This window comes from Acinetobacter sp. YH18001, assembly GCF_013416975.1.
GTDB lineage: Bacteria > Pseudomonadota > Gammaproteobacteria > Pseudomonadales > Moraxellaceae > Acinetobacter > Acinetobacter pseudolwoffii.
The window spans coordinates 1-48,057 of the sequence record NZ_VPEU01000023.1 but is presented as its reverse complement, the minus strand read 5'-3'; the positions used below and the strand labels follow the sequence as shown (position 1 = coordinate 48,057).

Sequence of the window (48,057 nt, the reverse complement as noted above, 5' to 3'; positions counted from 1 at the left end):
CGGGGGTGAGTATGACAAAAGTATTTTAATTCAAAGCATTAAAAGTTACTTTATTTTTATGTGTCTAGAAAATAAAAAAACGACAGGTGATTGGTATATTTTGAAATCTGGGTCAAAATATATAAAAATGAAATCAGCAAAAAATAAAGCTAATTATGAAATAAAACCCACTTTGGAAAAATTTCATTTTTAGCTTTATTGCCTTTTAGTATCAAAAGATCATTTTTTTTATAGAGGTATAACTCAACACCTCTATGAAGTTAATCTCATATTTTCTTTTCTTCAGATTAAATTTCTCATGCACTATTACGTCAGCTATTACATTTAGTGTGACCATGTTAGTTTGGCTGCTTCAACACCTTCATGTAATTTTACTGGTGTATCTTCTTGCTAATATATTTATTGACCCTGCCAAACCTGGTAAAGGCCTATCCTTATCTGAAGCATGATCTGCTAGAGATTCTAGCCCATATACATCTGGTAAATCATGAATAGTGTCTCTTTCAATGGGGTTTTCTGCTTTATCTTTATTATTTTCATAAGTTTGCAATATTGCTTCTTTTTCAAACTTTGCAATATCTAAAGCATTTTTCTGCTATTTATTAATCAGATAAATTTTGATGAATATCATAATTATTAATTTATTCAATAATTTTAGATGCTTAATTAAATCTAGAGCCATATCCTAAAAGGACATAAAAACTCTGATAGAAATGGTTGCTCAAAATGTGAGAGATAGAATGCTGTAAACCATAGGCGGTATTCTGTTCTATTAAGATTTAGACAATGGCGGTATCTAGTTTTACTTAAAATCATGTCAATCACAGCTCTATGAATAATTGATAAATCTCGAATGCATTCTGTTATTAAATGTTGAGACCGAATGCATAAAGCTAGAAAGCCTCTAAGATATTTCTAAACTTTGTACAGAAAAAGGGAAAACATGAATAACTATCCTGAAACCCCTGCTTCAACTGAAACTCAAGATCATCAACCTGGTGTGCAAACCAAAATGGATCCTGCACCGGAAGTCATCAAACCGAATTATAAAGGTAGCGATAAACTTAAAAGTAAAATCGCCCTGATCACAGGTGGCGATAGCGGTATAGGTCGGTCAGTCTCGGTCTTGTTTGCCCGTGAAGGTGCTGATATTGTGATTTGTTATCTGGATGAAGATCAGGATGCTCAAGATACCAGAAAGATGGTAGAGGATGCAGGACGGCGTTGTTTACTGATCAAGTGTGATTTACAAGATCAAGATGAAATCAAGAAAATGGTTGAGCAGACGCTTCAGGAATTTAAAACCATTAATATTCTGGTCAATAATGCCGGGGTTCAATATCCGCAAAAAAGTATTAGCGATATTTCTCCTGAGCAACTTTTTAAGACCTTTAATGTGAATATTCTGTCGATGTTTCACTTGACTCAGGCTGTGATTCCGCACATGCAAGAAGGTGACAGCATTATTAATACCACCAGTATTACCAGTTATCATGGACATGATGAACTGATTGATTACTCAAGTACCAAAGGTGCCATCACCACATTTACCCGCAGTCTTTCCACCAGTTTGTTAAAAAATAAAACCGGGATCCGGGTCAACGGCGTAGCACCCGGCCCCATCTGGACTCCCCTCATTCCAAGCAGTTTTGATGAAGAACAGCTCAAAGAGTTCGGTAAACAGACACCCATGGGTCGGATGGGCCAGCCTAGTGAAGTCGCACCAGCGTATTTATTTCTAGCGAGTGAAGAAGCCAGTTATATTTCCGGTCAAGTCATTCATGTTAATGGAGGCAGTATCATTAACGGTTAATTAGAATTTGAAGATAACAGTCAGTGAGAACCGTTATCTTCATTCATTTATTCTTCAGTTTTTCTATCACTTAAAAGATGCTGGTTTTATAAAATAATTTCAACAAATACATGACAGATATTTACCGCCATAGAAACAGGTCATTGTTATAGTAATTTCAGCCAACCTTGATGAGGACAGCAATATGCCTAGAGGTGACAAATCAGCCTATACCGATAAACAAAAACGGCAGGCCGAACATATTGAAGAAAGCGAAAAAGAACGCGGTCATTCTGAGGAGGAAGCCGAACGTATTGCCTGGTCTACTGTCAACAAGCAAGATGGCGGTGGCAAGAAAAGGAAAAAATCCCATTAATAATAGGAAGTTAGGGTAAAATCCTATGTTGAAAGCTCGGCGAAAAACCCTCTCATTACTGCGTATGAGAGGGTTTTTAATCTGAATCTTTAATATGTATTTTCTACGCGCTGTTGAGTCCAAACCGGCCAGAGTTTTTCCAGCGTTTTTTCAAATTTCGAATTATCGGTTTGCCATTGTGGATTTTTATCTTTATCAATAATCAGTGCACGTACACCTTCAATAAAGTCGCCTTGCTCCAACCAGACATCCTGTAGATCTCGCTCCAGTTGCATACATTTTTCCAGCGATAAGTTTTGTCCGGCCTGCTGTAACTTCAGACTCGTTTGCTTGGCCATGACTGGACGTTGCTGCAAGATGACCAGCATTTTATTGGCCCACTCCTGATCGGTGGCGCTACTTGCATGTGCCAAACTCTGTTCGATCTCATCGAGGTTTGGATGGCCAAAATGCTGACTAATCAGATCTGCACGTTTTTGCAACTCGCTTTCTACCGGATGGGTAATGTACGCACTGATGATTTTTTGGATTTCAATCTGATTTAATACCGGTGCAGCAATCAATGCGGTTTCCAGTTCAGCAAAATTTTCACTCGGTACATGATAATCGACCAGATCCAGATATAGCGCATCACTGCTGCTGATCTGCTCCCCTGTCAACGCCATATAAATGCCTACATCATCCAGTCGGGAGAGAAAGTGGGTGGCTCCCACATCCGGGAAAAATCCAATCGCGGTTTCTGGCATGGCAAAGCGTGATTTTTCACTGCTCACTTTAATATGACAGGCTTGAGCCAGACCAAAGCCACCGCCCAGAACATAACCATCCATCATCACGATGACAGCCTTTGGAAAATTGCGCAGTGTGCTCAGCATGCTATATTCAGTGGCAAAAAAATCCTGATATTGGGTATTGCCTGCCTGATAGCTGTCATACAGATAACGGATGTCTCCTCCGGCACAGAATGCCTTGGGACTGTTAGAATTGATCAGAATCGCTTGCACCGCTGGATCATGGCGCCACTGATCTAGTTGTGACTGAATCCCTTGAATCATCCGCAGGGTTAAGGCATTTAAATGACTGGTGCGGTCCAGGCTGATAATGCCTAAACGTCCTTGTACCCGAATCGCTAAATTATTTTCATCACTCATTTTATTTTCCTATTTTTGTTTTATTGATGGGTGAATTTGGCTGGGCGTTTTTCGACAAAAGCCTGCATGCCTTCCTTTTGATCAGCACCGGCAAAAATGGAATGGAATATCCGTCGTTCAAAGCGTAGACCTTCGGCCAGACTGACTTCAAAAGCCCGATTAATTGATTCTTTAATCATCATCACGGCCGTAAGCGACTTTTCAGCAATTTTTTCGGCAGCTTGCAGAGTTTGTTCTAGTAACTCTTCTTTGGCAAAGACACGTGCCACTAACCCACTTTGCTCGGCTTCTTGCGCGCCCATGTGACGTGCAGTCAGACACATTTCCATGGCTTTGGCTTTACCAATCGCCAAGGTTAAACGTTGCGTTCCGCCAATGCCGGGCAATACCCCTAAAGTGACTTCAGGCAAACCAAATTTTGCATTATCAGCGCAGTAAATAAAATCGCACATTAAGGCCAATTCACAACCACCGCCCAAGGCATAGCCACTCACCGCAGCAATTAAGGGCTTACGGCGCTGGGCAATCCGGTCGGCCAGACTGAAAAAATCATCCAGATAAATTTGCGGAAAGTTTAAATCTGCCATTTCTTTGATATCTGCACCTGCAGCAAAGGCTTTTTCCGAACCAGTGATGACAATACAGCCAATCTGCGGGTCTTTTTCCAGCTGATCCAGCGCCTGATTCACTTCAACGATCAATTGATTATTCAAGGCATTTAAGGCTTGTGGACGATTTAAAGTAATCAGCCCGACCCCGTTACGCTGTTCGAGTAAAATAGTTTGCCATTGCATGATAAAAATCCCTTTAAAATTATAAACTACGTGCAATTACCAGACGCTGAATATCGCTGGTGCCTTCATAAATCTGACAAATACGCGCATCGCGATAAATGCGTTCAATCGGAAAGTCTTTCAGATAACCGTAACCGCCAAAAATCTGCAGCGCTTTGGAACAGACACGTTCTGCCATTTCCGAAGCAAAGAGTTTGGCCATAGAGGCTTCGGTTAAACAGCTTTCACCTGCTTCCTTTTTACGTGCAGCAAAATGGACCAGTTGTCGCGCCGCTTCAATTTCGGTGGCCATGCTGGCCAGCCTGAACGAAATCGCCTGCTGTTCAAAAATCGGTTTGCCAAAGGCCACGCGATCATGTGCATAAACAGTCGCTTCTTCCAATGCAGCGCGGGCCAGACCCACTGCTTGTGCGGCAATGCCGATCCGTCCACCTTCCAGATTGGCCAAGGCAATTTTTAAGCCTTCACCTTCTGCACCGAGTCTTAAACTTTCATGAACGCGGACATCGGTTAAAGCAATCTGACAGGTATCCGAAGCATGCAGACCGAGTTTTTCTTCGACCCGAATCACTTCATAACCGGGCGTGTCGCGCGGCACTAAAAATGCACTCATGCCTTTTTTTCCCGCAGTTGGATCGGTCACGGCAAAGACAATAATCATCCCGGCATTATGACCCGAGGTAATAAACTGTTTAGCGCCATTGATAATGTAGTGATCGCCATCTTTCACGGCCCGGGTTTTAATCGCTGCAGCATCCGATCCGGTATGCGGTTCGGTCAGGGCGAAGGCACCAATCATTTGCCCTTGAGCCAAAGGTTTTAGAAACTGCTGCTTTTGCTGTTCCGTTCCAAACTTGAGAATCGGCACACAACCCACCGAGTTGTGTACGCTCATGATGGCGGACGTTGCACCATCTGCCGCTGCCACTTCTTCGAGGGCCAGTACATAAGCCAGCGTGCCTGTACCTGAACCGCCCCACTCTTCTGGAATCAGCATGCCTAAAAAACCTAGCTCACCCATTTGAGACAAGGTCTGTTTAGGAAATATGCCTTTTTGATCCCACTCGCCGGCAAAAGGTTTAATCTGTTCCTGAGCGAAGCTTTTGGCCATATCCTGAATCAGTTGTTGCTCTTCCGTAAATTGCATGGATGCTTCCTTCAATCTCTTTATTTAATATTTTTATTCAATCTGCTGGCTTTGGCTAGTTATGCGGTCTTTACCTGCTGCTTGTTGATTTCCTGATTACGCAGTAAGAAACGCTGAATCTTGCCACTCGGGGTTTTTGGCAATTCTGTGACGAATTCAATCAGGCGCGGATAGGCATGCGCAGACAAACGCTTTTTCACAAACTGGCCTAGTTCTTCTTCCAGATGAGATGAAGCTGCAAAGTTATTCGCCAGAATCACAAAGGCTTTAATCACTTCGGTACGTTCAGGATCAGGCACGCCAATGACTGCTGCTTCAATCACGGCATCATGTTCCAGCAAGGCACTTTCCACATCAAATGGCCCCACGCGATAGCCTGAGGTGGTAATGACATCATCACTACGTCCAACAAAGCTCATACTGCCATCAGCATGAATTTCCGCGGTATCACCGGTTAAATAGTAATGTCCAACAAAGGGCGATTTACGGCTTTCTTCATAACCCGAGAACCACATCATGGGTGATTGACTGATATCCACTGCCAGGACGCCCGGAACGTCAGCCGTTAATTCATGACCTTGTTCATCGACGACTGCAATCCGGTAACCCGGGCTGGCAAAGCCTGCCGAACCTGAACGGACCGGATGTTGTAGCGCATGATGATTACACACCACCATCCCGACTTCAGTCTGGCCATAATGGTCATAAATTGGCACATCCAGCACCTCTTTAAACCAGCGGATCACTTCCGGGTTTAAAGGTTCTCCAGCACTGCTGACCACGCGCAACTTGCCCCGTAGCTGTGCCATCTGTTCAGCATCTGCTGCCATCATCATGCGGTAAGCGGTCGGCGCACCGGCCAGATTAGTAATGCCATATTGCTTGACAATGTCGCAGACACTTTCGGCATTGAAACCACCCTCATAAAACAGGGTCGAGTGTCCGAGCAATAACGGGCCGGTAATCCCATAGTACAAACCATAAGCCCAGCCCGGATCAGCAATATTCCAGAAAGCATCATCTTCGGTTAGACCGATGGCATTGTGCATATAGCCAGCAAAAGCAATCAGGGCTTTAAGTGGAACTTTTAAGGGCTTGGCCGGTCCAGTGGTTCCAGAGGTAAACATCAATAAAAATGGCTCATCGATACTGAGCATTTCCAGTTCACAACCTTCAGCCTGGCGGTTTAACACCGTCCAAAAACTGAGGTCTTGTGGATAACGCTCTGCCTCGGTTTCGACATGTACAGTGACGATCGTGGGACAAGCGCTAAGATCGGATAGTTTCTCCCGATTCGCCAGATCAGTCACTACCAGCTTGCTTTGCGCCAGCTGAATGCGATGTTCAATGGCTTTGGGACCAAAGGCAGTAAATAAAGGTTGATACACTGCACCAATCCGCCAGGTCGCTAAAATGGTAATGATCAGCTCTGAAGTCCGCGGTAATAATCCGGAAACGCGGTCGCCTTTGCCAATGCCTTGAGATTTTAAAAAGTTGGCAAACTGGCTGGAATATTTCTTGAGTTCGCGAAAACTATACTGTTCTTTGCGGCCATCTTTACCGTACCAGTGTAAAGCAATTGCATCGGAGTCAGCATGGCGGTCGCAACATTCATAACAGGCGTTCAGCGCCTGCATCGAACCGGACAGATACTGCTTTGCCACTGCATCTAAATCAAAATTTTCAATTGTTTTTTGATAATCTAACATGTTAAACCTCAGCCTGAATTTATCGTTATTACTGACAAGGTATTGTTGATGAAGCGAATCCTTGCTCCATCTGGATATTTTAAGTATTAAGCATTTGGCGTGGTGTATTGATGCATAATACTGGAGAAGTCCAGATGAGCATCGCCTTCCTGACACAGTTGTTGATAGAGTTTCTGCACCATGCTACCCAGAACCACCGGTTGGTCCACCTGTTGCGCTGCATCGACAGCCAGGCCCAAATCTTTAAGCATCAGCTGTGCTGCAAAACCATCGGTATAACCCCGTGATGACGGTGCATTGGCACAGATATCCGGCCAAGGATTATAGATTTCAGAACTCCAGCAACGTCCGGTGGAACTATTGATTACCCCGGCTAGTGCTTGCGGATCAATTCCCAGTTTGGCTCCAAGTGCCATGCCTTCTGCAACGGCGGTCATGGAAATACCCAGAATCAGGTTATTGCAGATTTTTGCGACCTGTCCTGTTCCTACAGCGCCACAATGCACCAGATTTTTGCCCATACAGTTGAGGACCGGTTTTACGGCCTCAAAGGTGGCATCGTCTGCACCCACCATAAAGGTCAAAGTTCCGTCTTTGGCGCCCAAAGTCCCGCCAGAGACTGGCGCATCACAGACACGAATTTGTCTGGCCTGCGCTGCTGCAGCAACCTCCTGAATGGTTTGCGGGTCAATGGTACTGCTGTCGATACACAAACTGCCCGCCTGAAGCACGTTCAGAATACCGTGCTCACCGAGATAAACTTCACGTACATGCTTGGCTGCAGGTAACATGCTGACCACAAAATCTGCCTGTTTTGCGGCCGCTTGTGGACTGTCACAAACGATACCACCCGCTTCGGCAAAATGCTGTAAAGCGACTTCACTCAAGTCATAACCAAAAACCTGATGCCCTGCCTTGAGCAGGTTCTGCGCCATCGAGCCACCCATGTTGCCCAAACCAATAAATGCAATCTTCATGCTGATGCTCCTTAGCGCAGGCTAATCGTGGTATTGACACCTGTGGTTTCCTGATCATCTTCAAACCAGCGGCTGGTAATGGTTTTGGTCTGGGTATAGAACTGCACTGCCTGCTTGCCATAAGGACCTAAATCCCCCAGTTTTGAACCACGCGAACCGGTAAAGCTGAAGAACGGCACAGGTACAGGAATTGGAATGTTAATACCGACCTGACCGATATCAATCTGGTGCTGGAATGTGCGTGCAGTATTGCCATTTTGGGTAAAGAGTCCAACGCCGTTACCGAATGGATTGGCATTAATCAGTGCAATGGCTTGTTCTAAAGTATCAACATGTATGATCGCCAGTACCGGACCGAATACTTCTTCTTGATAAATGCGCATATCGGTCGTGACCTGATTAAAAATCGTTGGTCCGACAAAATTGCCTTTTTCATAGCCTGGAACATTCACATCACGACCATCCAGCAGCAATTCAGCGCCTTGTTCAACGCCACTGTTAATTAAGTCTATGACACGGGCTTTGGCACGGGTCGAAATCACTGGCCCAACATCAGTATTCGGTTCATGCCCGGCATTCACCTTTAAGGTTTTGGTTTTATTAACCAGTTCATCGACCCAGTGCTTGGTGTCCCCGACCATCACGGCCACTGAAAGTGCCATACAACGCTGGCCTGCTGCACCAAATGCTGCACCCACCAAGGCATTCAGGGTTTGTTCTTTATTGGCATCCGGCATCACCACGACATGGTTTTTCGCGCCCATCATCGACTGTACACGTTTACCGTGCTGGCCGGCCAGATTGTAGACATGCGTACCGACCGCGGTCGAGCCGACAAAAGAAATGGCTTTGATGTCACGATGGGTACACAGCAGATCGACTACTTCTTTACCGCCATGCACTACATTCAGCACACCAGCAGGTACGCCTGCCTCAATTGCCAGTTCCACCAGCATCATGGTCGATAGCGGATCCTGTTCCGAAGGCTTTAAGACAAAGGTATTACCGCAGACAATCGCCATCGGGAACATCCACAGTGGAATCATCGCCGGAAAGTTAAACGGCGTAATTCCCGCACAAACACCGAGTGGTTGCTGCAAGGTATAGGTATCGACCCCACGTGCCACACCTTCAACATATTCACCCATTTGTAGTGAACCAATAGAACAGGCATGCTCCACCACTTCTAAGCCACGCTGAATGTCACCTTCGGCATCAGCCAGGGTTTTGCCCTGTTCCGCCGTTAATACTTGGGCAATACTTTTTAAGTTAGTACGAATCAGATCCTGCAGCTTCAACATAATCCGCATACGTGCCTGAATCGGGGTTTGGCGCCAGCTGGCAAAGGCATTTTGTGCGGCAGCAATCGCGGCATTGACTTCTTCTGCAGTTGCAAATGGTACCTGACCCAAAACTTCTTGAGTGGCAGGGTTGATAATATCTTGCCAATGACTGGTTTTTGATTCGACAAATTCACCATTAATGAGGAGTTTTGCGGTGGTGAATCCGGTACTTTGCTGTGGATGATGAATGGCGTTCATGGTCGCTCCGTGCTGGTTTGTTATTGTCGTTGTGTCTGCCTTTACTGGCTGTTTTAAACGTATTATTTTTACGCTGTTTCAGCAGACTAACAAAGAACACTTTGACCACCAATAGAAATTGATGCACGATAGATGTGCAAATATGCACAGGGATTTAACAGGATGTTAAATAGAAGATGAAAGTAGATTGGGATCATTTACGTTTCTTTTTGGTTTTGGCACGTGCCAAAACGCTCACCAATGCAGCACGCTTGATTGGGGTGGAACACAGTACCGTGGCACGGCGGATTCAGGCGCTGGAAAACACCTTGGGTACTCAACTGTTTAAACGCGAAGCGACAGGGTATGAGCTGACCTCGGAAGGTCTGGCATTGGTGCCGCGTGTGGAACTGATGGAACAATCCTTTATCCAGATTGACAAACGCAACGATCCCTTGCAAGGCCGGGTGCGGATTGGTGCACCAGAAGGTTTTGGTACGGCATTTTTAGCGCGCTTACTGGCCGAGTTCTCCCAGCACTACCCTTTACTGACCATTGACCTGATTCCGGTGCCGAAAGCGATCAAACTTTCGCATCGTGAAGCCGATATTGTAATTGCGATTGACCGGCCCAAATCGGGCCCCTATATCATTACCCGTCTGTCGAATTACTGTCTAAAACTGTATGGCAGTCAGCATTATTTACAGAAAAATCCGCCAATTAAAAAACTGGAAGACCTCAAGCAGCACCGTTTTGTCGATTATATTGATGATCTGGTCTATAGCTCGGCCCTGTATTCGCTGGAACGTTTACCGCTGCAATTGACTGCCTGTTTTCGCAGTAACAGTATTCTGGCCCAGCAAATTGCGGTCAGTGCCGGTGCCGGGCTAGCTATTTTACCGAAATTTTTGGCCCATGATAAAAGTGAACTGCAACAGGTTCTGGGCGATCAGGTCAGTTTTACCCACACTTTCTGGATGCTGACGCTGGTCGATCTGCAACACGAACCGAAAATTAAACTGGTCTGGGATTTTCTGCGTAAACAGGCGGACCTTCAGCAAGACCTGTTAATGGGCAGATAATTGCGCTTAAAAAACTGTTCGCTTCATAAATACAGCCTTAAGTTAATTCAACTCAAACACAAACGTATCGATACAGCAAATGAACGTATCACAACATTCCTGATGCCCGCGACTTGTTAAATTAACAAGCAGCCATTCGCAATATTTAATGAGATACAGGAAAATAACATGAAAATTCTGATCGTTCTGACTTCACATGACACGCTTGGCGATACCGGAAAGAAAACCGGATTCTGGCTGGAAGAACTGGCTGCACCTTACTATAGCTTTGTTGACGCAGGTGCAGAGCTAATTCTGGCTTCTCCTGCGGGTGGCCAGCCGCCCTTAGACCCAAAAAGTAATGAACCGGATGCACAGACTGAAACCACCAAACGTTTTGAAGCAGATGAAGTGGCCATGCAGCAGCTTGCCAATACACATAAATTAAGTGAAGTCTTAAATCAGGATTTTGATGCCGTGTTCTATCCCGGTGGTCATGGTCCATTATGGGATCTAGCCGAAGACCAGAACTCTATTTCCTTGATTGAGCAGACTTTACAGGCCAATAAACCTGTGGCATTGGTTTGTCATGCGCCGGGCGTACTTCGTGATGTTCAAGATGCTGAAGGTCGCTCGATTGTCGAAGGTAAATCGGTCACCGGTTTCAGTAATAGCGAAGAAGACGGCGTGGGCCTGACCGATATTGTGCCATTTTTAGTTGAAGACATGCTCAAAGAAAAAGGTGGCCAATATTCCAAAGCTGAGGATTGGCAGGTTTATGTCCAAGAAGATGGTCTGCTCATTACCGGACAAAATCCTGCCTCTTCGGCTGCGACAGCTGAAGCTTTATTGAAGTTATTAAAATAACGCGATAAATCAATTTAAGGTTTGGCTTCCCATTTCAATCTATAGCAAAAACTCCTGAATATATTTCAGGAGTTTATCTTTAACGATCAATTGGCTGAGGCAAGATGACTGGCCAGCAGTTCACGAAGTTTAAACTTCTGGATTTTTCCAGACGGCGTCATTGGAATATCTTCCCAAATCTCCAAACGCTCTGGAATATACTGCATCGCCAGATTATGGGTTTTCAAAAAGTTGACGATATCACTTAGTTCTAATGGCTGACTTGGATCTTTAAGCTTGATAATCGCACAGGCTCTTTCACCGAGTCGTTCATCGGCATAAGCCACCAGCGCCACGACGGCAATATTCGGGTGTTTATACAGCAGAGATTCAATTTCTGCGACCGGAATATTTTCTCCACCACGAATAATTACATCTTTTTTGCGCCCCCAAATCCGGATATAGCCTTGCTCATCCTGATAGGCAATATCTCCGGTATCAAACCAGTCATCTGCATCGGTATCATTTAAATGTGCACGTTTTAAATAGCCGCCAAAACTTGAACAGGCACGAATCATTAAGCGTCCCGGCTCATTCAGCGGTTTAATCTCGCCTGCTTTATTGACGATTTTGATCTCTACACCGGGCAAAGCAATCCCGTCCGTATTAAAGGAACGTTCATCCTCATCTTCAGGTCGTGTGGTGGTAATTGCGCCGCACTCGGTCATGCCCCAAGCAGAAATCACTTTGACCCCCAAAGTTTCCCGTGCTTTTTGCACCAATGAACCTGGAATTGGTGCACCCGCGCATAAGAAAGTTTTCAGGCTGCCAACCTGATCATGCTGTTCTGCAACCGTGGTAGACAGATCATTCAGGAATGGTGTAGAGGCCATGGTAAAACTGACCTGATGCTGGTGAATTAAATCTACTGCCTGTGACACATCCCAGACATCTTGCAACACCACTTTGGCATTCAGTTCAATCGGCATCATCAGACCATACATAAAGCCGGTTTGATGCGCCATGGGTGAAGCCATGAGTACTACATCATTTTCATTTAAATGCAGTCGTTCGGCATAAGGTACAATATTGGAAAATAAGGTATTGGCAGTATGCATTACCCCTTTCGGCTCACCTGTGGTGCCAGAAGTAAAAATCAGCTGGGTAATATCATCGGGTTGAGCTTCAAGCTGATCCAGGCCTGCAATTGCTGCGGAATCCTGCTCAAGCCCATGATTGACCAGGACCCGGTCAAAATTATTCTCTTCAAGACCATTGACCACCACCACATGTTGCAAAGTCTCAATTTTAGTCTTTAAGCGATTTGCCAGCTGTTCATGATCAAAATTACGGAAGTTTTTCGGTACGATAAATACTTTGGCTTCGCCATGTTTCAGCATGAATTCCAGTTCACGCTCCCGAAAAATCGGCATCAAAGGATTTAGTACAGCACCGATGCGGCTACAGGCCAGATACAGCAAGGTAAATTCCCACCAGTTCGGCAACTGGCACGAGACTACGTCATTTTGAGTAACACCCAATTGCTTTAAGCCTAAAGCAATTTTATTGGTTATCTCCCAGAGATCCTTGTAGCTAAACACCTGCTCGGTTTTGTGTTCCATCTTAAAACTGACCAGCGCAGTTTTATCTGGATTCTTGTCGATGGCCTGACGCAGAGAATCAATAATGGTTTTATTTAACCAGTAGCCATCTTTCAGCATCTTCTCTTTTCTGGAAGCTATAAGAACCGCATCGAATTCCATTCGTTCACTCCTAATTTTAATTATATGGGCTGAGTCTTTACTGAATAATGCACTAAGCCGGAACAGCCTTTCGACCTGCTTTTTTACGCGCAATAATAGTTTTCATAATTTGTGCAGTACCATCGCCAATCTGGAAACCCAGTACATCGCGCATGCGCTGTTCCATGACACCACGATCATATCCGGCATGACCAAAGGTCAGCAAACATTGATGAATTACATCATAGGCCAGCTTCGGTCCCCACCATTTACACATTCCAGCCTCGGAGGTGTGTGGCAGATGATTGTCTTTCAGCCATAAGGTTTGCAGACAGAGTAAACGCGCGGCTTCTACCTGAGTTTCATACTCGGCCAATGGATGCGATACGCCTTGAAATGCTGTTAAGGGCTGACCAAAGGCTTCACGTTGCGCCGCATATTCCCAGGCTTCATCCAGACTGACACGTGCAACAGCCAGAACCTGTAAACCAATCAAGGCACGTGAAAAGTCAAAGCCTTGCATGACCTGCACAAAACCTTTGTTTTCATCACCTAAGCGATGATTGACCGGTACACGAACATTATCAAAGAAGATTGAACCGCGACCAATGGCACGTTGCCCATGACAATCAAAACGCGTGGTGCTAATGCCCGGTAAATCCATTGGAACCAGAAGTGCTGTCACGCCATGTGCGCCGTCTTCATTGGCACCGGTACGGCCAAATACCACCGATGCATCGGCCTGATCGGCAGCCGAAATCGAAGTCTTTTCGCCATTAATGATATATTCATCGCCGTCACGTTCGATTTTTAAACGCAGGTTGGCAGCATCTGAACCGCCACGCGGCTCGGTCAAGGCAATCGAAAAAATCACTTCACCGGCGGTGAGTTTTTTCAGCCACGGTTCAACCACTTCGGGTTGACCATGTTCCGCCAGAATCTGGCCATTTAGCGAAGCGAGCAGATTGATATAGGAAAAACTTAAATCCGCTTTGGCTACCGCTTCATGAATAATACCTGCTGCCAGGCGTCCCATGCCTTGGCCGCCATATTGTTCCGGAAGTTCCGGTGCAATAAAGCCCATCTCTCCCATTTTTTTGACCAGATCACGATCAAACACCCGACTTTGGTCGCGTTCTAAAAAACCGGGGGCAATATATTTTTGCGCAAACTTTTCAGCAGTTTCTGCTAAAAACTCTAAGTCTTCCGTGATATAAGGATTTTTAGTCATGCTATATCTTCCTTATTTATAAAATTTACGAAATTCAGGCTGGCGCTTTTCTTTCAGTGCATTGACGCCTTCACGCGATTCTTTCGTGTCGTAATACAGTTTTAGTGCATACATGCCCATGCCGGCAATCCCCGCCTGATGTGCGGTATCCATATTGAAGCTACGTTTGGCAATGGCGATGGCTGTCGGACTACGCTGACAGATTTCTTCGGCCCAAGCCTGTACTTCAGCATCAAGTTGATCGGCAGGTACACATTTATTGGCAAGACCCATTGCAACCGCTTCTTGGCCCGTATAGCGACGGCACATATACCAGATTTCACGGGCTTTTTTCTCACCGACTACACGTGCTAAATATGCTGTGCCATAACCCGGATCGACTGAACCCATTTTCGGGCCCACCTGACCAAAAATGGCATTCTCTGAACAAATGGTCAGATCGCAAATGGTGGCTAATACGTTTCCACCACCAATGGCATAACCTTGTACACGAGCGATCACCGGTTTAGGCACATCACGCATTGCCGTATGTAATTCTTCCATTGGCAAACCAATGGTGCCACGGCCATCATAGTTTCCATCATGCGCGGATTGATCCCCGCCGGTACAGAAAGCACGATCACCGGCGCCAGTCAGTACAATCGCACCGACTTCACGGTCATAGCCGGCCTTGTTTAAGGCTTTGATTAATTCATCACAGGTCGTACCACGAAAGGCATTCATTTTTTCTGGACGATTGATGATGATCCAGGCTACACCGTTTTTCACTTCGTATAAGATATCTTCAAAAATCATTGTTATAACTTCCTGTATTTCTCTGTCTGACTTTATTTTCCATATTTTCTAGCAGTTTTTTCTTAACCACTCATGGTTAAACCACCCGAAACACTGAGTACTTGTCCAGTAATAAAACTGGCATCATCACTTAAAAAGAAGGCAATCGAAGAGGCTAAATCTTCAGGTTGACCTAAACGACCGAGTGGAATAGCACGAGTGAAAGCCTCACGTAATTTTTCTGGATTCGATGCACCTTCGGTGACACCTGCCAGTAAGGCTGTATCGGTTGGTCCCGGACAAATCACATTAATTTTAATGTTATGACGAGAATGTTCACGGGCCAGTGTTTTTGAGAATGAAAGCAGTCCGCCCTTACATGCGGCATAAACGGCTTCACCCGAAGAACCAACCCGCGCAGCATCAGAAGCAATGTTGACGATACTGCCAGAATTCCGCTCGACCATGCCTTTCAGAACGGCAAAGTGCATATTCAGCATGCCGACCAGATTAATCTGGATCAGCTTGTCCCATTCTTGCGGATTGGTTTTGACAAAAGGTTTGAAAATATCCCAACCGGCATTATTGACCAGACCATCTATCGGGCCAAGCTCGGCTTCTACTTGCTGTACAGCCTGCTCGACCACATCGCGATCGGTAATATCACACTGCACCGCCAAAGCTTGATTATTGTGCTGATTAATGTCCTGAGCCAATTGTTCAGCGGCTGCAATATTCATATCAAAAATCGCAACTTTGGCACCTTCTTCCGCCAGACGGCGACAGGTTGCCGAACCAATTCCACCTGCGCCACCAGTCACGATGATTACTTTGTCCTTTAAGCCTTTCATTTAGCTCTCCCTGGTATATTTTTATCTGATTCTGATTAACTATTGTTCATATATCGCCTGTTATCACTAAAATAGGATTAGAATATTTTTATGTCAATATATTTACATAAATTAAAATTAAATATTTATTTAATCATTTAATATCAATAAATTAACTTTTTAACAGAATAAATACATTGACATATATTGGCTTTGATCTTAACGTTTAGCATTAAAACACAGGCATGTGACAGCATAAAGAAAGATGTTGGAACGCCTACACAATCCAGAGAATGGAACGCTAAAAATGTAGACCATAAGCAACCTAAGCCTATATCGAACGTTTCCTCATCATAGAGCGATATAAAACGGAATTTGATTTCTAGCAGATACCTTTTAGGTATAATGCTTCTTATTTAAACGCTTTGATCAGGGTGATCTTTAAAATGAGTGATGCTCTACCAGGTAGTTATGATCAATCTTTGTACTCTGCCCACAATAGACTTTTTTTTAGACTGTTTCAGGTGGGCAATACCCTAGACCGCAAATGTTCAAATGAATTGGGGATTTCTCCTGTGCATTGGGCAGTATTGGGTGCCTTGTCTCGGCCACGAGTGCAATCCGGGATGTCCTTTTCTGACCTGACCGAATATCTTGGCGTGAGTCGTCAAAATCTGGATGCGGTTCTAAAACGGCTGGAACGCGATGGGCTGGTGCAACGCATTATTAGTGAACATGATCGACGCGCAAAGAATGTCGCCCTGACCAGCGAAGGCCTTAAAACCTGGGATAGTCTGCAAGATGATTTCTTTAATTTTTATGGACAGGCATTAAACACTTTGGCTTTTGATGATGTCATTACACTGATTCATCTTCTCAATAAAGTAAATGATGGTTTAAAAAGTATTCAGCTGCATCAACAAACAGATCAATAATAAAAAATAGAAATACGGTTTTAAAAGATGTAGATAAAAATGAGCCTGTGTCCAGGCTCATTTTTTTGCATTTAAATTAATTTAGGCCTTTTGAGGATCGTATTGACGGTCTTTGATGAAAATTCCAGATACTGCACCACATAAGAAATATGCACCGCCCATAATCAGGAAGCCCAAACCGATAGAGCCACCACTTGCAGCCGCCCCGATAATTGCAGGTGCAAACATGGCGCCAATACGCCCGGCATTATAAGCACCACCAACCGCAGTACCACGAATCGAGGTTGCAAAGCTTTCGGTCATGTAGGTGGCATTAATCGCATAAGGAATACCGTACAGGAAACCAAAGAAAATCAGCAGATAGGCAATATTGTCAGGGCTATTAAACAGTACAATCACCGGCAGGAAGATCGCTGTGCCAATAGCACCAAAGGCAAAGACAAAACGGCGTCCTAAACGGTCTGCTGCAAAGCCAGCCAGAACCTTGCCGAAAATCATGGCGACATAAGTCCCAATCATATAACCTGCCATCGATTTAAAATCCATATGTAATTCAGATTCTAGATAGGCCGGCATCCAGTTGTTGACGCCGTAATAACCAAACTGTAAAAAGCCAGCGGTTAAAATCCACAGGATAAACATTCTGCGGTTTCTAGGATCGGCAAAAATTTCCTTGGTGGTACTTTTTTTAACAGGTCGATTTGCCGTTACATCTGCAGGCGCATATAAACGTTGCAGTCTGGCCCGCTGCCAAGACTCTGGTTCTGGCACCAGTTTCTGGATAAAAAATGCCATGGCGGCTGGAATAATCGCGACAAAGAACAGCATCCGCCAGCCGTAGTCTGGAATAATCCAGCCAGCAAGCAAGGTCGCCACAATATAACCGACTGTCCAGCCTGCCTGTAAGGTTCCCAAGACTGTTGTCCGATATTCAGTAGGTACATATTCTGCCATCAATGTATTGGCTGCAATATATAAAGCGCCAATTCCGAATGCAGACAGAAAGCGTAATAGCGCGAACTGTTCAAAATTCTGGGTAAAACCCAGTGCCGCAGTCAATGTAGAAAAAATCAGGATGGAAATGACCACGGTGCGTACCCGGCCTAAATGGTCACAGGCCCAACCGCCCATAAATCCGCCAATGGCCATCCCGGCCAAAGTGAAACTTCCCAGTGCTCCTGCCTGTAAATTGCTTAAGCCAAACTCAGCTTTGAGACTGTTCAAGCTAAATGACAGCAATAACATGTCTGCGCCATCGACCAGTAAGGCCAGAAAAGCAAATATAAAGGCAATTTGCTGGGTTCTTTTGGTCGTGGGCTTGATTTTTCCTAATTCTGTTGCGAGATCCGTCATTGTAAATATCCTTGTTATTGCTTATTTCGTATTGATGTTTTAATTGCCATCTTGCACATAGACGGGTTGCTACAAATGCAATCCTGACAATTTTTAGCTCCTGTTTTTCTTGGTTTCTCTGAGAGATTTTCAGATCTCCTTTTATTTTTGCTGTTCCTGTCGAGCCCAATCAAGGTAATTAAGATAAGTTGAATTTTCAACAATATTTGATATTAAGTTTTGTTATACGAAATTAGTTATCGCTAATTTGATTATTAAATCATTTTAAGATATTTTGATATGAGGATTAGAAATTAGATGATATTGAATACAATAAAACAGGAAGTGTAAGGATGGGTGCTTTAACAGGCTTTCGCGTACTGGATTTAAGCCGTATTTTAGCCGGCCCGTGGTGCAGTCAAATTTTGGCCGATTTAGGCGCCGAAGTGATTAAAATTGAAAAACCTAATCACGGGGATGACACGCGAATCTGGGGCCCGCCCTGGCTAAAAAATGACAAGCAGGAAGATACGCATGAATCGGCATATTATCTTTCTGCCAACCGCGGTAAACATTCAGTTGCCGTGGATCTGTCTACGCCTGAAGGTCAAGAGATCATTAAAAAAATTGCCCAGCAAAGTGATGTGGTCATCGAGAATTATAAAGCGGGTTCTCTAAAAAAATATGGTCTGGATTATGAAAGTCTGAGTCAGTTAAATCCGCGTCTGGTGTACTGTTCAATTACCGGCTTTGGTCAGAACGGCCCACGTGCACACGAACCAGGTTATGATTTTATTATTCAGGGCATGGGTGGCATGATGAGCGTCACCGGTGAACGCGATGACTTGCCGGGAGGCGGCCCGCAAAAAGCCGGTCTGGCTTTTGCTGACCTGACCACCGGTTTATATTCTGCAATTGCCATTCAGGCGGCATTATTGTCGCGGGAAAAAACCGGTGAAGGCCAGCATATCGATATGGCACTGCTGGATACCCAGGTGGCTTCCCTCTCCGTTCTGGCAATGAATTATCTGACTTCAGACAAAGTGCCGGGCCGCTTTGGAAATGCGCATGCCAATATTGTGCCTTATCAGGTGTTTAAGGCACAGCAAGGTGAGTTTATTATCGCCTGTGGCAATGACCTGCAATTCAAGGCCTTGTGTCAGGCAGTGGGCTTGGCTGAGGTCGCCGAAGATCCTCGTTTCCTAAAAAATTCAGGACGGGTGATGCATCGTGAAGAGCTGACCACAGTGCTACAGGCACATTTCTATAAGCAACCCGCACAAACCTGGGTGGATCTGATTCATGCAGTCAAAGTTCCGGTTGGTATGATTAATAACCTGAAGCAGACTCTGAAAGAAGAACAGGTATTGGCACGTGAGATGGTCATCCAGATGCCACACACTTTACGTGAAGATTACACCTCGATTGGCTCACCGATTAAACTTTCCAAGACCCCGGTAGAGTATAAAAAAGCGCCACCCTGTTTAGGTGAAGATACCGATGTAGTCTTAAGCCAGTTTTTAAGCCCGGATGAAATAGATGAGCTGAAAAGCAAAAAAGTCATCCAGCAGCGATAAGCTAGCAAGCAATAAAAAAGGAATCTTTAGATTCCTTTTTTACTTTAAATCTAATGAATTAGATTATTCTTTAGCAGACTTTGGCACTCGACTGAACAGTACGAGGCAGTTCACGACGCAGAATTTTGCCTACTGTAGACTTTGGCAATCCAGCCACAAACTCAATGTATTTTGGCAGTTTATAACTGGTCAGTTGCTGTTTCAGGAAAGCCATGACCTCATCTTGAGTCAGGTTGGCATCCTGTTTCACAATAAATGCCTTGGGTACCTGCCCGGATTTTTCATCCTCAATCCCGATCACGGCACATTCCAGTATTTTGGGATGTTTGGACAGTACGCCTTCCAGCTCATTCGGATAGACATTAAAACCGGAAACCAGAATCATGTCCTTTTTACGGTCTAGAATGGTGATATAACCCTGCTCATCCATACAGCCGATATCGCCTGTCAGAAAGAAGCCGTCTTTCGTAAATGCCTGAGCCGTTGCTTCCGGTTGCTGCCAGTAACCTTTCATCACCTGAGGTCCTCGAATGGCGATTTCTCCAGCCTGCTGAAACTCAACCGGCTTGGCCTCATCGTTTAAAATCAGGATTTCAGTTCCTGCCAGTGGCAAACCAATGGTGCCACTAAAGCGTCGGCTCAGCGGTGGATTAAAGGTCGCAGTAGGTGATGTTTCAGAAAGTCCATAACCTTCATAAATCTGGCAGCCTGTGATTTCATGCCATAACTCGGCAGTGCTTTTTAAAATAGACGATCCACCACCTGTGGTGGTTTTAAGACGTGAATGATCCAGCTCACGAAATCGAGGATGATGTCCCAGCGCGTTAAACATGGTATTCACGCCCGGAAAAACAGTCGGTGGGTGTTTCTGATATTGATCCAGCAAAGCATCCAGATCTCTCGGGTTCGGAATCAGGACATTGGCGAAACCGCGACTCAAACCATAACTGAACAGGCAGATAGTAAAACCATAAATGTGATACAGCGGTAAGGCACAGAACACATATTCATCTTCGGTAGCATAGCGATCTCCGAAATGACTGATAAAGACCGTACTGTTCTGCGCGATATTAAAAAGAATATTGCGATGGCTCAGTTCAGCACCTTTGGATACACCCGTTGTTCCACCGGTATATTGCAGAATGACCGTATCTTTCTGATGCTGTACAGGCGTCTTAAAATCGATCGTTTCGACTTGATCAATCGCCTGTTTAAAGTCAGAAAATTGTTTATCCGGATATTGTGCTGCCTGACTATAAATAGCACTTGGCTGCTCTTGAATAAAATCCAGCGGATGCGTTGAAATGACATACTTGAGTTCAGGGCATTTATCTAATGTTATTAATTGCTCCAAAGTCTGCCCCAGGATAATCAAGGCTTCTGCACCTGAATCCTGTAGCTGATGATAGAGCTCGCGCTGGGTGTACATGGGATTGACATTGACCAGCACATAACCGGCACGAATAATGGCAAAGGTCGCAATTGGATACTGAATAATATTGGGTAACATCACGGCAATACGGCTGCCAGCAGTCAGCCCAAGACTCTGTAAATAGCTTGCCAGTTTCTGGCTATACATATCGATATCGTGATAGCTGAATTTACGATCCAGATAAATAAATGCGGTTTTATCCTGAAATTTCACCAAATTCTCAGCAATTGTCGTGCTCAGCGTTTTCTCAGGATCTGGCCGGGTAAACTCCGGATTGATATTCCACTTTTTATATTCTTCCATCCATGGCTGACTGCTCATGACTATACTCCTGTCCTGGATTTACAATTATTTTGTATTATTTAAACCATAAGATTTTGATTTTAATTAAATATTTTTAAACCACTTTCTGCTGTCTCGATTCAACATACTTGTAGTGATAACCGCTACGAATAAAATGCTGATTTTTATCCCTAAATGAATGAGCATAATCAGGCCAGACCAAAGTCAGCTTGCGACTGACCGGGTCCAGATACCAGCTTTTACAGCTTTCCGATAACCAGACACTACCTTGGGAAAGCTGCTGTAGCTCCTGCATATAGCTATTTTCAGCTTCTTGATCTGCTTCAAAGACCTGAATCTGTTGCTGCTCAAAAAACTGCAAGGCATCCAGCACCAGATCAAACTGGGTTTCCAGAAAATAAAGTGCTGAATTATGTCCACTGCCTGTATTTGGCCCATTCAGGATGAACAGGTTTGGAAAGTTGTGTACGGTCGTTGACTGATAACCCTGCATACCACTGGACCATTGCTGCTCCAGGCTTAAACCCTGTTTACCTACCACCTTCGCGGCATAAGGTGGACGTGCCGCTTCAAATCCGGTGGCAAATACGATGATATCTGCAAAAAATTTATTTCCAGCCTGGCTTAATACACCGTCTTTCGTAACTTCTGCCAATGCTGAATCTTCAAGTGTGACATGCGGTTTTAAAAAGGTTGGATAATAATCATTAGAAAGCAATAAGCGCTTACAACCAGGTTCATAATTCGGCGTGAGTTTGTGCTGTAATTCAGGATCTGAAATCTGATGTTTTAAGAATTGCAGGCAGTTTTTCTTGACCCGCTCAAACTGGCTTTTCAGATTACGGCGCTGGGCAAAATTGTATTCATTGCCCCAAAACAAGGAATGTCTTAAGGCTGACATACTGTCCGGATCTTTGCGGAAAAGCTGTTTTTCTGACTCAGAATAAGGTCGGTCTGGTCGGGGCAAAATATATGGTGCACTACGTTGCAAGACGGTCAGGTTTTTTGCTGTTTTGGCAATTTCCGGCACAAGCTGAACGGCTGAAGCCCCTGAACCCACCACAACGACATGCTGGTTCTCCAAACTTATCTGATGATTCCAGCGTGCTGAATGCATGACCTGGCCTTCAAATTCTTCCAGCCCCGGAATTTGCGGGAGATGCTCATCTGCCAGATGTCCGGTTGCGGTAATTAAGATCTCAGCCTGATACAAACCTTTAGAGGTGTGAATTTCCCAGATACGTTCTTTAGCATTCCAACTGGCTCTTTCCAATTGGGTGTGAAAATCAATATGGGGCCGGATTTTTTCCTGATCACAGCATTGAATTAAATATCGCTGAATTTCTGCCCCTTGCGGAAACACACGTGACCAGTCCGGATTTTTAATAAAAGAGAAAGAATATAAGTGGGAAGGTACATCACAGGCGACCCCGGGATAGGTATTGTCACGCCAGGTGCCGCCCACTTCTGCTGCACGTTCAATGATTTTAAAATCGTGGATGCCCTGCTGTTTAAGGCGGATTGCCATTCCCAAACCACCAAAACCACTGCCTACAATTAGAATCTTGCTGCGCTGTCCTTGAGCTTGCATTATTTATCTCCTTTAAGGCATATAAGGCTGGATTTTTTGATTCACCGAATATTGTTCTGGATGCTGGCTAAACTGGTTGACCAGTTGCACCACTTCGGCTGGCGCTTCGATATAGAGCGCATGTCCTGAAGAAATTTCGATATAGCGACTGTTCGAAATTGAAGCAAACAGCAATTTTGCTTGGGCTACAGGCACCATGCGGTCTTCACGGCAGGCAACGACTAGAGTTTCTGCACCAATCTCAGGCAAGATCGATGTAATATCAATGCGATAATTTAGTTCACGCTGTTTGGCTGCATCTTGGGATGGTTTAACAAAACGTGCCAGATCCAACACCTGCTGTTCGCTTCGTGCAGACAGATAATCATCGCTATACAGGCAATAATTGACAAAATGAGGCAAGGCCGCAGATTGTTCAGTAAATAATTGCTGCCAGATAACCGTACGCAGTTGTTGCACCGAGCTGGTCTTGGCCCAACCGGCTAACAGGATCAAACGCGCTATGCGCTGTTTTAAACTGGCTGCTACTTGTGCAGCAATCACGGCACCGAGTGAATAGCCTACCACTGTAATGGTTTCATCTTCTGCAACTGCATGTTGAATCAGCGCTTCAACCTGCTGGCTAAAATCAGTCACCTTTAGATCAGCTTTATCGGGGGTATGCAAATCAATGGATAAAACCCGCTGATGAATACCCAGCATAGGAAAAATATAGCTGAAATGCTTGTCGGTATTTCCACCGGTGCCATGAATCAGAATAATGGTGGGAAATGCAGAACGCTGTCCGACTTCATGAAAAGTAAGCTGCAGGTCAGCATAAGGAAACTGTCGAGTAATCATGTCTAAATCCATATAGACTCCTGATCTTGTTGTTTTATGGTTTATTCAACACCCGAAAATAAATCTCAATATTTGAATGGAGTGAAGATGCAAAAATTATTAAAAAAAGACCCACGACACGAGTATCGTGGGTCAAAAGGTTTAATCAAATTTGAACTCTTCAGGTTCAAGTAAAAACAGGCTTTCACCACCCGCCTGAATATTGGCAAAGTGGGTTGAAGTTCTTGGCAAAATACGTGCAAAGAAGAATTGTGCCGTTTTGATCTTGGCTGCATAGAACGGATCAGTATTGCCTTCTTCAATTTTCTGCTGCGCAGTAATTGCCATTTTCAGCCACAGATAAGCGGACACGACATAACCAGAGAAATATAGGTAGTCAACTGATGCTGCCCCAATTTCATTGGCAGACTGTTGAGCTTGCTCCTGAATGGTTCTGGTTAATTCCAGCCATTGTTCAGTCAACTGGCTGACTTGTGCAACTTGCTGGCTGAACTGGACATGTTGTTGGTGCTCTTTCACATAAGCTTGGATTTCATCGGTTAATGCCGTCAGCAGACCCAGTTTTGAACCTAGAACTTTACGCGCCAGTAAATCGATAGACTGAATTTCAGTGGTTCCTTCATAGAGGCTGGCAATACGTGCATCACGGGCAATCTGTTCCATGCCATGTTCAGCTATATAACCGTGACCACCGAAAATCTGCATACCATGTTTAGCCGCTTCTATGCCAGTTTCAGTCATTAATGCTTTGGCAATTGGGGTTAATAATGCCAGACGGTCTTCAGCTGCTTTCTTTTCTTCCGGGCTGTCAGTGGCTTCAGCAATATCGGCATAGGTCGCCAGATAATATGCAAGTGCACGTGAACCTTCTGCAAACACCTTTTGAGTCAGAAGCATGTTACGTACTGCCGGATGTACGATAATCGGATCTGCAGGCTGGCCTGGCGCTTTTGCACCTTCAAGTGAACGCATCGCCAGACGGTCTTTGGCATAAGCCAATGCCCCCTGATAAGAAGATTCTGCTGCTGCCAAGCCTTGAATGGCTGTACCAATACGCGCCGAGTTCATAAAGGTAAACATGCAGTTCAGGCCGCGGTTTTCAGGCCCGATCAGAAAACCTTTGGCATTGTCAAAATTCAGTACACAAGTCGCATTCCCGTGAATCCCCATTTTGTGTTCAAGCGCGCTGCAGACCACGCCATTACGCGAAGCCACATTGCCCGCTTCATCCAAATTGTATTTCGGCACGATAAACAGCGAAATACCTTTGGTACCGGCAGGCGCATCGGGTAAACGTGCCAGTACGATATGCACAATATTTTCAGCCAGGTCATGTTCACCGGCAGATATAAAGATTTTCTCACCGCTGATGCTATAACTGCCATCTTCATTTGGCACTGCTTTGGTACGGATTAATCCCAGATCTGAACCAGCATGCGATTCGGTTAAACACATGGTTCCAGTCCAGCGGCCGGCAATTAAAGGCACCAGAAATTTCTGTTTTTGCTCATCGCTTCCGTGGTGTTCCAGAGTGCGCATAGCACCGTGTGATAGGCCCGGATACATGCCCCAAGACCAGTTGGTCGCGGTAATAATTTCTGAAATCGCGATACGGTATAAAGTCGGGAAGCCTTGGCCGCCATATTTTTCATCACCGGTTAATGAGGTAAAGCCAAGTTCCACATATTTATCATAAGCCGCTTTAAAACCATCTGGTGTGGTTACCACGCCATCTTGTAAACGGCAACCCTGCTGATCGCCTGTGGCATTAATCGGTAGCAGTTCGTTTTGGCAAAAATCGGCAGCGACTTCCAGATATTGCTCCATAATATCCATCGATACTTTGTCTGCGAACCTGGTATAGCCCTGATATTTCTGTTCCACATTGAGCAGGTCTTTCAGCACAAACGTCATGTCTTTTAATGGCGCAATATAATTTCTCATCGTAATTCCCTTGCATGAGTTTTTAATTTGTATATTTATGACTTAAAATTTCATAATACGAAATTATGTTTTAAATCCAATATAATATAAGTCCCAGTATAAAATCTAGTCATTCTGTGAAATTTCCTATTTAAAAAATAAAAATATTCAACATGAAAAAAAGCCATTCATGCTTGAATGGCTTTTTATTGAGTGATAACGCTTAGATGATCTAGCGCGGGAAAAATTGAGCCAAACGTTGATAAATAATCTGCTCGGCATCCTGCATGATATTGTCAATCAGCGCCTGACAGGTCGGAATATCATGAATCAATCCCATCACCTGTCCAGCGGTCAGTACGCCCGCATCTACATCGCCATTTTCCAGCGCAAGCTTGCCTTTTAAACCACTGACATAGGGACGAATCTGTTCAAACTCCAGACCTGGATCTTCACTCATTTTCACCACCAGCTCAGATACTGCATTTTTGGCAACACGCGCAGTATTTCTAAACTGCCGATACAGTAGATGTGTCGCCCTTTCATCATTGTCGACATAAAACTGTTTGATGTTCGGATGGATTGGCGCTTCCTGAGTCGCACAAAAGCGTGTGCCCATATTGATGCCTTCTGCACCCAAAGCCAATGCTGCGACCAGACCACGACCATCAGCAAAACCGCCACTGGCCACAATCGGTACAGTAAGCTGATCTGCTGCCGCAGGAATCAGGATCAGGCCAGGAATATCATCTTCACCCGGATGCCCGGCACATTCAAAACCGTCAATCGAGATCACGTCCGCACCGATTCTTTGCGCTGAAAGTGCATGACGAACCGAGGTACATTTATGAATCACAATGATGCCATGCTGTTTAAATGCCTCAATATGTTCGTGTGGCTTATTGCCTGCTGTTTCTACGATCTTGATACCGCTTTCAATAATGGCCTGTCGATATTCGGCATACGGCGGCGGATTCACAGCGGGTAATAAAGTCAGATTCACCGCAAAAGGCTGATCAGTCATGTCACGGCAACGTGCAATTTCCTTGACCAGTGCTTCTGGCGTTGGTTGCGTTAGTGCCGTTAATGTTCCCAAGCCGCCAGCATTAGATACAGCACTGGCCATTTCCGCTGTACCGACCCACATCATGCCACCCTGAATAATCGGATAGCGAATCCCTAAAAGCTCGGTTATACGGGTCTGAATGTTCATGCAAGCTCTCCTTAGCATCCGGTAAATTGTGCAGGGCGTTTTTCGAAAAAAGCCTGGACGCCTTCTTTATAATCCTGACTGTTTAGCGCCAGATATTGCAGGTTTTGTTCCAGCTCCAGTTGCTGGTCGATGGTATTTTCAGCACTGCGTTGCAAGGCCTGTTTGGTTAAAGCCAGTGCATAAGTCGGCTGTTGTGCCAGTCGCTGTGTAATGTCGTCGATATAAACATCAAATTCTGTATCTGGAAGCATTTTCCAGATCATGCCCATTTCGGCAGCCTCTTTGGCATGTAAGGGTTCACCGAGTAAAGTCAGTGCCATGGCACGTGCATAACCGATTAAATGTGGCAACATCCAGGTGCCACCAGCATCGGGAATCAAGCCGATTTTGGAAAAGGCCTGAATAAATCGGGCACTTTCCTTGGCAATGACCAGATCACAGGCCAGCGCGATATTGGCACCTGCACCGGCAGCAACTCCATTTACTGCTGCAATCACCGGTTTGGGACTCTCACGGATCAGCTTAATCAAGGGATTATAATATTTGGCCAGCGAACCTTGTGGTGGCAAAGGCACCTTGCCGAGCTGTCCGGCACGTTCTTTTAAGTTCTGTCCCGCTGAAAAGGCCCGACCATTGCCACGAATCACAATCACCCGTATATCCGGATCTGTATTCCAGCTTTTCAGCACCTGCTGCACTTCCTCATGCATTTTCCGGTTAAAACTGTTAAGTGACTCCGGGCGGTTAAAGCTTAAAGTCGCGATGCCTTGCTGAACCTGAGTTTGAATCGTATCCCACATTCGCAATCTCCTTATTTTTATCTGTATCCCTACAATTAATAACCTTTGTTGACATCTACCTGATGACACAACTCCAGACCCTGCTTGAAACGGCGGTCATTCTCCAGAATCTGTTCCACCACTACCGACATCGGCGCATGTGAGGCCACATGTGGGGTTACGATAATTTTTTCATGCTGCCAGAATGGATGCTCGGCAGGCAGTGGCTCCTGTTCAAACACATCGACAATTGCACCTCGTAGATGACCTGAATCCAGCACCTTCAATAAATCCTGTTCGATTAAATGCTGGCCTCTCCCGACCTGAATGAGAGCTGCCTGTTCAGGGAGTTGCTGGAATAATTCAGTAGATAGAATGCCGGTATTCTCTTCTGTAAGTGGCAACAGGTTAATCAGGATCTGGCTTTGAGCCAGGAAATCGGACAACTGTTCTGAACCGACATAGCTTTTAACCTGTTTAATCTCTTTCGGGGAATTGGCCCAGCCCGAGACCTGATAGCCCATGTCGGCAAAACGTTCTGCTACATAAGCCCCCATATGCCCAAGGCCCATAATTCCGATCTGGATATGCTGGCTATAACTCTGACGATACTGCTTCCATAGCTGCTGCTTTTGTTGCTGAATCATGCGGTCAAAATAACGCTGAAAATACAGCACACCCCAAAGCAGATAATCAAACATGCCTTTTTGATGATGCGGATCGAGTACCCGGCACACGGCTTGATCCGGTCGTATCTCATTCAAGTTTAAATGCTCGACCCCGGCCGCAATCGAATGGATCAGGCCAAGTTTTGGAAGCTGCTGCAATTTCTCCAGATCTGGAAACCAGCAGGCGGCCGTGGTCGCCTGCTCTGCTTCCGGGCTGTCCACTGTACAAAAACTGTCCTCAGGGGCATATTTCTGAAAAGACTTGACCAGAATGGCTTCAATGTTCGGCACAGTACTGGAAATCACAATCATGATGCATACTCCGTATATTGATGCTCAATCAGGGATAAAGCAGCCTGCCAGGCACGCTGTAAAATCGGTTCTACCAACGGACTGGCGAACTGTTTGGCGGTTTTAATCCGCACGTCTTCACTTGGATAATGTAATTCAGCACCGCCACTTAAAGCCTTGACCTGTGCCTGACAGGCGCGCTCCAGAAAATAAATTTCATGAAAAGCCCGTGCAATGGTTTCGCCAGCCGTTAATAGGCCATGATTACGTAAAATCATGGCACGATGACCAGCTAAATCCTCAATCAGGCGTTCCTGCTCATCTGTTGACAGTGCCACGCCTTCATACTCGTGATAGGCCAACTGCTGATAAAATTTCAGCGCATGCTGGGAAATTGGCAGAAGTCCATGTTTCTGGGCAGAAACGGCTATCCCATCTGCGGTATGTGTATGAATGACGCAATTCAGATGAGGATGTGCTTCGTGAATTGCGGAGTGGATCACGAAGCCAGCCATATTCACCGGCTTGTCCTGTTCATAGCTTTCTACGACCTGTCCTGCATGATTGATCTTGACCAGCGTTGAGGCACGCATTTTTTCAAAAGCGACGCCATACTGATTAATCAGAAAGCAGTCTGGCTGATCGGGCACTCTTAAACTGATATGGGTATCAATCAGGTCGGTCATCCGGTAATGCGCAATAATGCGATAAAGCGCTGCAAGCTCACAACGTGCCTGCCATTCAGCATCTGTAACCAGAGTTTTTATTGTCATGATTCCATCCTGGAAAAATATAGCATTTTGATCACTATCTGTTATATCATAATTTTAGAAAAACAGAATATTATTTCATAAGGCGAAATAAATCATTACAAGGAGTTGCTATGCCAACATCACAATTAAACGGACTTGAATATCTCACTGCCATCAAGAATGGGGAAATTTCCAGTTCAGCCATGAGTGAAATTATTCCCATGCGTCTAACGTTGGTGCGTGAGAACTATGTGGAATATGAAGTACGCCCCGATCAGCGCCATTACAATTTACAAGGTGGGATTCATGGCGGTTTTTGTGCAACGGTTTTAGACAGTGCGACCGGTGCTGCCGTGCATACGACGGTTGATGCCGGGGTAAGTTTTTCGACCATCGATCTGAATGTGAAAATGCTGAAAGCCATGAAAAGTGGTGAAACCTATACTGCCATTGGTGAAGTCATCCGGATCGGACGTAATGTACTCACTTCAGAAGGCCGGATTGTCGATAAAGAAGGTAAAGTTTATGCCTTTGGTTCAGCGACTTTATTGGTGACTGGACGCAAATAGTCTTTGAACTGATTTAAACATTCCCTGCATGTGCAGGGATTTTTATTTCTCTATCTATATAAATAGCGCAATAAAAAATGCCATGCATATCATCTATACATGGCATGAAGGTAATAACTCAAGCGGTTAAGCTGCTTCAGGGTTTTCAATCACCATTGCCAAGCCTTGACCCAGACCAATACACAGGCTGATCACGGCATATTTTTTACCGGTACGCTGTAACTGACGCGCAACGGTTAAAGCCAAACGCGCACCCGAACAGCCCAGTGGATGGCCAATCGCAATTCCGCCACCATTTGGGTTGACACGCGGATCATCAAAAGCAACATCCAGACCTTTCAGGCAAGACAATACCTGACTGGCAAATGCTTCATTGATCTCGATAATGTCCATATCGTCCAGCGTTAAGCCTGCACGTTTTACGGCTTTTTTGATTGCTTCAATTGGACCTGCACCCATGATGCGTGGCTCAATCCCAGCCGCGGCTGAAGACAGGATCCGCGCCAGAGGTTTTAAGCCGTACTGTTCCTGAACTTTTTCACTGCCGATCATCAGTGCTGCAGCGCCGTCATTGATACCTGATGCATTCCCCGCAGTCACCACCCCACCTTCAAATAGCGGTTTTAACTTGGATAATGCTTCAAATGTTGAAGAAGCACGTGGATGCTCATCTTCAGTGACCTGTTTAGGCGGCAATTTTCGTCCTTGAGAAACTTCAATTGGAGTAATTTCACCTGCAAAGAAACCTGCTTCTTTTGCTGCCTGATATTTTGCCTGTGATGCAGCGGCGAAAGTATCTGCCTGTTCACGTGAAATACCAAATTCTTCAGCCACATTATCACCAGTTTCCGGCATGCTGTGTGCGCCAAACTGTTCAGTGAATTTCCGGTTCGGAAAACGGGTACCAATGGTCGTATCATAAATTTTGGCCTCACGTGAATACGCGCTTTCTGCTTTACCCATCACAAAAGGCGCACGTGACATGCTTTCTACACCACCGGCAATATACAGCTCACCTTCGCCTGCGGTAATCGCGCGCGCCGAATCAATCACTGCCCCTAGACCCGAAGCACATAGACGGTTGATGGTCTGTCCGGGCACAGTGACCGGCATACCGGCTAACAATGCTGCAAAACGTGCCACATTACGGCTATCTTCACCGGCCTGATTGGTGCTGCCAAAGATGACATCTTCTACATCTGCTGCCGGAATACCGGTTTTTTCCAGCAGATTTCTAATTACGGTTGCTGCCAGATCATCTGGACGGACACTTGCCAGACTTCCTGCATGGCGACCAATTGGTGAACGTAACCCATCATAGATATATGCATTTAACATGAATGTTATTCCTTTAACTTTTTAATTAATGTGTGCTATGGACAAGTGCTAAACCGAGCTGAACACGGCGACGCAGCCAAGGACTTGGACGGTAGCGCTGGTCACGGGTAATCGCGGTCATGCGATCCAGAATTTTCAGGATTTTTTCAGCACCCAATACATCACCCCATTCAATTGGGCCATGCGGATAACCGAGGCCTAATTTCACGGCAATGTTAATGTCTTCTACCGTAGCTACGCCTTGCTGGGCAATATCACAACCAAGGTTCACAATCATCGCCAAAGCACGCTGCGCCACAAAGCCGACACTTTCCTGAATTGTGCTCGCAGTCACGCCATCCAGATTAAAAATCGATTGTGCGGCATGAGTCAGTTCAGGCTTGGTCACAAGAGTTGGCATTAAAGTGCGATGTTTATTCAGACCATAGAGCAGGTCGATGCAGACCACTTGCTGAGGTGTCACCTGATAACGGACAGCGGCTGAAGTTGCATCTTCACCATAAGTGGCAATTAAGATTAAGGCATCTGCCGAAGGTGTTTCAGTTTGTTCGATCTGAATATTGAACTGTTGCAGATACTGCTCAAGCGCCTGACGATCTTCACTATATTCTGTGCCTAGCCAGACTGCTGGATAGTGATCGAGCTTTTCAACCAGTGTTGGAGCCACATCACCTACTTTGCTACCTGAAGTGTAATCATAGAAGCCTTTACCGGTTTTACGACCGAGCTGTTTGGCAATAAAGCGTTGACGGGTAATCACACTTGGACGGTAACGTGCTTCTTCATAATACTGGTGATAAATCGATTCACTCACCGGATGCGATACATCCATACCGGTCAGATCGCCTAGCTCAAAAGGTCCCATTTTAAAACCGATCCCATCGCGGTAAATCCGGTCAATCTCATAAAATGGCGTGACATTTTCATTCAGAATGGCATAGGCTTCACTGCCAAAGGCCCGACCGGCATGGTTAATGATAAATCCTGGGGTATCTTTGGCTTTGACCGGGCGATGTCCCATCTTGGTAGATAATTGAGTCAAGGCTTGCACAATATCAGCGCGGGTATTGAAGCCTTCGATCACTTCCACCACTTTCATCAGTGGTACCGGATTAAAAAAATGATAGCCGGCCACACGTTCCGGCTGACTGCAATTGGCAGCAATGGCACTGATCGATAATGAAGAGGTATTCGATGCCAGAATGGCTTCCGGTTTTACAAGCGCTTCCAGTTGCTGCATCAGCTTTTGCTTGATTTCCAGATTTTCGATAATCGCTTCAACAATCAGATCACAATCTTTCAAGTCTTCTAGCTGCTGCGCGATTGATAAATGGGCAATATCTTCAGCTGCTTTTTCGTGGCTAAACTTGCCTTTATCGGCCAGTGTATTCAGTGTTTTAGCCAGTTTTTCCTGCGCCTGTTCGGCTGCACCGGCTTTGGCATCAAATAACACCACATCATGCCCAGACTGAATGGCAATCTGGGCAATGCCTGCACCCATGGTGCCGACACCAATAATACCGATTTTCTGAATTTGAATGCTCATGCTTATCGTCCCTGATAATTCGGTTTACGTTTTTCAATAAAGGCCTGCATGCCTTCTTTCTGGTCTTCTGAAGAAAACAGCATCTGGAAAGACTTACGTTCCAGGCTAAGTCCGGCATTGAGCGGCACATCTTCGGCCAGTAATGCCACTTCCTTGATTTGCTCCAAGGCAATTGGCGGTAATTTTGCCAGACCTTCGGCCATCTTGATGGCAGTGGCAAGGGTTTCATTGTCCTCGGTCACTTGAGAGACCAGGCCAATTTGATAAGCTTCCGGCGCAGGTACCAGACAACCGGTCATGATGATGCGCATGGCATGAAATTTACCCACTGCACGGAATAAACGTTGAGTGCCACCTGCACCCGGCATCACGCCAACTTTCACTTCCGGTTGACCGAACTGGGCACTTTTTCCGGCAATAATAATGTCAGCATGCATTGCCAGTTCACAGCCACCCCCCAGTGCATATCCGTTTACAGCGGCAATCACCGGTTTTGAACACTGGGCAATAGCCTGCCAGTAACGTTCAGTACGGCGCTGCATCATCTGGATAGTTTCAGCAGTCGCTAATTCTTTCAGGTCGGCCCCTGCGGCAAAGTCTGTTTCGCCCCCAGTGAGAATAATGGCACGGATATTTTCATCATCATTGAGCTGTAGAAAAGCAGCAGCAAGTTTCTGACGTACTTCTGTATTCAAGGCATTTTTTGCTTCAGGCCGATGAATTTTAACCATCGCCACATGCGTCGAGATTTGCTCTATTTGAACGACCTGTTCCATTATAATCTCCATTTATTTTGTATAGCGAAACTTTATTTTGTATAAAACATATGATTTTTAGGTCATTAAATCAAGTTTTTTTAGTCCATAAACTCTAATAAGTTATTTTTTACTAAAAATAGAGTAAAAACTCTTGTTTGGCTAGTAATTTTATGATTAATTGATTTCGCAATACGGAATTAAATATTTTAAATGTAATTTGGTTGTTTATTTAAGTAAAAAATAACCACAGAGCAAAACTAAATATTGATTTGTGAAACATAAATCCTCAGTAAATGCTGATTTTTCAGCCTGGAAATTGAAAAAATCACTGCAGCCGGATGGTGGATACGGCTCAGGCAAACAGAAGCAATCTCCTTAGATCAAGGAAAATACGTTTCCGTGAGGAATAAAATGGATGTAGTGGCAGCATAGGAATGCTGTTTTTAATAAATAGAGGATATAAGAATGACAAGCGACACGATCGTCACAGGAGACAATAAAACACCTGTCTCTTCCGAGGACACCATTAAACAGGCACCAAAACGCCTGTGGATTACAGCTTTTATCTTTGCTTTCCTGATCTTGCTGTGTGACGGTGCGGATATTGGTATTTTGGCTTTCAGCCTGACTAGTTTAAAAGCAGAATGGGGTTTAAGCTCGATGCAGGCGGGTGCTTTAGGCAGCTGGTCTTTATTGGGTATGGGGATTGGCGGGTTTGTCGGTGGATGGGCCTGTGATCGATTTGGACGGGTTCGTGTGATTGTACTGGCAACCATCACCTTCTCCCTACTGTCTGCCTATTCAGGTTTTGCCCAGTCTTATACTGAATTTGCAATTTTGCGTACGCTTTCATGTCTGGGTTTAGGCTGTTTATATATTGCCTGCAACACCTTGATGTCTGAATATGTGCCAACCAAATACCGTACCACAGTATTGGCCACACTCATGACCGGTTTTACCTTGGGCTCGCTGGTGATTACCCTGCTGTCTGGCTGGATTATTCCCGAGTTTGGCTGGCGTATGCTGTACTGGATTACCATTGCACCACTGGCACTGGGTGTCTTGATGCACTTTATGGTGCCTGAGCCAGAATCATGGAAACGTGTCCGTGAAATGAAGCGTACGGGTCAGATCGTGGATAATGATGCCAAAAAAGGCAATCCATATGTCACCATTCTGAAAGACAAGACCCATGGCAAAATGTTTATCTTGTGGTCTTTCAGTTCCGGTTTCCTGCTGTTCGGTTATTTTGGAGTAAGCAACTGGTTACCGACATATCTGGAAGCTGAATTAGGCATCAAGTTCAAGGAAATGGCCCTTTATATGGTCGGTACTTTCCTGACCATGATCTTTGCCAAAGTGATTGCCGGCTATGTGGCAGATAAAATTGGCCGCCGCATCGTATTTGCTTTTGGCACCATGGGCACCGCGATTTTTATTCCAGTGGTGGTATATCTGCATACCCCTGAAAATATTGGTGTCTTAATGCTGATCTTCGGTTTCCTGTACGGTATTCCTTATGCCATTAATGCAACGTATTTAACTGAAAGCTTTCCGACCGGGGTGCGCGGTACTGCTGTAGGCGGTGCATTTAATATTGGCCGAATTGGTGCTGTTTTTGCTCCAATCACCATCGGTTATCTGGCGATGCATGGTTCAATCGGAACCGGCCTGATGGTGATGGGTGCAGCTTATTTCCTGTGTGGCCTGATTCCTGCCCTGTTTATTAAAGACCGTTTATACGATCCACAAAAAGCAGAATAACTGACCACCTGGAGGGCGGCTCAACAAACCACCCTCCTCACACTTCATCTTTTTTGACCTTGCAAGCCAATATCTGTTGTTAGCTGAACAGAATATTGCTCATTTGACGAGCACGATATTCATGCTTCGAAAGTCAAAATCACCTTTATTTAAATTTAAAAATTAAGGCAATCAAAAGGAAAGCGCTTTCCTTATTTACATCTGAAAATTTCTTTAGGGATTAAGAAATGAAAAAAATAGTATTAGTTACGCTGTGCAGTATCGCATCAGCACAGGCATTTTCAGCAGAGGTTTCTCCTGATCGTATCGAGTTTTTAGAAACGCAATTAAAGCAAATTCAGGCTGAGCTGCAACAACAAAAAGCAGCCCAGTTGTCCTTAAAAGCCCAACAGGAACAAACTAAAACTGCAGACGCCAAGACTTTAGGTTCAATGCTTGATAATGTCGATGTTTATGGCTTGATCCGTCTGGATGGCGCAGTAGATTTTAAGAGCACTACCGAAACGCGTGGCCGTACCATTAACCAGATCAATAAAGTACCTTTTACTGAACCGGATTCGGTACGTTCAGATTTCACTTTAGCAGCCAGCCGGATTGGTTTTCTGGCCAAAGATATTGGCGGTAATCCAAATGTATCGGCACGTGTAGAAGCTGACTTCTGGACCAATAATGGTAAAGGTGATGGCGGATTACGCATTCGTCATGCCCATTTTAAATATTATAACTGGACTTTTGGTCAGGCCTGGTCACTGATGTCTACACCTGAAATCAGTACAGAAGCAGTAGACTACAGTTTACTGCTCGGCGGTTCGGTTCTGCGTACGCCTCAAGTCAGTTATGCTTTCAAACTTGATCCGGAAAATACCTGGAATGTCGGCCTGGAATATATGGCAAGTGGCGACCGCTCATCTGCCTTACCGGCATTCACCAGCAAATATGTGCATCAGTCTGGTCCCTTACATTTATTGGCACAAGGCTTTGTCAATGAAAAGCAGGCTCAAACGGATACAGGTGATATTAATAAAATCGGCTGGGGCGTGGGCGTTGGTGGACGCTATCTTATTGATGATAAAAACTCGGTTCAGGGCAATTATTTTCATATCGTCGGGGATCAGCGGATTGCGGCCTATTTAGTTCAGGGCTCGACCGCCGATGGCGCAGCCTGGGGTGGTGATTATTCAGTTGATACTGCGAATGATGAACTTTTACTGAATTCATTTAACAGTCTGAATATCGGCTTTACCCATAAGTTCACACCAAAATGGCGGAGCAGCATTTCCGGCAGTCTGGTCGACTTTGATGACTCAAGTGAATATGCAAGAGCAAATCCGGAAAGTAATAAACGCTTAACCGACTATGTGGCCAATGTGATTTATTCTCCAGTTCCGAATATCAATCTGGGCGCGGAATATCATCATGGTAAACGCGAAACCTTTGATGCCAAAGAAGCTGATATTTCACGGGTAAATTTATCAGCGACCTATCGCTTCTAAAGTCTGAGGAGACAAGGATGTCAGCCCAAGGGCAACCCTCACGCCGTTTCATGTTTATGATGGCCATGACCTGCGCGCTCTGCGCAGGTTGTAATTACTTTAACCAGCCCTTAATTTATTCGATTGCCCAGGACTTAAATATAAGTGTGGCGCAGTCTGGCTGGACAGTGGTCCTGACTCAGATTGGCTATGCAGCCGGTCTGTTTTTGTTTGTGCCTCTGGGTGATTTATTTGAAAAGCGTTTATATATCTGTAGCCTGATGTGCTGTACCGGCCTGGCACTGATCGGACTGTCTGCCAGCAGTAATTTGCAGATGCTGTATGGCTTTACCCTGCTTGCCTCATTTTGTTCTATTAGCACCCAGATTCTGATTCCTTTTGCCGCCAATTTATCGCAGCGTGAAAAAAGTGCCGAAGTGGTGGGTCTGCTGATGAGTGGTGTTCTGGTCGGTATCCTGTTTGCCCGAACTGTATCAGGAATGATTTCTACCTTATGGTCCTGGCATGCCGTGTACTTATTAAGTGGTTGCGCCATTTTACTTTTAAGTATTGCGATGTGGTATCAGTTACCCAAAGCGAAAAGCCAGTTACAGATGAGCATTTTACAGATCTATTATTCCTTATTTACCTTTGCCAAGACCGAGCCGATGTTGATGCGACGGAGTCTTATCGGCGGTCTGGGTTTTGGAATGCTGAGCATCATTTTTACCACCATGACTTTTATTCTGGCAGAAGCACCCTACCATTTTAATGACTTCCAGATTGGTCTGATGGGCGTCGTGGGGGTAATCGGGATCTGGTCTTCACAATGGACGGGGAAAATGATTGGCCGCCATCGGGAGAAGTGGCTGGCACAGCTCGCGACAGCTGGACTGATTTTGGCCTGGATTCCCCTGGCTTTTGCACAGCGCAGTTTATGGTTATATATTCTGGGCCTGATGATTGCCTATTTTGGCATTTCATCTTTACATGTACTCAACCAGAATCTGGTCTATCGGCTTTCAGTCCAAGCCCGCTCGCGTATTAATGCCATCTACATGACCTGTTATTTTTCTGGTGCCGGGCTTGGTGCATTTCTGTCTTTAAGTTTATGGAAAATCTATGGCTGGCCGGCCTGTGTAGCACTCGGTTTTCTATTTGCCTTGCTGATGTTTGTAATTAATTATTATGACCTGAATCAAAAACACAATTTGGTGAATATCCAGCCCAGACCTTAATCACTGTACTTTCACCTTGAATTTTTAATTTCTTTGCGGATGATCAGATTCCATGGATAAATAAAGAGGCTTTAATTCAGTTAAAGGCGCAGGTTTCGCATAAAAAAAGCCTTGTAGTAAATCACAGCCTTGTTGATAAAGTAATTGGGCTTGATTCAAGGTTTCCACACCTTCAGCCACAACATCTAAATCAAGCTGATGGGCCAGATGAATGATGGATTGAACAATTGCAGCATTCTGATCATCCAGTGTCAGTTCCTCGATAAAACTCCGATCTAGCTTGATCTGGTTGATCGGTAGGCGCCGTAGATAACTCAGGCTTGAATAGCCGGTCCCAAAGTCATCAATCGCGACTTGAACACCTAAAGCACGTACCGTTTTCAAAATTTCAATGGTGCGATCTGCGCCATTAATAATCACCCCTTCGGTAATCTCAATTTTGAGCAGTTCCGGAGGCAATTGACTGCTTGCAAGGACATGTTTAAGTATTTGCAGGAAACCTGCCCTGCGGAATTGGAGCGGAGAAATATTGACCGATACGGTGATCTGACGATTGTGCTGCTTGTTCCATGCAGCAATATCTACGCAGGCTTTTTCCAGCACCCACTGGCCTACACTAATAATCTGCCCGGTTCTTTCTGCAAGAGGGATAAAAATTGCTGGGGAAATATAACCCTGTTGCGGATGACACCAACGGATTAAGGCTTCCACACCTGTTACATGTCCAGTTTCAGGATGAACCAGCGGCTGATAGAACAGGTCGAAATTTTCCTGATTGATCGCTTCCATGAGTTCCAGACGCAGATTGGTATAATCTATTTCTGCGACAGGCTGCATTTTGTTTTTTTCATACCACTGCCAGATATTACGCCCCTGTCTTTTGGCTTCCTGCATTGCCAAGACCGACTGATAGATCAGTTCAGATGAATGCTGGATTGAGCTGTCATCCGCCACAATACCAATACTGGCACTTAAATGTATTTTGTACTGATCAATAACAAAAAGTATGGAAAGAAGCTCAAGAATTTCTCCAGCGATCGCCTCCACTTCAGATGACTCATATATTCCTGAAAGCAGTAAGATAAACTCATCTTCAGCAAAGCGGCATAGCACGTTATCGTCTTGAATAAATTTTTGCAGCCGCTCACCCACACTTTTAAGAATCTGATCCCCCACCAGATGACCCAAGCTGTCATTAATATTTTTAAAGTCATCCAGGTCTATATATAGCAGCACCAAAGGTTCTGAACTCTCATGCTGTACTTCAAAAATATTTTCCAGAATTTGCTTAAATGCATGCTGGTTCGGCAAGCCGGTTAAATAATCATGGGTATGCTGATGCCGGATATATTCTTCGTGAATAAGTTGCTGGGTAATATCTTCCTGAATTCCTAGAAAATGGGTACAGGTTCCAGTCTGATCAAAAATAGGACCTAGGGTTAAACGGTTCCAGAACCAGCTGCCATCTTTACAATAACTTTTTATGGTGACCTGAATTTCTTTTTGTTTTTTGACTGCTTGCTTGAGTAATGAAATTTGATCCGGATCAGTATCTGGACCCTGCAAGAAAAAACAGCCTTGCCCTAATACTTCTGTTTCTGTATAGCCTGTGAGCTTGAGAAAAGCCGGGTTCACATACACCATTAACCTTTCTTCTGAAACATCGGTAATAAAAAGGCTATTCGGACTGGCTTCTACTCCCCGTTTTAATAAACGCAGATCCTCCTTGTTTTTACGGGATAAAGTAATATCCCGCGCAATGCCAATAACGCCGGTAACTTTCTGATTTTGTATAATCGGTAAATTGGTCAAATCCAGCCATAAAATATCTCCAGTAACATTATAAATTGGAAGTTCATAATGTTGAGCTTTACCTTGTTCCGCTTCTGAAAATGACACGTTAGCAAGTTCATGGAATTCGGGCGGTACGAAGGCACAATAGTGCTGACCATGAATTTGTGCTTTAGAAAAACCAGTAATTTCTTCGCAAGCAATATTGGTATTAAGCACATGTCCCTGTATGTCAAGTTCAAAAATGATATCTGGATGATAGGTATAAAATGAGCTGTATTTTTCATTAAGCTCATGTCTTTTTTGACGTTCCTGATCAAGCTCAATTGCGAGCGCAACTAATTTTGCCGCTTGCTGTAAAAGCTGAATATGATGTTCAGTCGGTATTTTTGGTGTTCGATAATAGGTGGCAAACGTTCCGTACAGAATATCTGAAGCATTAATAATCGGCATAGACCAGCAGCTAGACAATTTTTCTGCGTTTACTAAAGCACGGTAAGGCTGCCAGTTTGGGTCTTTCATTAAATTCGGAGTAATGACCAACTGACGTAAAAAGGCAGCTACGCCACACGACCCTTGATTTGGCCCAATTTTCAAATCTTGAATAGCATTACAGTACTCTTTTGAAAAATGCTGTTTGCCGCTTATAACGTTTAAAGTTTGGGTGTCGTCGTTATAGAGCATAATGGTGACAAGCGCATCTGGTATACGCGATTCAAGCCACTGGCTAATGACATCAAGGATAGGCTTAAGTTCAGTATGGCGACCAATCAGATTAAAAATATGAAAAATTTCTTGATCATCACAATTATTATTCATTCAGACTATCACCTTCCTTAGCTTGTTAACATTTTAGACTTATTATTAAAATAATCATTAGCAAAAGTTTGTATTTATATCTTTAAAATGCGGAAATATGGTCAATATTACGTGTATTTGATAATAATTCTAAAATTTAAAAATCACAGCCGAAGCTGTGATCTAAAACTATACTTTTACTCAATCAGAATATTGCGGACTTATTTTTAGGCTGCTTGTTGACGACTGTCCACTAATTTACAGCCAGTCTGCCGTTGCAATTCTTCAAAACTTAAGCCATCCACTATTTCAATAACCTGAGCCTGATTGTCTTTTAATTCAATCACACAGAGATCGGTATAAATACGGTTGACACAATGTTTACCTGTTAAAGGATAACTCAGTTCTTCAACAATTTTTGCTTCACCGTTTTTGGTCACATGTTCCATGCAGACATAGACACAGCGAGCACCTACTGCCAGATCCATTGCCCCGCCTACAGCAGGTACAGCATCAGCATTACCAGTATGCCAGTTCGCTAGATCACCATTAATAGCGACCTGAAAAGCCCCCATGATACAGATATCCAGATGCCCGCCTCGCATGATATCGAAAGAGTCGGCAGAATTCATAAAGCTTCCGCCTTGCAACATGCTTACGAGTTCTTTACCGGCGTTAATCAGGTCATCATCCGCCTGTTCAGGATCGCTCAATGCAGCAAAACCTAAAACGCCATTTTCTGAGTGCAGAATTACCTCCTGCTCAGGTTTTAAATAACCTGCTACACGTGTCGGCAAACCAATACCCAAATTTACAAAAGAGCCAGTTGGAATGTCTTGTGCCACTTTAGCCACAATCTGTTCACGTGTACGTTTTTGAATATTCATTATTTAATATCTCCAACTTTGACCACATGCTGTACAAAAATTCCCGGCGTTACGATGATCTCTGGATCAAGCTCTCCCAGTTCCACAATCTGATGCACTTGTGCAATGGTGGTTTTTGCTGCTTTGGCCATGATCGGACCAAAATTCCGTGCTGCCTTACGGTAGGTCAAGTTGCCCCACTGATCTGCCTGATTGGCATACACAAAGGCATAATCTGCATGAATCGGATATTCCAGCACATAGTCTTTTCCATTGATATTTCGGGTTTCTTTACCCTCAGCTATCTTGGTACCAAAACCGGTTGGAGTAAAAACAGCCCCTAAGCCAGCACCGGCTGCCTGAATACGGCAGGCCAGATTACCTTGTGGCACTAGTTCCAGTTCAACTTTTCCGGCCTTGTACAGATCTTCAAAGACGGTTGAGTTATTGGCCCGTGGGAATGAACAGATCATTTTTTTAACCAGTCCAGACAACAGCAGATTGGTTAGACCACGATCTCCAGAAGCAGCATTGTTGTTAATAATGGTTAAGTCTCTAGGACCCAGGTCAATTAATGCTTCGATTAATTCTACCGGCTGACCTGCCAGGCCAAAACCACTGGTCATAATGTGCGCACCATCAGGAATTTGCTTGAGTACTGTCTCGATATCCTGCGTGATTTTATTCATCATATTGCTTCCTAGCATGTTCTATCTATATTGCAAGTGCAGATTAATCTGCCTTTTGCGGATCAAATAAGCGGTCTTTAATAAAGAAAGCGGGTATCAGGCCACAAAGAAAATAGGCAATGCCCATAATCAGTAAACCCGTACCAATTGAGCCTCCTTGAGCAAAATAGCCAATGGTAAGAGGTGCAAATACAGCACCCAGTCGGCCGACGTTATAGGCACCACCCACTGCTGTTCCACGTACTTTGGTGGAGAAGCTTTCTGTCATGTAAGTCGCATTAATACCGTATGGAATACCATAGAGAAAACCGAAAAATAACATCAGCCAGAGAATGTTATCTGGCGTATTACCAAAGACAATCACAGGGATAAAAATCGCAGTACCCATGGTGCCGAAAGCAAATACCGCACGACGGCCAATCCGGTCAGCGATAAAACCGGCAATAACTTTGGTACACATCATGATCAGAAAAGTTCCGATCATATACATAGTCATTTCTTTAAACTTGATTCCCAGGTCAGTCTCTAAATAGGCTGGTAGCCAGTTGCTGACTCCATAATAGCCAAACTGTAAAAATGCGGTACTGAAGGACCAGAGGATAAACATGCGGCGGCTAAGTGCATCTTCAAAAATCATTTTGAAAGTGTTCTTGGGCTTTTCCTGAACAATGCCACTGACTTTTGCATCCAGGTGGGCCTGACGTGCTTCTAACCAGGCTTTCGGTTCAGGCACCAAGAAGTACATCGCGAAGGCCAGTACAATCGGGATAATGGCAATATAATAGAGGTATCGCCAGCCAAATTCAGGCAATAGCCATCCAGCCAGAACAGTTGCGACCACCGAGCCTAAAGTCCAGCCAGTCATAAGCGTTGCTAATACTGTAGAGCGATATTTGGTGGGTACATACTCTGCCATGAGGGTATTACAGGCAATATATAGAGCACCTAGTCCAATTGCAGACGTAAAGCGCAGCCATTTGAACTGATCATAACTTTCCACGAATCCTAACCAGAAAGTTAATGAAGAAAACAATGCGATGGCAATGACGATCACACGAACCCGGCCAAAACGGTCACAAGCCCAGCCACCAAAAAAACCGCCGATAGCCATGCCTGCAAGCGTCCAGCTTCCTAAAGCACCGGCCTGCATATTACTTAATGAAAACTCTTGTTTCAGACTGGTCAGACTGTAGGCTAATAATGCAATATCAGCACCATCAACCAGTAATGCCAAAAATGAGAAGATAAAGGCCAGAATCCAGACTCTTTGCTTGGGTTGGTTATCATTTTCCAAATGAGGGTGTTGCGCACTGATCGTATTCATGGCGTCCTTAAAATATTTTGAGCATTCCGGTGCTTTTATAACTTTTATCTTTCACGTAATTATTTATATGAAAGATATAGTGAAACAGGGTGATAATCCTATCATCTGCCTATCGGGTATTTAATTTATGTGCATGTTTCCACTTGATTTTAATTGAATATCTTATAGAAAACCTGGTATTTGCAAACAAACGGCAGCAAATAGTCGGCGCTCTAGCCAGCATGTGCTGGCTAGATGTTATAGCTAGACTTAGTTACAAAATGCAGCGATGCCGGTTTGTGCACGTCCTAAAATCAGGGCATGTACATCATGAGTACCTTCATAGGTATTCACGACTTCCAGATTAACCAGATGACGGGCTACACCAAATTCATCAGAAATCCCGTTACCACCCATCATGTCACGTGCCAGACGTGCAATATCCAGGGCCTTACCGCAGTTATTACGCTTGATCAGCGAAGTTCCTTCAACTGACGCGATACCTTCATCTTTCATGCGACCAAAACGTAATGCGACCTGTAAACCAAGGGCAATTTCAGTTTGCATATCGGCCAGTTTTTTCTGGATCAGCTGGTTTGCTGCCAATGGACGGCCAAACTGTTTACGGTCCATGGTGTATTGATGTGCGGTATGCCAGCAAAATTCTGCTGCACCCATCGCACCCCAGGCAATCCCGTAACGGGCACTGTTGAGGCAGGTAAATGGACCTTTCAAGCCACGCACTTCTGGAAATGCATTTTCTTCAGGGACAAAGACATTATCCATCACAATTTCACCGGTGATCGAGGCACGTAAACCGACTTTGCCATGGATCGCAGGTGCAGACAGCCCTTCCCAGCCTTTTTCCAGAATAAATCCGCGAATGTCACCGACATTACCTTCGGCAGAAACTTCTTTGGCCCAGACCACAAATACATCCGCGATCGGACTATTGGTAATCCACATTTTTGCGCCGGTGAGACGGTAACCGCCATCCACTTTTTTGGCACGGCTAATCATGCTGCCCGGATCAGAACCATGATCCGGTTCAGTCAGGCCGAAGCAACCAATATATTCACCAGTCGCTAGTTTTGGTAAGTATTTCTGCTTTTGCTCTTCAGAACCAAATTCGTTAATCGGCACCATTACCAAAGAGCTTTGTACGCTGGCCATTGAACGATAGCCTGAATCAACACGCTCAACTTCGCGTGCAATCAGACCATAGCTGACATAATTTAAACCAGCACCACCATACTGTTCTGGAATAGTGGGGCCCAGTAAACCAAGCTCGCCCATCTCACGAAAAATGGCCGGATCGGTTTTTTCATGACGGAACTGTTCTAATACGCGTGGCATCAGCTTGTCCTGACAATATGCTGCTGCCGCATCACGGATCATACGTTCCTCTGAGCTGAGCTGCTGTTCAATCAGGAACGGGTCTTGCCAATCAAATCTAGTTTTAGTCGTCATTTTTATATTTCCCTATTTTAAAAATTATATGTTTAGGCTGTGGCCTGTTTAATCATTTCACGTGCAATAATAATTTGCTGGATTTGTGTCGTGCCTTCATATAAACGGAACAAACGCACATCACGGTAAAAACGTTCAATTGAATATTCACTGATATAGCCTGCTCCACCATGAATCTGTAAACAGCGGTCAGCAACACGACCACACATTTCAGTGGCAAACATTTTGGCGCAAGAGGCTTCCGTCGTCACATTCTGACCGGCATCACGCAGTCGGGCTGCATCCAGCACCATACATTTGGCTGCATAAATTTCAGCTTTAGAATCTGCCAACATGCCCTGAATCAGCTGAAAATTTGCAATAGCCTGACCAAACTGCTTGCGTTCTACCGCATAATTTAAGGCATCTTCCAGCATACGCTCTGCCATACCCACGCTATAGCCGGCAATATGTAAACGGCCTTTGTCCAGAACGCGCATGGCTGTCTTGAAACCAACGCCTTCAACACCACCAATCAGCTGGTCTTTATGCACCCGGCAATTATCGAAAATAACATCGCAGGTATAAGAACCATGTTGACCCATTTTTTTATCAATTTTGCCTAGGCTCAAGCCCGGTGTGCCCGCTTCTACCAGAAATGCTGAAATGCCACTGGCGCCTTTGATTTCTGGATTGGTGCGTGCCATGACTGTAAATGTCGTTGCACGTGGCGCATTGGTAATAAAACGTTTGGTGCCATTTAAAACATAATAATCGCCATCTTTTACCGCATTGGTTTTTAAAGATGCAGCATCTGAACCGGAATCTGGCTCAGTCAAACAGAAAGAACCAATGATTTCGCCGGTTGCATAACGCGGTAAATATTTCTGTTTTTGCTCTTCTGTACCATCAATGACGATGCCACTTGAACCAATACCGTTGTTGGTCCCGATTAGAGAACGGAATGCAGCCGATGTCCGGCCTAATTCCATCGCAACCAGAATTTCCTCTTCCATGGTAATGCCTAAACCGCCGTATTCTTCTGGAATCGTCAGACCAAACAAACCCAGTTCTTTCATCTGCTCCACAATATGTTCAGGAATGGCATTGTTCTCTTCTACTTCATGTTCGAGAGGAACCAGTTCATTTTTTACAAAATCTCGAATCGTAGACAGAAGTTGATCGAGCATTTCCGGATCGCGAATCATATGAATCTCCATGTATATGGTCTGGGTAAATTCCTTTACCGTTTTATTTTTAGTTTCGTATTACGAAATAAATAACCATAAAAATAAAAATTCAGCAAGCAAATTCGTCAAAAAATTTATTTTTTATAAAAAAACGAAATTTATCTGGCTTTAAAATGGATTTTATATAGAATAATATTTCACAATACGAAATTATTGCTTTTTAAATTTCGCTTTACTAACGCTGCTTTCTATAAGGAGCTGACCAGAGATGAGAGCTTAAAAAGTGGTAAAATTTATTGTTTATTTAAAGGCTTTATTTTAAAAATAGCTTCACTATTTTTTGCAGTTATTTACTCTGTATAGCAGCATTTAGACATGAGATAGAATAATATTTAGTCGTTACTCATATAATTCATCTACAATTTAAATGTTTTATTTTGTATCGTGAAACTAAGTTGCTATGATATTCATTAATTTACTTCTCTATTTCTGTAGACCATGACTAAAAATAAAACAGGTGAAATACCTAATTTTGATGAAATTCGCTTAGATCCGATCTCGCATATTCATCGCGAAAACAATCCCCAATTTATTGCGTCTATTGCGCGTGGCCTTGAGATTCTAAGATGCTTTTCTGCGACCAATCAGTTGTTGGGCAATCAAGAAATTGCACAAATGACCAATTTACCAAAGCCAACCGTGGCGCGTATTACCAGTACGCTGGTATCTTTAGGCTATCTGAAACAACTTCCAAATACGACTAAATATTTACTCGATGTCGGTGTACTGGCTCTGGGCTATTCTGCCTTAAGCAATATTTCTGCGCGAACCCAGGCCTATCCATTTATGGAAGAAATGTCACGTTATGCCCAGGCGCCAGTGGCAATGGCAACACGTGACCGTCTCAATATGATCTATCTGGAAGTGGTACATACAGATACGACTTTAACCATGCGCCGTTCAGTGGGTTCAACTTTACCAATTCATTCGAGTGCCATGGGGCGTGCATGTCTGGCGGCGATGGACGTGAAAGAACGTGAATATTTATTTGATGCCATTAAAAAAAGAAATGAAGATCAATGGACAACAATTAAACGAAATCTAGAACGCGCCATTCGCGATTATCAGGATTATGGTTATTGTTTATCTCTCGGAGACTGGGCCAAAGATGTGAACTCTGTGGCCGTTCCTTTGATTCATCCCAAACATGGTATTTTAACTTTTAACTGTGGTGCACCAAGTTATTTGCTAAATCAGGAAAAACTGGAAAATGAAATTGGCCCGCGTCTGATTCACATGGTGAATAGTATTGCCATGAACCTGAATAATATGTAAGTAAAACCTCTCATTCGGGCGGCTTAGGTCGCTCTTTTTATTTGTTGCAGCCAATAATAATTAAACCGTTTTCTAATATTGAACCGGATCTTTTCAATTCTATTCATTCTACAGCAATCCAAGACTCTCAAAATCTATCCCTATAAAAAACAAAAATTAGACTTCATAAGCCATCTGGATAATGCTATAAATATCGTATAGCGAAACTGGATTTTATATTATGGAAGATATAACAAGAGAATCGATGGAGTTTGACGTCGTCATCGTCGGCGCAGGCCCTGCGGGTCTATCTGCTGCGATCAAAATCCGTCAACTTGCAATTGAAAACAACTTAAATGATTTGTCCGTTTGTGTCGTAGAAAAAG

42 protein-coding genes are annotated in these 48,057 nt (G+C 44.5%); 13 read left to right on the top strand and 29 right to left on the bottom strand.

The window, feature by feature from the left end; translation table 11 throughout:
* On the top strand, nt 1-193 hold a 193-nt coding region (locus tag FTV48_RS14850), incomplete at its 5' end, for a hypothetical protein (protein WP_218945906.1).
* A 168-nt stretch (nt 194-361) separates the two neighbouring features.
* On the opposite strand, the gene FTV48_RS09050 is transcribed toward FTV48_RS14850, so the two are convergent.
* On the bottom strand, nt 362-550 hold the full coding sequence (locus FTV48_RS09050; protein ID WP_159515784.1) for a hypothetical protein: 189 nt from the start codon (nt 548-550) through the stop codon (nt 362-364).
* A gap of 393 nt (nt 551-943) precedes the next feature.
* On the opposite strand from FTV48_RS09050, the gene FTV48_RS09045 reads away from it, so the two are divergent.
* Together FTV48_RS09045 and FTV48_RS09040 are read left to right on the top strand one after the other, a co-directional pair.
* Nucleotides 944-1,813, top strand: a complete 870-nt coding sequence (locus tag FTV48_RS09045) for an SDR family oxidoreductase (protein ID WP_074382801.1) — start codon at nt 944-946, stop codon at nt 1,811-1,813.
* A gap of 184 nt (nt 1,814-1,997) precedes the next feature.
* On the top strand, nt 1,998-2,168 hold the full coding sequence (locus tag FTV48_RS09040; protein ID WP_005096870.1) for a hypothetical protein: 171 nt from the start codon (nt 1,998-2,000) through the stop codon (nt 2,166-2,168).
* A gap of 89 nt (nt 2,169-2,257) precedes the next feature.
* On the opposite strand, the gene FTV48_RS09035 is transcribed toward FTV48_RS09040, so the two are convergent.
* From FTV48_RS09035 to FTV48_RS09010, 6 genes are all read right to left on the bottom strand, one after another.
* Nucleotides 2,258-3,319 (bottom strand): enoyl-CoA hydratase/isomerase family protein, encoded by a 1,062-nt coding sequence (locus FTV48_RS09035; protein ID WP_005096872.1) that lies wholly within the window; start codon nt 3,317-3,319, stop codon nt 2,258-2,260.
* A 20-nt stretch (nt 3,320-3,339) separates the two neighbouring features.
* Nucleotides 3,340-4,113 (bottom strand): enoyl-CoA hydratase, encoded by a 774-nt coding sequence (locus FTV48_RS09030; protein WP_005096874.1) that lies wholly within the window; start codon nt 4,111-4,113, stop codon nt 3,340-3,342.
* A 19-nt stretch (nt 4,114-4,132) separates the two neighbouring features.
* On the bottom strand, nt 4,133-5,260 hold the full coding sequence (locus tag FTV48_RS09025) for an acyl-CoA dehydrogenase family protein (RefSeq protein ID WP_005096876.1): 1,128 nt from the start codon (nt 5,258-5,260) through the stop codon (nt 4,133-4,135).
* 59 nt (nt 5,261-5,319) lie between these two features.
* Entirely contained in the window at nt 5,320-6,969 is a 1,650-nt protein-coding gene (locus tag FTV48_RS09020; protein WP_180000092.1) for an AMP-binding protein, read from the bottom strand.
* A gap of 86 nt (nt 6,970-7,055) precedes the next feature.
* A complete protein-coding gene (gene mmsB / locus FTV48_RS09015) occupies nt 7,056-7,946 on the bottom strand; it encodes a 3-hydroxyisobutyrate dehydrogenase (protein ID WP_180000090.1) in 891 nt (296 codons plus the stop codon).
* Between the two features lie 11 nt (nt 7,947-7,957).
* Nucleotides 7,958-9,487, bottom strand: coding sequence for a CoA-acylating methylmalonate-semialdehyde dehydrogenase (locus FTV48_RS09010; protein WP_180000088.1), 1,530 nt, complete (start codon nt 9,485-9,487; stop codon nt 7,958-7,960).
* A gap of 176 nt (nt 9,488-9,663) precedes the next feature.
* Between FTV48_RS09010 and FTV48_RS09005 the strand changes: the two genes are divergently transcribed.
* Nucleotides 9,664-10,548 (top strand): LysR family transcriptional regulator, encoded by an 885-nt coding sequence (locus FTV48_RS09005; protein ID WP_180000086.1) that lies wholly within the window; start codon nt 9,664-9,666, stop codon nt 10,546-10,548.
* A gap of 168 nt (nt 10,549-10,716) precedes the next feature.
* On the top strand, nt 10,717-11,394 hold the full coding sequence (locus tag FTV48_RS09000; RefSeq protein WP_074382795.1) for a type 1 glutamine amidotransferase domain-containing protein: 678 nt from the start codon (nt 10,717-10,719) through the stop codon (nt 11,392-11,394).
* A gap of 86 nt (nt 11,395-11,480) precedes the next feature.
* Here the strand turns inward: FTV48_RS09000 and aliA are convergent, their stop codons facing one another.
* From aliA to badH, 4 genes are all read right to left on the bottom strand, one after another.
* Nucleotides 11,481-13,136 carry a cyclohexanecarboxylate-CoA ligase gene (aliA, locus tag FTV48_RS08995; protein ID WP_180000084.1) on the bottom strand — a complete coding sequence of 552 codons (1,656 nt, stop codon included), beginning with the start codon at nt 13,134-13,136 and terminating at the stop codon, nt 11,481-11,483.
* Nucleotides 13,137-13,188: 52 nt separating this feature from the next.
* Complete coding sequence (gene aliB, locus FTV48_RS08990; RefSeq protein WP_180000082.1) at nt 13,189-14,346, bottom strand: cyclohexanecarboxyl-CoA dehydrogenase; 1,158 nt, start codon at nt 14,344-14,346, stop codon at nt 13,189-13,191.
* A gap of 12 nt (nt 14,347-14,358) precedes the next feature.
* Nucleotides 14,359-15,141 (bottom strand): 2-ketocyclohexanecarboxyl-CoA hydrolase, encoded by a 783-nt coding sequence (gene badI / locus FTV48_RS08985; RefSeq protein WP_180000080.1) that lies wholly within the window; start codon nt 15,139-15,141, stop codon nt 14,359-14,361.
* Nucleotides 15,142-15,203: 62 nt separating this feature from the next.
* Nucleotides 15,204-15,971 (bottom strand): 2-hydroxycyclohexanecarboxyl-CoA dehydrogenase, encoded by a 768-nt coding sequence (gene badH, locus FTV48_RS08980; RefSeq protein WP_074382791.1) that lies wholly within the window; start codon nt 15,969-15,971, stop codon nt 15,204-15,206.
* 425 nt (nt 15,972-16,396) lie between these two features.
* Between badH and FTV48_RS08975 the strand changes: the two genes are divergently transcribed.
* On the top strand, nt 16,397-16,885 hold the full coding sequence (locus FTV48_RS08975; RefSeq protein WP_180000078.1) for a MarR family winged helix-turn-helix transcriptional regulator: 489 nt from the start codon (nt 16,397-16,399) through the stop codon (nt 16,883-16,885).
* An 81-nt stretch (nt 16,886-16,966) separates the two neighbouring features.
* On the opposite strand, the gene FTV48_RS08970 is transcribed toward FTV48_RS08975, so the two are convergent.
* The gene (locus FTV48_RS08970) at nt 16,967-18,238 is read right to left on the bottom strand and encodes an MFS transporter (protein ID WP_074382789.1); all 1,272 of its coding nucleotides are present in this window, start codon (nt 18,236-18,238) and stop codon (nt 16,967-16,969) included.
* 332 nt (nt 18,239-18,570) lie between these two features.
* Between FTV48_RS08970 and FTV48_RS08965 the strand changes: the two genes are divergently transcribed.
* Nucleotides 18,571-19,794 (top strand): CaiB/BaiF CoA-transferase family protein, encoded by a 1,224-nt coding sequence (locus FTV48_RS08965; protein WP_005096893.1) that lies wholly within the window; start codon nt 18,571-18,573, stop codon nt 19,792-19,794.
* Nucleotides 19,795-19,864: 70 nt separating this feature from the next.
* Here the strand turns inward: FTV48_RS08965 and FTV48_RS08960 are convergent, their stop codons facing one another.
* The 8 genes from FTV48_RS08960 to FTV48_RS08925 form a co-directional block, all read right to left on the bottom strand.
* Nucleotides 19,865-21,547, bottom strand: coding sequence for an AMP-binding protein (locus FTV48_RS08960; RefSeq protein WP_180000076.1), 1,683 nt, complete (start codon nt 21,545-21,547; stop codon nt 19,865-19,867).
* Nucleotides 21,548-21,623: 76 nt separating this feature from the next.
* Nucleotides 21,624-23,120, bottom strand: a complete 1,497-nt coding sequence (locus FTV48_RS08955; protein ID WP_064101549.1) for an NAD(P)/FAD-dependent oxidoreductase — start codon at nt 23,118-23,120, stop codon at nt 21,624-21,626.
* Nucleotides 23,121-23,132: 12 nt separating this feature from the next.
* Nucleotides 23,133-23,972, bottom strand: a complete 840-nt coding sequence (locus FTV48_RS08950) for an alpha/beta fold hydrolase (RefSeq protein ID WP_180000074.1) — start codon at nt 23,970-23,972, stop codon at nt 23,133-23,135.
* Nucleotides 23,973-24,101: 129 nt separating this feature from the next.
* On the bottom strand, nt 24,102-25,904 hold the full coding sequence (locus FTV48_RS08945) for an acyl-CoA dehydrogenase C-terminal domain-containing protein (protein WP_180000072.1): 1,803 nt from the start codon (nt 25,902-25,904) through the stop codon (nt 24,102-24,104).
* A gap of 211 nt (nt 25,905-26,115) precedes the next feature.
* A complete protein-coding gene (locus FTV48_RS08940; protein WP_100535106.1) occupies nt 26,116-27,096 on the bottom strand; it encodes a nitronate monooxygenase family protein in 981 nt (326 codons plus the stop codon).
* Between the two features lie 11 nt (nt 27,097-27,107).
* A complete protein-coding gene (locus FTV48_RS08935) occupies nt 27,108-27,896 on the bottom strand; it encodes an enoyl-CoA hydratase-related protein (RefSeq protein ID WP_180000070.1) in 789 nt (262 codons plus the stop codon).
* Between the two features lie 35 nt (nt 27,897-27,931).
* On the bottom strand, nt 27,932-28,855 hold the full coding sequence (locus FTV48_RS08930) for a glyoxylate/hydroxypyruvate reductase A (RefSeq protein ID WP_100328626.1): 924 nt from the start codon (nt 28,853-28,855) through the stop codon (nt 27,932-27,934).
* The gene (locus FTV48_RS08925) at nt 28,852-29,607 is read right to left on the bottom strand and encodes a class II aldolase/adducin family protein (RefSeq protein WP_100328625.1); all 756 of its coding nucleotides are present in this window, start codon (nt 29,605-29,607) and stop codon (nt 28,852-28,854) included. The genes FTV48_RS08930 and FTV48_RS08925 overlap by 4 nt, the downstream gene beginning before the upstream one ends.
* Nucleotides 29,608-29,717: 110 nt before the next feature.
* On the opposite strand from FTV48_RS08925, the gene FTV48_RS08920 reads away from it, so the two are divergent.
* Complete coding sequence (locus tag FTV48_RS08920) at nt 29,718-30,155, top strand: PaaI family thioesterase (RefSeq protein WP_005170934.1); 438 nt, start codon at nt 29,718-29,720, stop codon at nt 30,153-30,155.
* 126 nt (nt 30,156-30,281) lie between these two features.
* Here the strand turns inward: FTV48_RS08920 and FTV48_RS08915 are convergent, their stop codons facing one another.
* The 3 genes from FTV48_RS08915 to FTV48_RS08905 are packed head-to-tail and all read right to left on the bottom strand — an operon-like array spanning nt 30,282 to nt 33,815.
* On the bottom strand, nt 30,282-31,493 hold the full coding sequence (locus FTV48_RS08915) for a 3-oxoadipyl-CoA thiolase (RefSeq protein WP_005170929.1): 1,212 nt from the start codon (nt 31,491-31,493) through the stop codon (nt 30,282-30,284).
* 25 nt (nt 31,494-31,518) lie between these two features.
* A complete protein-coding gene (locus FTV48_RS08910; RefSeq protein ID WP_100535109.1) occupies nt 31,519-33,039 on the bottom strand; it encodes a 3-hydroxyacyl-CoA dehydrogenase in 1,521 nt (506 codons plus the stop codon).
* A gap of 2 nt (nt 33,040-33,041) precedes the next feature.
* A complete protein-coding gene (locus tag FTV48_RS08905) occupies nt 33,042-33,815 on the bottom strand; it encodes an enoyl-CoA hydratase (protein WP_005170924.1) in 774 nt (257 codons plus the stop codon).
* Between the two features lie 447 nt (nt 33,816-34,262).
* Between FTV48_RS08905 and FTV48_RS08900 the strand changes: the two genes are divergently transcribed.
* The 3 genes from FTV48_RS08900 to FTV48_RS08890 all read left to right on the top strand — a co-directional run bounded on the left by FTV48_RS08900 (nt 34,263) and on the right by FTV48_RS08890 (nt 38,271).
* On the top strand, nt 34,263-35,561 hold the full coding sequence (locus FTV48_RS08900; RefSeq protein WP_005170921.1) for an MFS transporter: 1,299 nt from the start codon (nt 34,263-34,265) through the stop codon (nt 35,559-35,561).
* 227 nt (nt 35,562-35,788) lie between these two features.
* Nucleotides 35,789-37,054 (top strand): DcaP family trimeric outer membrane transporter, encoded by a 1,266-nt coding sequence (locus FTV48_RS08895; RefSeq protein WP_180000068.1) that lies wholly within the window; start codon nt 35,789-35,791, stop codon nt 37,052-37,054.
* 17 nt (nt 37,055-37,071) lie between these two features.
* Entirely contained in the window at nt 37,072-38,271 is a 1,200-nt protein-coding gene (locus FTV48_RS08890) for an MFS transporter (RefSeq protein WP_005170915.1), read from the top strand.
* Between the two features lie 24 nt (nt 38,272-38,295).
* On the opposite strand, the gene FTV48_RS08885 is transcribed toward FTV48_RS08890, so the two are convergent.
* From FTV48_RS08885 to FTV48_RS08860, 6 genes are all read right to left on the bottom strand, one after another.
* Nucleotides 38,296-40,881 carry an EAL domain-containing protein gene (locus FTV48_RS08885; RefSeq protein WP_180000066.1) on the bottom strand — a complete coding sequence of 862 codons (2,586 nt, stop codon included), beginning with the start codon at nt 40,879-40,881 and terminating at the stop codon, nt 38,296-38,298.
* A gap of 206 nt (nt 40,882-41,087) precedes the next feature.
* Complete coding sequence (locus tag FTV48_RS08880) at nt 41,088-41,747, bottom strand: 3-oxoacid CoA-transferase subunit B (protein WP_180000064.1); 660 nt, start codon at nt 41,745-41,747, stop codon at nt 41,088-41,090.
* On the bottom strand, nt 41,747-42,418 hold the full coding sequence (locus FTV48_RS08875; RefSeq protein ID WP_086044821.1) for a 3-oxoacid CoA-transferase subunit A: 672 nt from the start codon (nt 42,416-42,418) through the stop codon (nt 41,747-41,749). The genes FTV48_RS08880 and FTV48_RS08875 overlap by 1 nt, the downstream gene beginning before the upstream one ends.
* A gap of 40 nt (nt 42,419-42,458) precedes the next feature.
* Nucleotides 42,459-43,739: an MFS transporter gene (locus FTV48_RS08870; RefSeq protein ID WP_180000062.1), complete on the bottom strand. Its 1,281-nt coding sequence runs from the start codon at nt 43,737-43,739 to the stop codon at nt 42,459-42,461.
* Nucleotides 43,740-43,988: 249 nt separating this feature from the next.
* Entirely contained in the window at nt 43,989-45,188 is a 1,200-nt protein-coding gene (locus FTV48_RS08865) for an acyl-CoA dehydrogenase (protein WP_100354827.1), read from the bottom strand.
* A gap of 32 nt (nt 45,189-45,220) precedes the next feature.
* Nucleotides 45,221-46,375 carry an acyl-CoA dehydrogenase family protein gene (locus FTV48_RS08860; protein ID WP_074383164.1) on the bottom strand — a complete coding sequence of 385 codons (1,155 nt, stop codon included), beginning with the start codon at nt 46,373-46,375 and terminating at the stop codon, nt 45,221-45,223.
* A 480-nt stretch (nt 46,376-46,855) separates the two neighbouring features.
* Between FTV48_RS08860 and FTV48_RS08855 the strand changes: the two genes are divergently transcribed.
* Nucleotides 46,856-47,692 carry an IclR family transcriptional regulator gene (locus FTV48_RS08855; protein ID WP_005170895.1) on the top strand — a complete coding sequence of 279 codons (837 nt, stop codon included), beginning with the start codon at nt 46,856-46,858 and terminating at the stop codon, nt 47,690-47,692.
* A 220-nt stretch (nt 47,693-47,912) separates the two neighbouring features.
* A partial coding sequence (locus FTV48_RS08850) for an FAD-dependent oxidoreductase (protein ID WP_146050189.1) occupies nt 47,913-48,057 on the top strand: 145 nt, incomplete at its 3' end.

Excerpts from the sequence above, each read along its gene's own strand:
- FTV48_RS09045 (WP_074382801.1), top strand. The coding sequence starts at position 944 with ATGAATAACTATCCTGAAACCCCTGCTTCAACTGAAACTCAAGATCAT.
- FTV48_RS09040 (WP_005096870.1), top strand. The coding sequence starts at position 1,998 with ATGCCTAGAGGTGACAAATCAGCCTATACCGATAAACAAAAACGGCAG.
- FTV48_RS09035 (WP_005096872.1), bottom strand. The coding sequence starts at position 3,319 with ATGAGTGATGAAAATAATTTAGCGATTCGGGTACAAGGACGTTTAGGC.
- FTV48_RS09030 (WP_005096874.1), bottom strand. The coding sequence starts at position 4,113 with ATGCAATGGCAAACTATTTTACTCGAACAGCGTAACGGGGTCGGGCTG.
- FTV48_RS09025 (WP_005096876.1), bottom strand. The coding sequence starts at position 5,260 with ATGCAATTTACGGAAGAGCAACAACTGATTCAGGATATGGCCAAAAGC.
- FTV48_RS09020 (WP_180000092.1), bottom strand. The coding sequence starts at position 6,969 with ATGTTAGATTATCAAAAAACAATTGAAAATTTTGATTTAGATGCAGTG.
- mmsB (WP_180000090.1), bottom strand. The coding sequence starts at position 7,946 with ATGAAGATTGCATTTATTGGTTTGGGCAACATGGGTGGCTCGATGGCG.
- FTV48_RS09010 (WP_180000088.1), bottom strand. The coding sequence starts at position 9,487 with ATGAACGCCATTCATCATCCACAGCAAAGTACCGGATTCACCACCGCA.
- FTV48_RS09005 (WP_180000086.1), top strand. The coding sequence starts at position 9,664 with ATGAAAGTAGATTGGGATCATTTACGTTTCTTTTTGGTTTTGGCACGT.
- FTV48_RS09000 (WP_074382795.1), top strand. The coding sequence starts at position 10,717 with ATGAAAATTCTGATCGTTCTGACTTCACATGACACGCTTGGCGATACC.
- aliA (WP_180000084.1), bottom strand. The coding sequence starts at position 13,136 with ATGGAATTCGATGCGGTTCTTATAGCTTCCAGAAAAGAGAAGATGCTG.
- aliB (WP_180000082.1), bottom strand. The coding sequence starts at position 14,346 with ATGACTAAAAATCCTTATATCACGGAAGACTTAGAGTTTTTAGCAGAA.
- badI (WP_180000080.1), bottom strand. The coding sequence starts at position 15,141 with ATGATTTTTGAAGATATCTTATACGAAGTGAAAAACGGTGTAGCCTGG.
- badH (WP_074382791.1), bottom strand. The coding sequence starts at position 15,971 with ATGAAAGGCTTAAAGGACAAAGTAATCATCGTGACTGGTGGCGCAGGT.
- FTV48_RS08975 (WP_180000078.1), top strand. The coding sequence starts at position 16,397 with ATGAGTGATGCTCTACCAGGTAGTTATGATCAATCTTTGTACTCTGCC.
- FTV48_RS08970 (WP_074382789.1), bottom strand. The coding sequence starts at position 18,238 with ATGACGGATCTCGCAACAGAATTAGGAAAAATCAAGCCCACGACCAAA.
- FTV48_RS08965 (WP_005096893.1), top strand. The coding sequence starts at position 18,571 with ATGGGTGCTTTAACAGGCTTTCGCGTACTGGATTTAAGCCGTATTTTA.
- FTV48_RS08960 (WP_180000076.1), bottom strand. The coding sequence starts at position 21,547 with ATGAGCAGTCAGCCATGGATGGAAGAATATAAAAAGTGGAATATCAAT.
- FTV48_RS08955 (WP_064101549.1), bottom strand. The coding sequence starts at position 23,120 with ATGCAAGCTCAAGGACAGCGCAGCAAGATTCTAATTGTAGGCAGTGGT.
- FTV48_RS08950 (WP_180000074.1), bottom strand. The coding sequence starts at position 23,972 with ATGGATTTAGACATGATTACTCGACAGTTTCCTTATGCTGACCTGCAG.
- FTV48_RS08945 (WP_180000072.1), bottom strand. The coding sequence starts at position 25,904 with ATGAGAAATTATATTGCGCCATTAAAAGACATGACGTTTGTGCTGAAA.
- FTV48_RS08940 (WP_100535106.1), bottom strand. The coding sequence starts at position 27,096 with ATGAACATTCAGACCCGTATAACCGAGCTTTTAGGGATTCGCTATCCG.
- FTV48_RS08935 (WP_180000070.1), bottom strand. The coding sequence starts at position 27,896 with ATGTGGGATACGATTCAAACTCAGGTTCAGCAAGGCATCGCGACTTTA.
- FTV48_RS08930 (WP_100328626.1), bottom strand. The coding sequence starts at position 28,855 with ATGATTGTGATTTCCAGTACTGTGCCGAACATTGAAGCCATTCTGGTC.
- FTV48_RS08925 (WP_100328625.1), bottom strand. The coding sequence starts at position 29,607 with ATGACAATAAAAACTCTGGTTACAGATGCTGAATGGCAGGCACGTTGT.
- FTV48_RS08920 (WP_005170934.1), top strand. The coding sequence starts at position 29,718 with ATGCCAACATCACAATTAAACGGACTTGAATATCTCACTGCCATCAAG.
- FTV48_RS08915 (WP_005170929.1), bottom strand. The coding sequence starts at position 31,493 with ATGTTAAATGCATATATCTATGATGGGTTACGTTCACCAATTGGTCGC.
- FTV48_RS08910 (WP_100535109.1), bottom strand. The coding sequence starts at position 33,039 with ATGAGCATTCAAATTCAGAAAATCGGTATTATTGGTGTCGGCACCATG.
- FTV48_RS08905 (WP_005170924.1), bottom strand. The coding sequence starts at position 33,815 with ATGGAACAGGTCGTTCAAATAGAGCAAATCTCGACGCATGTGGCGATG.
- FTV48_RS08900 (WP_005170921.1), top strand. The coding sequence starts at position 34,263 with ATGACAAGCGACACGATCGTCACAGGAGACAATAAAACACCTGTCTCT.
- FTV48_RS08895 (WP_180000068.1), top strand. The coding sequence starts at position 35,789 with ATGAAAAAAATAGTATTAGTTACGCTGTGCAGTATCGCATCAGCACAG.
- FTV48_RS08890 (WP_005170915.1), top strand. The coding sequence starts at position 37,072 with ATGTCAGCCCAAGGGCAACCCTCACGCCGTTTCATGTTTATGATGGCC.
- FTV48_RS08885 (WP_180000066.1), bottom strand. The coding sequence starts at position 40,881 with ATGAATAATAATTGTGATGATCAAGAAATTTTTCATATTTTTAATCTG.
- FTV48_RS08880 (WP_180000064.1), bottom strand. The coding sequence starts at position 41,747 with ATGAATATTCAAAAACGTACACGTGAACAGATTGTGGCTAAAGTGGCA.
- FTV48_RS08875 (WP_086044821.1), bottom strand. The coding sequence starts at position 42,418 with ATGATGAATAAAATCACGCAGGATATCGAGACAGTACTCAAGCAAATT.
- FTV48_RS08870 (WP_180000062.1), bottom strand. The coding sequence starts at position 43,739 with ATGAATACGATCAGTGCGCAACACCCTCATTTGGAAAATGATAACCAA.
- FTV48_RS08865 (WP_100354827.1), bottom strand. The coding sequence starts at position 45,188 with ATGACGACTAAAACTAGATTTGATTGGCAAGACCCGTTCCTGATTGAA.
- FTV48_RS08860 (WP_074383164.1), bottom strand. The coding sequence starts at position 46,375 with ATGATTCGCGATCCGGAAATGCTCGATCAACTTCTGTCTACGATTCGA.
- FTV48_RS08855 (WP_005170895.1), top strand. The coding sequence starts at position 46,856 with ATGACTAAAAATAAAACAGGTGAAATACCTAATTTTGATGAAATTCGC.